62 protein-coding genes and 3 tRNA genes (2 of these 65 only partly in view) are annotated in these 55,457 nt (G+C 54.9%); 23 read left to right on the top strand and 42 right to left on the bottom strand.

Going from position 1 to position 55,457, the window contains the following annotated elements; genetic code table 11:
- A protein-coding gene (serS, locus tag VHE10_03275; protein ID HVU06779.1) for a serine--tRNA ligase crosses the window boundary here: on the bottom strand, positions 1-535 show its 5' portion. Its footprint begins 731 nt before the window's first position; only the first 535 of its 1,266 coding nucleotides appear in the window; the start codon lies at positions 533-535; its stop codon lies off the left edge, out of view.
- Positions 536-579: 44 nt separating this feature from the next.
- On the opposite strand from serS, the gene VHE10_03270 reads away from it, so the two are divergent.
- The 3 genes from VHE10_03270 to topA all read left to right on the top strand — a co-directional run bounded on the left by VHE10_03270 (position 580) and on the right by topA (position 4,331).
- The gene (locus tag VHE10_03270) at positions 580-1,464 is read left to right on the top strand and encodes a DNA-protecting protein DprA (GenBank protein HVU06778.1); all 885 of its coding nucleotides are present in this window, start codon (positions 580-582) and stop codon (positions 1,462-1,464) included.
- 41 nt (positions 1,465-1,505) lie between these two features.
- A complete protein-coding gene (locus VHE10_03265) occupies positions 1,506-2,003 on the top strand; it encodes a hypothetical protein (GenBank protein HVU06777.1) in 498 nt (165 codons plus the stop codon).
- Positions 2,004-2,135: 132 nt separating this feature from the next.
- Positions 2,136-4,331: a type I DNA topoisomerase gene (gene topA, locus VHE10_03260; protein HVU06776.1), complete on the top strand. Its 2,196-nt coding sequence runs from the start codon at positions 2,136-2,138 to the stop codon at positions 4,329-4,331.
- A 30-nt stretch (positions 4,332-4,361) separates the two neighbouring features.
- Here the strand turns inward: topA and VHE10_03255 are convergent, their stop codons facing one another.
- Positions 4,362-5,381: a ParB/RepB/Spo0J family partition protein gene (locus VHE10_03255; GenBank protein ID HVU06775.1), complete on the bottom strand. Its 1,020-nt coding sequence runs from the start codon at positions 5,379-5,381 to the stop codon at positions 4,362-4,364.
- A 56-nt stretch (positions 5,382-5,437) separates the two neighbouring features.
- Here VHE10_03255 and VHE10_03250 point away from each other — a divergent pair.
- Both VHE10_03250 and miaA read left to right on the top strand, forming a co-directional pair.
- A tRNA-Leu gene (locus VHE10_03250) sits at positions 5,438-5,521 on the top strand.
- Positions 5,522-5,527: 6 nt separating this feature from the next.
- On the top strand, positions 5,528-6,445 hold the full coding sequence (gene miaA / locus VHE10_03245; protein ID HVU06774.1) for a tRNA (adenosine(37)-N6)-dimethylallyltransferase MiaA: 918 nt from the start codon (positions 5,528-5,530) through the stop codon (positions 6,443-6,445).
- 58 nt (positions 6,446-6,503) lie between these two features.
- Here miaA and VHE10_03240 read toward each other — a convergent pair whose 3' ends face one another.
- Positions 6,504-7,661, bottom strand: coding sequence for a replication-associated recombination protein A (locus VHE10_03240; GenBank protein HVU06773.1), 1,158 nt, complete (start codon positions 7,659-7,661; stop codon positions 6,504-6,506).
- Positions 7,662-7,831: 170 nt separating this feature from the next.
- Between VHE10_03240 and VHE10_03235 the strand changes: the two genes are divergently transcribed.
- Positions 7,832-7,902, top strand: a tRNA-Trp gene (locus tag VHE10_03235).
- A 55-nt stretch (positions 7,903-7,957) separates the two neighbouring features.
- On the opposite strand, the gene VHE10_03230 is transcribed toward VHE10_03235, so the two are convergent.
- The 7 genes from VHE10_03230 to VHE10_03200 form a co-directional block, all read right to left on the bottom strand.
- Positions 7,958-8,281: a hypothetical protein gene (locus VHE10_03230; GenBank protein ID HVU06772.1), complete on the bottom strand. Its 324-nt coding sequence runs from the start codon at positions 8,279-8,281 to the stop codon at positions 7,958-7,960.
- Positions 8,282-8,396: 115 nt separating this feature from the next.
- Positions 8,397-8,552: a 50S ribosomal protein L33 gene (rpmG, locus tag VHE10_03225; GenBank protein ID HVU06771.1), complete on the bottom strand. Its 156-nt coding sequence runs from the start codon at positions 8,550-8,552 to the stop codon at positions 8,397-8,399.
- A 55-nt stretch (positions 8,553-8,607) separates the two neighbouring features.
- Positions 8,608-8,886, bottom strand: coding sequence for a hypothetical protein (locus VHE10_03220; protein ID HVU06770.1), 279 nt, complete (start codon positions 8,884-8,886; stop codon positions 8,608-8,610).
- Positions 8,886-10,034, bottom strand: a complete 1,149-nt coding sequence (gene alr / locus VHE10_03215; protein HVU06769.1) for an alanine racemase — start codon at positions 10,032-10,034, stop codon at positions 8,886-8,888. Before alr ends, VHE10_03220 begins: the two co-directional genes overlap by 1 nt.
- An 8-nt stretch (positions 10,035-10,042) precedes the next feature.
- Positions 10,043-10,612, bottom strand: a complete 570-nt coding sequence (locus VHE10_03210) for a phosphatase PAP2 family protein (GenBank protein ID HVU06768.1) — start codon at positions 10,610-10,612, stop codon at positions 10,043-10,045.
- Positions 10,613-10,621: 9 nt separating this feature from the next.
- Positions 10,622-11,383, bottom strand: coding sequence for an undecaprenyl-diphosphate phosphatase (locus VHE10_03205; GenBank protein ID HVU06767.1), 762 nt, complete (start codon positions 11,381-11,383; stop codon positions 10,622-10,624).
- Positions 11,384-11,386: 3 nt separating this feature from the next.
- Positions 11,387-11,953 (bottom strand): PH domain-containing protein, encoded by a 567-nt coding sequence (locus VHE10_03200; GenBank protein HVU06766.1) that lies wholly within the window; start codon positions 11,951-11,953, stop codon positions 11,387-11,389.
- An 80-nt stretch (positions 11,954-12,033) separates the two neighbouring features.
- Here VHE10_03200 and VHE10_03195 point away from each other — a divergent pair, with 80 nt between their 5' ends.
- On the top strand, positions 12,034-12,537 hold the full coding sequence (locus VHE10_03195) for a hypothetical protein (GenBank protein ID HVU06765.1): 504 nt from the start codon (positions 12,034-12,036) through the stop codon (positions 12,535-12,537).
- Positions 12,538-12,572: 35 nt separating this feature from the next.
- Here the strand turns inward: VHE10_03195 and VHE10_03190 are convergent, their stop codons facing one another.
- The 3 genes from VHE10_03190 to VHE10_03180 are packed head-to-tail and all read right to left on the bottom strand — an operon-like array spanning position 12,573 to position 16,832.
- Positions 12,573-14,156 (bottom strand): glycosyltransferase, encoded by a 1,584-nt coding sequence (locus VHE10_03190; protein ID HVU06764.1) that lies wholly within the window; start codon positions 14,154-14,156, stop codon positions 12,573-12,575.
- A 2-nt stretch (positions 14,157-14,158) separates the two neighbouring features.
- The gene (locus tag VHE10_03185) at positions 14,159-15,622 is read right to left on the bottom strand and encodes a glycosyltransferase family 39 protein (GenBank protein HVU06763.1); all 1,464 of its coding nucleotides are present in this window, start codon (positions 15,620-15,622) and stop codon (positions 14,159-14,161) included.
- Entirely contained in the window at positions 15,615-16,832 is a 1,218-nt protein-coding gene (locus tag VHE10_03180; protein ID HVU06762.1) for a glycosyl hydrolase family 8, read from the bottom strand. Before VHE10_03180 ends, VHE10_03185 begins: the two co-directional genes overlap by 8 nt.
- Before the next feature lie 94 nt (positions 16,833-16,926).
- Here VHE10_03180 and VHE10_03175 point away from each other — a divergent pair, with 94 nt between their 5' ends.
- Positions 16,927-17,370 (top strand): GtrA family protein, encoded by a 444-nt coding sequence (locus VHE10_03175; GenBank protein HVU06761.1) that lies wholly within the window; start codon positions 16,927-16,929, stop codon positions 17,368-17,370.
- Positions 17,371-17,401: 31 nt separating this feature from the next.
- Positions 17,402-18,160: a dolichyl-phosphate beta-glucosyltransferase gene (locus tag VHE10_03170; GenBank protein ID HVU06760.1), complete on the top strand. Its 759-nt coding sequence runs from the start codon at positions 17,402-17,404 to the stop codon at positions 18,158-18,160.
- Between the two features lie 48 nt (positions 18,161-18,208).
- On the opposite strand, the gene VHE10_03165 is transcribed toward VHE10_03170, so the two are convergent.
- Both VHE10_03165 and VHE10_03160 read right to left on the bottom strand, forming a co-directional pair.
- Entirely contained in the window at positions 18,209-18,964 is a 756-nt protein-coding gene (locus tag VHE10_03165; protein ID HVU06759.1) for an IMP cyclohydrolase, read from the bottom strand.
- Between the two features lie 72 nt (positions 18,965-19,036).
- Positions 19,037-19,126: transfer RNA gene (locus VHE10_03160), tRNA-Ser, on the bottom strand.
- Between the two features lie 80 nt (positions 19,127-19,206).
- Here VHE10_03160 and VHE10_03155 point away from each other — a divergent pair.
- Positions 19,207-19,512: a hypothetical protein gene (locus VHE10_03155; GenBank protein HVU06758.1), complete on the top strand. Its 306-nt coding sequence runs from the start codon at positions 19,207-19,209 to the stop codon at positions 19,510-19,512.
- 29 nt (positions 19,513-19,541) lie between these two features.
- Here VHE10_03155 and VHE10_03150 read toward each other — a convergent pair whose 3' ends face one another.
- The 4 genes from VHE10_03150 to VHE10_03135 all read right to left on the bottom strand — a co-directional run bounded on the left by VHE10_03150 (position 19,542) and on the right by VHE10_03135 (position 22,123).
- Positions 19,542-20,444 carry a TPM domain-containing protein gene (locus tag VHE10_03150; GenBank protein ID HVU06757.1) on the bottom strand — a complete coding sequence of 301 codons (903 nt, stop codon included), beginning with the start codon at positions 20,442-20,444 and terminating at the stop codon, positions 19,542-19,544.
- Between the two features lie 4 nt (positions 20,445-20,448).
- On the bottom strand, positions 20,449-21,003 hold the full coding sequence (locus VHE10_03145; GenBank protein ID HVU06756.1) for a LemA family protein: 555 nt from the start codon (positions 21,001-21,003) through the stop codon (positions 20,449-20,451).
- A 14-nt stretch (positions 21,004-21,017) separates the two neighbouring features.
- The gene (locus tag VHE10_03140; protein HVU06755.1) at positions 21,018-21,671 is read right to left on the bottom strand and encodes a CDP-alcohol phosphatidyltransferase family protein; all 654 of its coding nucleotides are present in this window, start codon (positions 21,669-21,671) and stop codon (positions 21,018-21,020) included.
- Positions 21,672-21,757: 86 nt separating this feature from the next.
- A complete protein-coding gene (locus VHE10_03135) occupies positions 21,758-22,123 on the bottom strand; it encodes a hypothetical protein (GenBank protein HVU06754.1) in 366 nt (121 codons plus the stop codon).
- Positions 22,124-22,257: 134 nt separating this feature from the next.
- Between VHE10_03135 and VHE10_03130 the strand changes: the two genes are divergently transcribed.
- From VHE10_03130 to VHE10_03110, 5 genes are all read left to right on the top strand, one after another.
- Positions 22,258-22,611 carry a hypothetical protein gene (locus VHE10_03130; protein HVU06753.1) on the top strand — a complete coding sequence of 118 codons (354 nt, stop codon included), beginning with the start codon at positions 22,258-22,260 and terminating at the stop codon, positions 22,609-22,611.
- A gap of 114 nt (positions 22,612-22,725) precedes the next feature.
- Positions 22,726-22,956, top strand: coding sequence for a preprotein translocase subunit SecG (gene secG, locus VHE10_03125; GenBank protein HVU06752.1), 231 nt, complete (start codon positions 22,726-22,728; stop codon positions 22,954-22,956).
- 55 nt (positions 22,957-23,011) lie between these two features.
- Positions 23,012-24,808: an ABC transporter substrate-binding protein gene (locus VHE10_03120; GenBank protein HVU06751.1), complete on the top strand. Its 1,797-nt coding sequence runs from the start codon at positions 23,012-23,014 to the stop codon at positions 24,806-24,808.
- Entirely contained in the window at positions 24,809-26,788 is a 1,980-nt protein-coding gene (locus VHE10_03115) for a ribonuclease J (protein ID HVU06750.1), read from the top strand.
- 8 nt (positions 26,789-26,796) lie between these two features.
- Positions 26,797-27,966 (top strand): MFS transporter, encoded by a 1,170-nt coding sequence (locus VHE10_03110; protein HVU06749.1) that lies wholly within the window; start codon positions 26,797-26,799, stop codon positions 27,964-27,966.
- 14 nt (positions 27,967-27,980) lie between these two features.
- On the opposite strand, the gene VHE10_03105 is transcribed toward VHE10_03110, so the two are convergent.
- Genes VHE10_03105 through VHE10_03060 form a run of 10 tightly spaced genes read right to left on the bottom strand, consistent with a single transcriptional unit; the run spans position 27,981 to position 36,505 of the window.
- Entirely contained in the window at positions 27,981-28,229 is a 249-nt protein-coding gene (locus tag VHE10_03105) for a hypothetical protein (GenBank protein ID HVU06748.1), read from the bottom strand.
- Between the two features lie 13 nt (positions 28,230-28,242).
- Positions 28,243-28,989, bottom strand: coding sequence for a DNA repair protein RadC (radC, locus tag VHE10_03100; GenBank protein HVU06747.1), 747 nt, complete (start codon positions 28,987-28,989; stop codon positions 28,243-28,245).
- Positions 28,990-29,046: 57 nt separating this feature from the next.
- Entirely contained in the window at positions 29,047-29,805 is a 759-nt protein-coding gene (locus VHE10_03095; protein ID HVU06746.1) for a class I SAM-dependent methyltransferase, read from the bottom strand.
- 20 nt (positions 29,806-29,825) lie between these two features.
- Entirely contained in the window at positions 29,826-30,245 is a 420-nt protein-coding gene (locus VHE10_03090) for a hypothetical protein (GenBank protein ID HVU06745.1), read from the bottom strand.
- 8 nt (positions 30,246-30,253) lie between these two features.
- Positions 30,254-30,559, bottom strand: coding sequence for a hypothetical protein (locus VHE10_03085; GenBank protein HVU06744.1), 306 nt, complete (start codon positions 30,557-30,559; stop codon positions 30,254-30,256).
- Positions 30,560-30,568: 9 nt separating this feature from the next.
- The gene (locus VHE10_03080) at positions 30,569-31,051 is read right to left on the bottom strand and encodes a Gmad2 immunoglobulin-like domain-containing protein (GenBank protein HVU06743.1); all 483 of its coding nucleotides are present in this window, start codon (positions 31,049-31,051) and stop codon (positions 30,569-30,571) included.
- Positions 31,052-31,549 carry a DUF456 domain-containing protein gene (locus VHE10_03075; protein HVU06742.1) on the bottom strand — a complete coding sequence of 166 codons (498 nt, stop codon included), beginning with the start codon at positions 31,547-31,549 and terminating at the stop codon, positions 31,052-31,054. It abuts the gene before it with no gap.
- Positions 31,525-32,067, bottom strand: coding sequence for a disulfide bond formation protein B (locus VHE10_03070; GenBank protein HVU06741.1), 543 nt, complete (start codon positions 32,065-32,067; stop codon positions 31,525-31,527). Before VHE10_03070 ends, VHE10_03075 begins: the two co-directional genes overlap by 25 nt.
- A 5-nt stretch (positions 32,068-32,072) precedes the next feature.
- Entirely contained in the window at positions 32,073-32,447 is a 375-nt protein-coding gene (locus VHE10_03065) for a thioredoxin family protein (protein ID HVU06740.1), read from the bottom strand.
- A gap of 50 nt (positions 32,448-32,497) precedes the next feature.
- Entirely contained in the window at positions 32,498-36,505 is a 4,008-nt protein-coding gene (locus VHE10_03060) for a peptidoglycan-binding domain-containing protein (GenBank protein HVU06739.1), read from the bottom strand.
- A 394-nt stretch (positions 36,506-36,899) separates the two neighbouring features.
- Here VHE10_03060 and VHE10_03055 point away from each other — a divergent pair, with 394 nt between their 5' ends.
- Positions 36,900-37,316 carry a hypothetical protein gene (locus tag VHE10_03055; protein HVU06738.1) on the top strand — a complete coding sequence of 139 codons (417 nt, stop codon included), beginning with the start codon at positions 36,900-36,902 and terminating at the stop codon, positions 37,314-37,316.
- 68 nt (positions 37,317-37,384) lie between these two features.
- On the opposite strand, the gene VHE10_03050 is transcribed toward VHE10_03055, so the two are convergent.
- The 3 genes from VHE10_03050 to VHE10_03040 are packed head-to-tail and all read right to left on the bottom strand — an operon-like array spanning position 37,385 to position 40,018.
- A complete protein-coding gene (locus tag VHE10_03050) occupies positions 37,385-38,758 on the bottom strand; it encodes an FAD-binding oxidoreductase (protein ID HVU06737.1) in 1,374 nt (457 codons plus the stop codon).
- 35 nt (positions 38,759-38,793) lie between these two features.
- On the bottom strand, positions 38,794-39,375 hold the full coding sequence (locus tag VHE10_03045) for a hypothetical protein (protein ID HVU06736.1): 582 nt from the start codon (positions 39,373-39,375) through the stop codon (positions 38,794-38,796).
- Between the two features lies 1 nt (position 39,376).
- Positions 39,377-40,018 (bottom strand): hypothetical protein, encoded by a 642-nt coding sequence (locus VHE10_03040; protein ID HVU06735.1) that lies wholly within the window; start codon positions 40,016-40,018, stop codon positions 39,377-39,379.
- A gap of 62 nt (positions 40,019-40,080) precedes the next feature.
- On the opposite strand from VHE10_03040, the gene VHE10_03035 reads away from it, so the two are divergent.
- The gene (locus tag VHE10_03035; protein ID HVU06734.1) at positions 40,081-41,430 is read left to right on the top strand and encodes an aminoacetone oxidase family FAD-binding enzyme; all 1,350 of its coding nucleotides are present in this window, start codon (positions 40,081-40,083) and stop codon (positions 41,428-41,430) included.
- 3 nt (positions 41,431-41,433) lie between these two features.
- On the opposite strand, the gene VHE10_03030 is transcribed toward VHE10_03035, so the two are convergent.
- From VHE10_03030 to VHE10_03015, 4 genes are read right to left on the bottom strand one after another with little or no spacing between them, the layout of a single operon-like run.
- Positions 41,434-41,820, bottom strand: a complete 387-nt coding sequence (locus VHE10_03030) for an MliC family protein (protein ID HVU06733.1) — start codon at positions 41,818-41,820, stop codon at positions 41,434-41,436.
- 7 nt (positions 41,821-41,827) lie between these two features.
- Positions 41,828-42,211: a metallopeptidase family protein gene (locus VHE10_03025; protein ID HVU06732.1), complete on the bottom strand. Its 384-nt coding sequence runs from the start codon at positions 42,209-42,211 to the stop codon at positions 41,828-41,830.
- Position 42,212: 1 nt separating this feature from the next.
- Positions 42,213-42,779 (bottom strand): transcriptional repressor LexA, encoded by a 567-nt coding sequence (gene lexA / locus VHE10_03020; protein HVU06731.1) that lies wholly within the window; start codon positions 42,777-42,779, stop codon positions 42,213-42,215.
- Between the two features lie 40 nt (positions 42,780-42,819).
- The gene (locus tag VHE10_03015) at positions 42,820-43,017 is read right to left on the bottom strand and encodes a hypothetical protein (protein ID HVU06730.1); all 198 of its coding nucleotides are present in this window, start codon (positions 43,015-43,017) and stop codon (positions 42,820-42,822) included.
- 167 nt (positions 43,018-43,184) lie between these two features.
- On the opposite strand from VHE10_03015, the gene VHE10_03010 reads away from it, so the two are divergent.
- Complete coding sequence (locus VHE10_03010) at positions 43,185-43,652, top strand: histidine phosphatase family protein (GenBank protein HVU06729.1); 468 nt, start codon at positions 43,185-43,187, stop codon at positions 43,650-43,652.
- A gap of 74 nt (positions 43,653-43,726) precedes the next feature.
- Here the strand turns inward: VHE10_03010 and VHE10_03005 are convergent, their stop codons facing one another.
- Positions 43,727-43,972, bottom strand: coding sequence for a GIY-YIG nuclease family protein (locus VHE10_03005; GenBank protein ID HVU06728.1), 246 nt, complete (start codon positions 43,970-43,972; stop codon positions 43,727-43,729).
- A gap of 51 nt (positions 43,973-44,023) precedes the next feature.
- Positions 44,024-44,716 carry a peptidylprolyl isomerase gene (locus tag VHE10_03000; protein ID HVU06727.1) on the bottom strand — a complete coding sequence of 231 codons (693 nt, stop codon included), beginning with the start codon at positions 44,714-44,716 and terminating at the stop codon, positions 44,024-44,026.
- A gap of 121 nt (positions 44,717-44,837) precedes the next feature.
- Here VHE10_03000 and VHE10_02995 point away from each other — a divergent pair, with 121 nt between their 5' ends.
- A complete protein-coding gene (locus VHE10_02995) occupies positions 44,838-45,935 on the top strand; it encodes a Dam family site-specific DNA-(adenine-N6)-methyltransferase (GenBank protein ID HVU06726.1) in 1,098 nt (365 codons plus the stop codon).
- Positions 45,935-46,999 (top strand): DNA adenine methylase, encoded by a 1,065-nt coding sequence (locus VHE10_02990; GenBank protein HVU06725.1) that lies wholly within the window; start codon positions 45,935-45,937, stop codon positions 46,997-46,999. Before VHE10_02995 ends, VHE10_02990 begins: the two co-directional genes overlap by 1 nt.
- Here VHE10_02990 and VHE10_02985 read toward each other — a convergent pair.
- From VHE10_02985 to VHE10_02970, 4 genes are read right to left on the bottom strand one after another with little or no spacing between them, the layout of a single operon-like run.
- Positions 46,985-48,376: a hypothetical protein gene (locus VHE10_02985; GenBank protein HVU06724.1), complete on the bottom strand. Its 1,392-nt coding sequence runs from the start codon at positions 48,374-48,376 to the stop codon at positions 46,985-46,987. The genes VHE10_02990 and VHE10_02985 overlap by 15 nt on opposite strands.
- A 40-nt stretch (positions 48,377-48,416) precedes the next feature.
- Positions 48,417-49,574, bottom strand: coding sequence for an ATP-binding cassette domain-containing protein (locus VHE10_02980; protein ID HVU06723.1), 1,158 nt, complete (start codon positions 49,572-49,574; stop codon positions 48,417-48,419).
- On the bottom strand, positions 49,550-49,939 hold the full coding sequence (locus VHE10_02975; GenBank protein ID HVU06722.1) for an ATP-binding cassette domain-containing protein: 390 nt from the start codon (positions 49,937-49,939) through the stop codon (positions 49,550-49,552). Before VHE10_02975 ends, VHE10_02980 begins: the two co-directional genes overlap by 25 nt.
- A gap of 42 nt (positions 49,940-49,981) precedes the next feature.
- Positions 49,982-51,472, bottom strand: a complete 1,491-nt coding sequence (locus VHE10_02970; GenBank protein HVU06721.1) for a DEAD/DEAH box helicase — start codon at positions 51,470-51,472, stop codon at positions 49,982-49,984.
- A gap of 220 nt (positions 51,473-51,692) precedes the next feature.
- Between VHE10_02970 and VHE10_02965 the strand changes: the two genes are divergently transcribed.
- From VHE10_02965 to VHE10_02955, 3 genes are all read left to right on the top strand, one after another.
- Positions 51,693-52,361: a response regulator transcription factor gene (locus VHE10_02965; protein ID HVU06720.1), complete on the top strand. Its 669-nt coding sequence runs from the start codon at positions 51,693-51,695 to the stop codon at positions 52,359-52,361.
- A 234-nt stretch (positions 52,362-52,595) separates the two neighbouring features.
- On the top strand, positions 52,596-54,131 hold the full coding sequence (locus VHE10_02960; GenBank protein ID HVU06719.1) for an ATP-binding protein: 1,536 nt from the start codon (positions 52,596-52,598) through the stop codon (positions 54,129-54,131).
- Positions 54,088-55,457, top strand: the 5' portion of a protein-coding gene (locus VHE10_02955) for a hypothetical protein (GenBank protein HVU06718.1). Its footprint extends 559 nt past the window's final position; the window shows 1,370 of its 1,929 coding nt (coding positions 1-1,370); it begins with the start codon at positions 54,088-54,090; its stop codon lies off the right edge, out of view. Before VHE10_02960 ends, VHE10_02955 begins: the two co-directional genes overlap by 44 nt.

The following is a 55,457-nucleotide window of genomic DNA, read 5'->3' as shown; positions in this document are numbered from 1 at the left end:
TCGCGTAGTTCCAGATCGCGAACGAAAGGCGCGCGCCTTCGCCCGTCAAAAAGTATCCGCGGAAGCCGTGAACTTTCGCGCCGCGCTCGAAATCCACCATACCGAGAGCGGTCATGATCTCAACATGGTCTTTCGCCGGGAAAGAGAACGCGGTCTTGTCGCCCCAGACTTTGATCTCTTTATTATCCGCGTCGGTCTCGCCTTCCGGGACAGACATATCGGGGATATTCGGCACTCGAAGCATGAATCCCTGCCAGTCCGCCATAATTTTCTTGAGAGCCTCTTCTTCGGTCGCCATGTCAGCCTTGAGCTTCTTCATGGATTCAAGGAGGGTCGTCTTCATGTCGGCCGAAACCGACGGCAATTTCGCCGATACGGCGTTCTGCTCTGCGCGCTTCGTCTCGATCGAAGACATAAGCTCGCGGCGCTTGTCGTCAAGCGCGAGAAGGCCGTCTATATCTATCCGGACGCGCTTCTTTTCGGCGCCGGCTTTGACGAGCTCTTTATTCTCTCGGATAAATTTGATATCGAGCATGTCTTAATCTTTTCTTTATCTTCCTATCCTACACTGGTTCACGTATGAATTCCATTCATGAAGAAATCAGGACGATCGAGCGCGCGGATTACCCGCGCCTCCTCGAAGAAGCGCTCGAAAACGCATCGAGCGTCCCCGATCGCCTTTATATCCGCGGTGAAATGCCGCCCGAAGACCACGTATTCCTCACTATCGTGGGATCGCGGCGATACACCGAATACGGCAAGGCCGCGTGCGAATATCTGATCGCCGGACTGCGCGGACTGCCCGTCGTCATCGTATCCGGACTGGCATACGGGATAGATTCGATCGCCCACGAAGCGGCATTGAAGAATGGTATCCATACCATGGCCGTACCAGGTTCGGGCCTTTCGGACGAGATGATATATCCCGCGAACCATATCGGACTGGCGCGCCGGATACTGGCGGCAGGCGGATGTCTGCTGTCTCCGTTCGACGAGACGATCATGGGCAATAAATGGACCTTCCCCTATAGAAACAGGATCATGGCGGGAATAGCCCAGGCGACGCTCGTCATCGAATGCGAAGAGGATTCGGGAACGATGATCACCGCGCGGCAGGCAGAGAGCTTCCACCGCGACGTGCTCATCGTGCCCGGCTCCATATTCTCGAAAAAGAGTGCCGGACCGCATTCATATATAAAAGATGGCGCGACGCCGATCATATCCCAGGAAGCCTTGATCGAGGCGCTCAGACTTTCTGCAACGCCGCGGGCGAAACCTGATTACAAAGACCTATCCGCTGATGAACGCAAGGTCATCACAGCCCTTTTCGAGCCCTGCACGTACGACCGGCTGGTAGAGAAGCTGGCAATGGACGCGACGGAGCTCAACATCCTGATATCAGGGCTCGAATTGAAGAAGATCCTCCGAAAAGACGGCGACAGGTTGCGCCTGGCTGCTGATTGACAAAACTGATTTTTGGTATATAATCATAGAGAATCTCCTTTATGAAAGAAGTCCTTACCAACCTGTTCGCCCTCATCGTGGCAGTCGCGCTCCTGGTCCTCGCGTCCAAAGCCTTCAACCACTATTTCAGCCGCTTCGGCAAGCATTCGAAATTCAGGCTCGTCTTCAAACGGACGATCGACGGCGTGGATATCTACGTCGTCACGTCCAAGATCAACTCGCCGGCTCCTTCGGAGCGACGCGTGATCGAGGCTTTAGACAGCATCGGTCTCGCTCCCGCGGAAGCATGCGACATGGAGAGACTGAGAGTCCACCCCCAACTCCTCAACGGCCTCTTCATCTCGGCTCCCGTCGACGGCGTGACGCTCACCCTCACCACGCAGCAGCGGTCTCCGCACAGCGTGTCGCGGGTTTCGTCCTTCCCCCTGGCGGCCAAAGACTGCTACGCCTGCATAACCAAAAGCGAGGCAGACAGCCGCCGGTGGAGGGAGCAGCTCGATCGGAGCATCCACAAGAACCGACCGATTCCCCAAGCCTGACTATAAGATCGCTGCAAAGCCGCCCCGTCCGCGAGGCGGCTTTTTTCTTTTGCCGGATGCGATCCGGCCTTCATATTCCCTTCAGCTCCGTTTGCTATATTTTTTCCATTCATGTAATACTTTGCACAACGTATGTCGAAACTCCTCATAGTAGAGTCTCCGGCAAAAGCCAAAACGATCGGGAAATATCTCGGCGACGAATACACCGTCGTCGCGTCGGTCGGCCACGTGCGCGACCTTCCGAAATCGAATAAGAAAGCGATAGACATGGAGCACTTCACGCCTCACTACGAAGTGTCCGCGGGCAAGGACAAGGTCCTGGCCGACATCGAGCGACTCGCCAAGAAATCTTCCGAGGTCTTGCTCGCGACCGACCCCGATCGCGAAGGCGAAGCGATCGCATGGCACATCGCCGAGGCCGTCAATTTCGGTAAAAAGCCGGTAAAGCGCGTGGTATTCCACGAGATAACCAAGGACGCCATCATCGAGGCCCTTAAATCCCCGCGCGATATAGATGAGAATCTGCGCCGCGCCCAGGAAGCCCGCCGCGTCCTCGACAGGCTCGTGGGATACGACCTCTCCGGCGTCATCTGGAAGAAAGTGCGCTACGGCCTCTCCGCCGGGCGCGTGCAGTCACCCGCCCTCCGCATCCTCGTCGAGCGCGAGCGCGAGATAAAGGCATTCAAGCCTGAAGAATATTTCGTGATAACCGCTGAAACCACGACGCCGAAAAAGGGAAAGCTATCTCTCGTATGCTCCGAAGAGCCTCGCGCCCAAAAGGAAGCCGAACGCATCGTATCCGTCGGCGAAAGAGAATCGTGGAGCGTCGTAGCGGTCGAAGAGACCGAGGCAAAGCGCTCCCCGCGCGCGCCGTTCACGACGTCTACCCTCCAGCAGGCCGCATCGACACGCCTCGGCTTCTCGCCGTCGCGCACCATGCGCATAGCGCAGAAGCTCTACGAATCCGGCCACATCACCTACATGCGAACCGACTCGACGACTCTGTCAAAGCAGGCCGTCGGCCAGATCGCGGCGACGATCGAATCGGCATTCGGCAAAGACCTGGTCGAGATCCGCGCCTTCGCGACAAAATCGAAGAATGCCCAGGAGGCTCACGAGGCCGTCCGACCGACGACCGCATCCAAGCGCGCGGCCGGCAACACCGACGAGGAAAAGAAGCTCTACTCCCTCATCTGGGCCCGCGCGGTCGCTTCGCAGATGAAAGACGCCCGCGTCATGAGGACCAGGATCCTCGCGAACACCGCTTCGAAGTCGATCCCCGACTTCCAGGCGAACGGCTCGCGCACTATATATAGAGGCTGGCTCGACGCCGATCCAGCCGCCCAGGGCGAAGACGTCGAATTGCCGAAAGTGTCGCAGGGCGACAAGCTGAATCTCGTCGACATATCTTCGCTCCAGAAATTCACCGAGCCCCCGTCACGATATTCGGAAGCGGGCCTCGTCAAAGAACTGGAAAAACGCGGCATCGGCAGGCCTTCGACGTACGCGTCGATCATAAAGACGCTCGAAGACCGCGAATACGTGACCAAGGAGAACCGCAACCTCCGCCCTACGGACACGGGCGAAGTCGTCTCGACCTTCCTCGAAGACAACTTCAGCCAGTACATCAGCGATACGTTTACCGCGGATATGGAGGACAAGCTCGACCTCATCGCCGACGGCACGGCCAAATACGAAAAGACGCTGTCTGATTTCTATAAGCCGTTCACCAAGGAAGTCAAAGCCAAGGAAAAGCTCGACAAGGCGACGAACCTCGGCGACGCCGATCCGAACATCAGATGCCCGAAATGCGGATCGCCGATGATCATCAAGCTCGGCCGCTCCGGCAAATTCTTATCGTGCTCGCGATATCCCGACTGCGACGGCGCTCTGCTTATAGACGGAACCGAGATGCCGAAAGACAAAGTCATCGGCATTCATCCCGATACCGGCAGAGAGATCACGCTCAAATCCGGCAAATACGGCCCGTACGTCGAGATGCCGACAGGCGAGATATTCCGGAAGAAAGAAAAGCTCCGTCGCGCATCCGTGCCGAAAGAAGTGAAGCCCGAAGAAGTGACGCTCGCCCAAGCGGTCCATTATCTATCGCTTCCCCGCGTCCTCGGCAATCATCCGGAGACCCAGAAGCCCATCACCGCGAATATCGGCCGCTTCGGCCCCTATATCGTCCACGACGCAGACTTCCGCTCGGTCAAAGCGCCTGATGACGTGTACAAGATAGAGCTCGCACGCGCCCTCGAGATATTCAAAGAACCGAAAAAGAAGCGCGGGTTCGTACGAAAGGCGAAAGCCGATAAGAAGGAATAGAAAATCGCCCGACCGGGCGATTTTCTATGATTAGAGCGAAAAATTCTTGAGAGAGTAGAGGTCTTCGGAGTTCTCGTCCTCCTTGATCTCGTCTTTCGATCGGTCGTCTATAGGCGATGCGGCGCTCGTAGCAGGGGTTTCAGCGGGCACGTCGGCGACGGAGACGGCAGGCGCACCAGACGCGACCGGAGCCGCGGGAGCGGATGCGACGACGGCTACCCTTCCGCCTTGGACCATGTCCATGATGGATTTAAGGTCCTCCGGCGAGAAGAAATCGATCGTGATCTTGCCGCCCTTCTGGCGCTGCTCGATCTGGACGCGGGTATGGAGCGCTTCGGAGAGCTTCTTTTCGAATTCGGCGAGCTCGAGGTTCGCGGCGACTTTCGCCTTGCGCGATCTCTCGACGGCGATAGTGCGGGCGATGAGCTCGGTCTCGCGCACGGTCAGACGCTTGAACATTATTTCCTTGAACAAGGTCGCCTGTTCCTGCGGACGGTCGGAGAGCATCAAAAGAGGGCGCGCATGGCCTTCAGAGATCTGACCCTGCGAGAGCGCATCGAGAGCGTCAGCGGGCAATGCGAGCAATCGGATAGAGTTCGACACATATTCGCGGCTCTTGCCCACCTTCTGGGCGATCTGGATATGCTTCAAGCCGAATTCTTCGGACAATTGCTGGAATGAGCGGGCGCGTTCGACGGGATTCAAGTCTTCGCGCTGCAAATTCTCGATGATGGCGAGCTCGAGCTTGAGCCGCGCATTCTCAGAATCGGCGCGGATAATAGCGGGGACTTGCGGCAAGCCGAGCAGTTTGGACGCGCGCAATCGGCGCTCGCCCGAGATGAGCTCGTATTCTACGGTCAGGCCGCCGTCTTCTTTGGCCAATTCAGTCCGCGTGACGACGAGAGGCTGGAGCAAGCCGTACATGCGGATAGACTCAGCGAGCGCGCGCAATGCGGCTTCGTCGAATTCGCGTCGAGGTTGGTACGGGTTCGGCCGTATCTTTTCAGTGTCTATCCAGAAGATGGAGTCGCCGGAGAATTGTGATTGCATGGTCGGTTCGTGATTGATAGATTTTATCACAATTTTATTGTAACGTTGGTGCACAAGCCGGAGTGGCGGAATGGCAGACGCGCGCGACTCAAAATCGCGTATCGAAAGGTGTGAGGGTTCGAGTCCCTCCTCCGGCACCAATTCTTATGACGAAGAAATTGCCCAGGATCGTCGCTATTGTCGGACCGACGGCGACGGGAAAAAGCGACCTCGCCGTCGCGATCGCGCGCCGCTTTGACGGCGAAGTGATATCCGCTGATTCGCGCCAGGTCTATCGCAGCCTCGATATCGGCGCAGGCAAGATAACGAGGCGCGAGATGAAAGGCGTGCCGCATCATTTGCTCGATGTCGCGAACCCAAAGGGCGATCGTTATACGGTAGAAAAATTCAAACGGGACGGCGCGGCCGCGCTCGCAGATATCTTGTCGCGCGGCAAGCTGCCTATCATCTGTGGCGGCACAGGATTCTACATAGACGCGTTGATTTGGGACGAGCAATTCCCTGCCGTGCCTCCGAACAAAGCCCTGCGCGCTAAGCTCGCGAAAAAATCTGCCGAGGCCCTGATGCGCGAGCTAAAAAGGCTCGATCCACGGCGCGCAAAGACGATGGACCCGCATAATAAAGTCCGCATCATCCGCGCCATCGAGATTGCGCACGCTCTGGGCGAAGTCCCGAAGCAAAAACGCATTCAACGATATGAAACCCTGTTCATCGGGCTTGAAACTGATAAAGAAATGCTCCGAAAGCGCATCCATGATCGCCTGATGAAACGCATGCGCGGCGAAAAGATGCTCCGCGAAGTCGAAAGCCTACGAAAAAAAGGTGTCTCCTGGAAACGCCTTCACGATTTCGGTCTCGAATACCGATACCTCGCTCTTATCCTTCAGGAAAAATCATCAAAAGAAGCGGCTCTCGCCGCCCTCGAACAAGACATCGCGCATTTTGCCAAACGCCAGATGACGTGGTTCAGACGTAACCCTGATATCAGATGGTTCCCTCTCGGTTCCGCTCAAAAAATCGAGCGCGAGGTCAACGGATTTATTTCTTCTGACGAGGCAGAGTAATTTGCCCTCTACTTTGAATCAACTCAAACAGCTCATCCTTTGATAGCTAACCGAATCTTCACTGATTCGGTTTTTTATTGCTTCTTTTCAGATATCTCTTCCCCTTTATCTTGTCCGGCAGGTAACTGTCGGCATCGTATTTCTTATAGCCTTTGTGATAGCCGAGCCCTCTCATGAGCTTGGTCGGCGCATTGCGGATCTTCAGGGGAATAGGCAGATTACCGAGTTTCTTAACGTCGTCGAGCGCTTCGAAATACGCGTCATATGACGAGCGGTCTTTGGCGGCGAGCGCGAGATACGCCGTGCCGTGAGCCAGATTGATGGCCGCTTCGGGCAAGCCGATCGTTTCGACCGCGCGGAATACCTCGTTCGCGACGACAAGCGCCGTCGGCTGGGCCAGGCCGATATCTTCGGATGCGAATATGACCATGCGACGGGCTATGAATTTCGGGTCCTCGCCGCCCTCGATCATGCGGGCCAAGTAATAGAGCGCGGCATCAGCGTCACCCGAACGCATCGATTTTATGAATGCCGAAATGGTGTCATAGTGCTCTTCGCCCTTTTTATCGAAGCGAATAAATATCTGTTCGAAGGCTTTTTTGAGATTTTCGAGTGTCACGGACCCGTATAATTTTTGGGCATTATCCAAAGCAGTCAGAGCGATGCGCGCATCGCCGTTGGCCAAGGAGGCAAGCCAATCGAGCGCATCTTTCGGTATGTTGAGCTTGGTCCTTTTTACGATCGCTTTTATATCATCTTCGGCAAGGCTCTTCAGGACGAATACGCGGCAGCGCGAGAGCAATGCGGATATGACTTCGAAAGACGGATTCTCCGTCGTCGCGCCGATCAATGTCAGCCGGCCGCTCTCGACGAACGGCAAAAGGAAATCCTGCTGGGCCTTGTTGAAGCGATGGATCTCGTCGAGAAATAGCACTTTCGGGCGCTGATCAAGGAGCGTCGAACCATCTACGATCTTACGTATGTCTTCTTTGCCCGCAGAGACTGCAGACAATTCATAGAATCGCGCGTCGAGAGCCTTGGCATATATGCGCGCGAGAGTGGTCTTGCCCACGCCCGGCGGACCCCAGAGTATGAACGAGAAAAGATGGCGATCCTCGATCGCTTTGCGGAGCGGCTTCCCTGATCCGACCAGCTCTTCCTGACCGACGAAATCCTTCAGTCTTTCAGGGCGTATCTTGTTCGCGAGCGGTTCCATATTGATTAGTACGGGAAGAAGTATATACTTATATTACATTTGGGGTAACCCACTGGTCCGATTCGACATCGGATCGTTGCATTCAGGAGAGCTCAAGCAAACGCTTGGGCTTTTCTCTTACCCGCTCCATAAGGAAAAATTAAGAGTTTTATGGTATAAATCCCTAGCAAGGGCGATTAGTTAAGTGGCATAACGAGGCACTCCAAACGCCTTGTCGGGGGTTCGATTCCCTCATCGCCCGCATCAGATGGTAGATAACAAAAAGCTCCGCCGTACTGGGCGGAGCTCGTAATCCCTCACGAGGGAAGGATCTGGGAAAGAGCGGCATTGTAGCCGGTTGCGTTGAAATTCGTCTTCGCGGTGAATTTACGAAGCATTGCGACAAGATCGAGCTCGGGCTTTTTCAAAAGCTTGACGCTGAAATGGTGAATAGTTTCCCAATACCAGCGGAATTGATGCTCCGGAGCGCGCCAACGCATGCGGTCGCTCTTGAGCTCTGTAGATGCTTGTTCGCACAGACCGATCAAGGCTTTTCGAGCGCCGGGCTTTCTGCTGAGTACAGCGACCGTGTGCCGCTTAATGATGATCGTGCCTTTAGGAAGACTGACGAAGGGTGGCATAGATTGATTCTCCGATGTGAATTTACGTCCCCGGCTGGATGCCTTGGATTCTCATATCTTTATACTGATTAATTGAAACGGGTCAAGAAAAGACCGCCTAATCGGCGGTTTTTTCTTACTTCTTCGCTTCCTTGAAGGTGACGCGCTTTCGGAGCTTCTTCGAGTATTTCTTGAGCTCGATCTTGCGCTCTACTTTGCGCTTGTTCTTGCGGCTATAGTAGACCTCGCCGGTCTCTTTATTGCGCAGAATGATGAGTTGGTCCTGGGACATGGGATTGAATAAAAGTTGTAGGGGGATAGTATCACGGCGCCCTGAAAAGGGCAAATTATCGCCTCTTTGACCAAGATATGAGGACCAAGGTCTCTATCAGGAACATAGGGGCGAAGCTCGTCGCAGGGATCGCTTCGACCAGGGTCGAGACGATATAGAGCGTCGCCTGCCTACCCTGGAATACGTTCACGCCCTGGGTAAAGAATAGGCATCCCATAACGATCTGACCGATGATGGATACGATCTCCGAAAGCCCTGGTACGAGCGACAGAAGGTCGAAAAATCCCGCGATAATGAGGAGCGCCGCCGATCGCTTTCTGCTGATATGGGCCATTATGATATTCGAGGGATAAGGGGATTAATGCGCGTGACGAGCTCGTAATTGATCGTCCCCGCCCTTTCGGCGACTTGTTCGACGCCCATACCCGCGCCGATGATCGTCGCTTCGTCGCCTTCGCGAACGCTCGGTATGTCGGTGACGTCGAGGATGGTCATATCCATCGAGATGCGGCCGATGATACTGGCCCGAGCGCCGCGGATGGCGACCTGGCCTTTGTTCGAAAGCGAGCGCGGCAGGCCGTGCCAGTATCCGACCGGGATGACGGCGATCCTCGACGGGCGCTTCGCTTCGAACGTCAGGTCATAGCCGACCTTGGCACCCTTGGGTATGAGCTTCACTTCGGAGACGATCGCTTTCCATGAAAGAGCGGGAGCGAGTTTCGGCACATATGCCTCCCCGCCGACGCTTTCGGCCCACTTTTTTATCTCCCGCGACGGCCAGAGGCCGTAGAGGGCGATTCCTGCGCGCGCCATATCGAAATGAAAGTCCTTGGAGAAAAGTATCCCTGACGACGCGGACGAATGCGTGATCGGCTTCAATCCCTTTTCGCGGATCTTCGCGACGATGGCGCGGAATGATCGCGCCTGCGCCTCGGAATATTCGCGGTGCATCGGATCTTCCATGGCGGCGAAATGGGTATAGACGCCTTCGACGACAGCAGGAAAGCCCTTTGCGGTCAGCAAGCGCACCGCTTGCTGGACATAGGTCTCCAAAATGCCCTGCCTGTGGAGGCCCGTATCGAATTTCACGTGGATGCGGAGCATATTCGCCTTGGCTTTGGGCAATTTCGCCCGCGACAGGGCCTGAAGCGATTCGAGGGATGAAATGGTGAGAGAGACATCCTTTTCCGCCGCGGTTTTATAGAGCGTCGGGAGCGTGTACCCCAAAACCAGTATCGGCGCCTTGATGCGCGCTTTGCGGAGCTCTAATGCCTCCGATAATTCGTCCACGCCGAGCCAGGTCGCGCCGCCGCGCAGAGCCGCGCGCGCCGATTCGACCATGCCGTGGCCGTACGCATTCGACTTAACTACAGCCATGACGTTCGCCGATGCGCCGACGAGCGCTTTCAAGACAGCGGCGTTCTTTTCTATAGCCCCAAGATCGATCTCGATCCAAGTGCGGCTTGCTTCAGGCTGCTTCATAGGGTTAGTTATTTTAGCTTCTTTTGGAACGGAGACCAGAGCCGCTTGTCTATGACTCTGAATATATAAAGGAAGAGGATGCCGAATATCCATCCGGCGAGCACCTGGGACGGATAATGGACGCCGAGATACACGCGCGAAAGACCGACGAGCACGATAAGAGCGACCGAGCCCCAGAGGACGACATGGCTTTTCGGGTGACGGAGAGCGATCCAGCCCAGGACGACGACCGACATCGCCGCATGGATCGAAGGCAGGCCGAAGCCGATGTCTTTGTCATACGCAACGACGAGCGGATCGACCGCATACGGTCTGTCTACGTGAAAAAAGAGCTTGAGGAGCACGAGCGCTCCATAGGATACGAGGGCGATGATGACGACTTCGAGAGAGATCCGCCATTTCTCTATGAGAAGGAGCGCGCCGAGGACGAGCGCGAGGAATACCAGGTTCGAAATAGCGCCGTGCGATATGAATCGCGCTATCCCCTGGAATCCGGGACCGATGGATTGGACCAGGTATATGAGCGAGGAATCGAGCTCGGATACGCGCGAGAGTATCGAATCTACCAGAGAAGGCATGGAGATAGATTAGCGCGCAAGGAAGAGAAGCACAATCGCGCCGAGGACGATCCGGTACCAGCCGAATGAAGCAAAGCTCCTGGTTTGGATGAATCTCATGAATGCGCCGATGACCGCCCAGGCGACGACGAACGAAACGACGAAGCCTGTGACCAAAAGCGCAGCCTCGTGGCCCGTCATATGGATGCCGTGCTTCAAAAGCGAATACCCCGAAGCGGCGAGCATCGTCGGCACGGCGAGGAAGAAAGAGAATTCGGCGGCGGCAGGCCGCGACATGCCGAGCAATCGCGCGCCGATGACCGAGGCGGCCGATCGCGACGTACCAGGTATGAGAGCGAGGCATTGGGCAAGGCCGATATAGAGAGCTTTCTTGTATCCTACGGCACCCGCTTCGGTGATCGTCGGAGCGAGCGTCCGTTTTTCGACCAAAACAAGGATCGCGCCGCCGATAATGAGAGCGCCCGCGACGACGTCAGGATTAAAGAGGGCGGCCTCGATCGCGCTTCCGAAGAGCGCGCCGAGGACGAGCGCGGGAATGACCGCGACGATCGCTTTTTTCCATATAACGAACGGCGGGCGGAGTTTCGAGCGGAAATGCGCGAGGACCGCGAGGATGGCGCCGAGCTGGATGATGACATCGAACATCTTGGTGAAATCAGGGCTGAATGAAAGCCATTGATTCACGATGACGAGATGCCCCGTCGAAGAGATCGGCAGGAACTCCGTGACGCCCTCGACGATTCCCAAGATGATAGCGGTGATGAAATCCATGATCTATATCGCGCTTACGACTTTCTGGACGTTGGCGCGCTTCAGAAGCTCGTCGCGGAAGACGGCGGCGAGCTTTTGGTCCATAGCCGGCAGAGCGCCCTCGGATTCGTTGTATTCGGTTCGCCCATTGTCTTCAGCAGCGGTCAGTATGACGACGCGAGAAAGGCCCATGAGCCTTTCGCCCAATTTCCTTTCGATGTCTACCGTCTGGATCTGGCGATAAGGAATGGCGATCTCCTGCTGATTCATGATCCCCTGTCGGATCTTCAGCGCGTCTTCGTCTATGCAGTATTCATAGCTTCGATACGCAAGGCGGCTCGCGACGATGGCGATCGCGAGGGCGATGAAGAATACGATGAAGCAGACGACTCCCGCGAGGCCGACGAACGGTACGACCGGCGCCGGAATAGCTGAAACTCCGCGCACCGCGGTGAATATGACGGCGAGGATAAGAAAGCCTGTCGCGTATTCCAGCTTTTGGGACAAGAAGAGCCAATACGTGCGGGAACCGAGCCGGTTCCAGGCGCCGAGGGATATGGTCGGGATATTTCCGGTCGAAGAGGTTTCCATCGATCCAGTATACACCGATTCCTCGCGCGATTGACACGGCCCTGCGAATGCTCTAGCGTGAGGCAAACAGCACGTACCTTATGAACGATAAATCTGACAGAGAAGAGACTATCTCTAGGATGCTCCAGGAATGCGCCGACCGGCAGGAGAGTCGCATGCAGGATTACGCGGCGAGCGGCGCCTTCAAGACGAAGACCGACCGCGGCGACCTGCATATGTTCTTCAGTCCCCGGATGATCCCTGCAGGTCTGACCGACGAAGAGGTCGGCATATGCATCGCCCTCTATCCGAGGCGAAGGAAGCTTGTCGACCTGATGGTCGCAAAGAGGCGGCAAGAGCTGGAAAAGAAGATGCGGGAGGCTATATCGGATGACTGGTTCGCCATGGAGGCGATCTCCGAGGCCTTCGGTTCCGTCGAAAACGGTGTGCTATTCGGTTCCGCTTTCTATGCGTTCCGCGAATACGATGCGTTTCCTCTGCCGCAAGAGCTGCTCGTCCAGTATATGACCCGGGAAGCATTCTCCAACGGCATATTGAAGCTCGTCGCCAGACTCAACGAGCTTGAAAAAGCTCTGGCCGGGTGACATATCGCGAGGCCCGCATAAAAATGCGGGCCTTTTCATGGCTTCCCCTTCTCGATGCTCGAGAGCCGCCCCGCGACCATCCTGACCTTGGTCGAAACGACGGCCTCAGGGACGAACATCATGTCATAGAGACGATTAAGATACCGCTTTACGAATCCTTCAGGCGCCGCGGCCAGTATATAGGGTACGAACATGCCGACATTGAAGAGTGCCCAAGTAGAGTTGTTGACGACCGACGCGGAAAGGCCTTCGCGCGCAAGCGCGAACGGAACGCCCCCGGCAACGAGGAAGAGGTAGGCGATGTGCGGAATGACGAGATACAGGAAATTCCCCTCTATCCCCTTCTTCGACGTGATCGAGAACGACGATTTCCTACCCGTCATCGCGGACCAGAGCGCTTGGACATGGATTGTGAACGAGGAAAAGGAGAACGAGAGGGCCCGGAACGAAAAATGCCCGTTCGATGTCGATGACAGTACGCCGACGGTGATGAACATATACGGGATAAAGACCGCTGCCAGGAGCATCGTATCCGTCTTTATGGGGAATATGCCGAAATAGAGGAACAGGACGGGCAAAAGCACGTTCATGAGCACGACCGCACCGGAAAGAAAATAGGTGACGGACGAGAGATACTGGATCTTCTGGTCAGCAGTAAGTCCTCGGCGAAAAAACAGATTGTATCGAAAGAGGACGTCGAGGGCGCCGCGCGCCCAGCGGAATTGTTGCTTGGTATATGACAGGAAATCCTCCGGAGCCAGCCCCTCGGCGAGCACCTCGGGCACATAGAGCGACTTCCATCCCTTCTCATGGATGAAGAGCCCTGTCACGAAATCCTCCGCGATCGATTCCTGGCACATGCCGCCCGCTTCCTCTAGAGCGCTCCGCCTGATGACCATATTCGTGCCGCACATGGTGCCCGAATTCAGACGATTCTTGCCGCGACATATCGGGCCGAAGAAGAGCTTCTGCTGTTCCCACGCGGAGAGGGCAACCGCGTTCTTGTGCGCGTTCTTATAGAACTGCGGCGTCTGGACGTATGCGAGCCCGGGATCCGAGAAGAACCCGACGGTCTTCAGGAGGAAATCCTTATGCGGAGCATGGTCGGCGTCGAAGATGACGACGAAAGGCGCCTTGGTATGCGACAAAGCGTTATTGATGTTCCCAGCCTTAGCGCCGCCGGGCGTCTTGCGCGTGATGCAAGCGATACCGAGCCTCTCGGCGAGCGCCTCGACGTCCTGCCAATGAGCCTTGTTCGCGACGAATCCGTCGTTCAAGAGGAAGACGCGATGGAAGCGATAGTCCATGTCCCGCGCGGCGCGCGCGGTCTCCTCTACGATATCGGCCGGCTCTCCGGCGACGGTTATATAGACGTCTACGTCGGGCATGAAATCGGGGTCGTGCCTGGCCTCATGATCCATAATCCAGACGGTATAGAGATAGGTGACGGCCTGCCAGGCATGGAATATCTCGCCCGCGAGGAGCATCCAGAACAGCGCCTCGTTCCCATGCGGGAACATAAAGCTGATGACGAAGAAATAGACCGTGGCGAAAGCAAGGTTCGCCGCGAGGAGCAAGCGTTGCGACCGGCTATGGAGAAAGTCGAATTTCGAAGGCATCGTCAGAGGTATCTAAGCTTATAGACGTATAACGATAGCCCAGACGAGAATGTTTTCTCTTCGATCCTCTCGTAATGGGTATCCAGATAGAACCTCGTGTCCTCTTCGTACGGCTGATGGTAGCCGAAGACGACATAGACGCGCTGATAGACCTTGGCCCAGTCCGCCGAATCCTTCGCGATGAGGCCGGGGCTATAGGGTTCAGGCAGAGGATCGTCCGTATACCTGTCCCATCGCGGAAAGGTCTCGATGCGCGCTTCTCCCCGGTAATAATATTCGATCGGATACGTAAGGAACGGCGCCGATACGACGAGAAGGTCGTCGGCGCGGGTGCGGGCGGCGACGTATGCCGCGACGGATCGATAGTCCTCCTTCACTGGCGAAGCCTTGTCGCCCGCCTGATACCCGGTCATGAAGAAAGCTCCGATGCAGAGCGCGCCGAGGACGAAGTTCGAGACCCTCAGCTTGTAGGAAGACAGGAAATAGATAGCCAGGAGATACAGGCTCGGCAAAGCCACGATCAGATAGCGGCCCAGGAATATCGGCGTGAACGCGACGCTCACGGCGAAAGTCAGCATGATCGGAAGGAGCGACGCGAGCATCAGATACCCGGTCTGGGGCTCGGTTCTCTTTTTCTTGTTCAAGATAGTGAAAGCTGCGAACACCGCGAGCGGCCAAAGGGAAAGGAACATCGTGTTGACCGCGTCCGTCTGGAAACCGATGAAGAAATTAGAAAAGAGGTTGAAGAAATCGAAAGACGTCGGCGCCGCGAGCACAGGATTCGACAGTCCCGCTCCCGCCACGCGGCGATACACGAACCAGACGGCTACGGGAACGGCGCAGAGCGCCGCCGTCCCGAGAAATCGCGCCAGGCTTCCCTTCGGAAAGATATCCCGTCGGGCGAAATAGAACACCGCTTGAGACAATGCGACGAATCCGAAGAACATATGGGTGAAGAGCCCGAGGAACGTCACGATCCCGTACAAGAGCCAGATACGCCGCGAAGGAGCCTTCCACAGATTGATATAGAGCAGATGAGAGAGGGCGGTGAACAAGAAGAGCATCGAATACATCCGGGCTTCGGATCCGTACCAGCCGAGGAATGGCGATACGGTCGTGAGGAGCGAGGCGAAATATGCGACGCGCGGAGTATATGCCCGGAGCGCCAGGTAAAACATCGCGGGTATCGATACCAGGCAGAATAGGAGGGACATCGTCCTAATGGCCGCTTCGCCTGTCCCGAATGCGATCTCCCAATAATGGAGGAGAATGAAATAGAGCGGCATGTGGACGTCCTTGGCTATATAGCGCATGACGCCTGGCAGGTCGCGCGAAGTCTGCCACACGCTCTGCGCCTCGTCGAGGCGTAGGCTCTCGTCCATCCACATCGCCAGAGAAAAAGCCGCGGCGCACGCCATGAGGAGGAGGATATATATTCCCGGCTTGATCGAGCTGGTCCTATTCATAGAGGTTGCGAAGCTCTCCCGCATACAGAGCCATGCCGAACCATGCCCAGTTCTCGTCGTAATAGCTGAGAGGCGACCTCCATGTCGATTCGTTCGGATCATAGAGAGCGTCGAGCTTCGAAAGATACACCTCTTTTGCCTTCGAGGGATCGGACGCCATGAAATATCCGATCGTGCCCCCGTACATGGCGGCTGACTCGCTGTCAGTCAGGCGAGACCCGTCATGCGCATAGGCATACGCGATCCCTTTATGCCCGCTCCATTCCGAAGAGAGGTAGCCAAGGGCATCGAGCACCGCTTTCGCGCGCGGATCCTTGTTCCATTCCCAGTCGAGGGCGAACCTCCACGGCAACCGCAGGGCATCGAAGCTGAAATTAGTGGTGACGTTCGCCGCGCGCGAAAGGGATACGATGGCGCCCGTGTCGCGGTCCATGCCTATCCAATCAGGCGGCAGGCCGGCCGAGCTGGCTTTGTCGAGAGGATCTTTAACGCTCTCGAGCGCCACGTCGTATGACGTAGACGCCAGACCGAGCCAATCATGGTCAGGATCAGCCTGCTTGAAGGCTTTGAACGCATAGGGCGCGAAGTACGAAGGATTGACGACAAGGACCTTTTTGGATGTCTGTTTTTCGACATCGTTCGCCAGCAGATACGGCTTACCGCTGATGATGACGACTTCCCTGTCCCAGATGTCCCTGATGATGCCTATGGCGTCGCCGAAATAGGTATCGCTGCCCCATCGCTTGGACGCGAAGAGCAGCGAAAGGGCGATATCGATGTCGGCATCGCTCGCCGTATTCTCTCCGCCGCGATCGGTAAGGACGCCGTACGATCCGTCAGGACGCTCGCCGAAGAGCCAGCTCATGAGATGGTCGCCCTTCCTCTGTATATTGTCTTTGGTCCACTGCCAGGCGATATCGAACGTCGCCTTGTCGTCGATCCAGACGGATCGGAGCATGATATAGCTCTGCCCTTCCGACGTGGTTACGCCCCCTTGATCTTTGTCGAGGCTCCGGAGCGTGCCTTGCTCCAGATATTCGGACTTGTAATGATGCCAGACCGCCTGGAGCAGGGTCTTCTGGGAGAAGTCCGGCGGCCTCGCATCGAGCATGAACCGGAGGTTGAATAAAAAAACGGCGGCGGCGATTGCCATGCACGCGAACGCCCCATATACCCACATGCCTGATATTTTTCCGGTGCCGGATTGCATGCGCATGTAATACGCTCCGGCGATCCTATAGGTTCGCCGCTTCGGAACAATAGGAACGGCCCGATCGTATTAGCGTGGGGCGAAAACGAACGACATGGATAAAAAATTCGCTCGATACATCCGATTCATACTGGCCGGCATCGCGAACACAGGCGTGGATTATGCGGTCTTCAATTTCTTACTGCTTCTCGACGATTCGACGATAGGAAAATCAGAATACGCCGCTTTCAAAGGGATCAGCTTCATAGCGGCGGTCATTACAAGCTATTACCTCAATAAATACTGGGTATTCGCCCGGAAAAATGCCCAAAAGACGGAAGGCCTGAACAAAGAGCGGCTGCGATTCCTCCTGATCTCGGTCACCGGATTTTTGCTCAATATCTCCGTCTCTTCGGCAGCGTTCCGCATCCTGACCGTCTCTTCGCCTTTGGACTCCAGAGTAGCGGCGAACATGGGCGCGATATGCGGGACCCTGCTGGTCCTCGCGTGGAACTTCATCGGATATAAGACCTTCGTCTTCAGGGAACGGCCCGAATAAACGCAGAGGCTTACTGCTTAGCGATAAAAACATGAACACTATGAGAAACGGCATCGACCTGTCGGTTATTATCCCTGCCTATAATGAATCCAAGAGGATCGGCGCGACGCTCGACAGCATCAAGCGCTATTTATATTTTTCAGCGCCCGCGGGCCTTCGATATGAGATCATCGTCGTAGACGACGGATCGAGGGATGATACGAGCCGCGTAGTGAAGGAATTCGCCGAATCCTTCCCCGGCCTGCGGCTGATCGAGCATGCCGAGAACCGCGGCAAAGGCCACGCCGTGAAGACTGGCATGGAAAAAGCCTGCGGCGCATACAGGCTCTACATGGATGCTGACAATTCCGTGAAGATCGGCGCCGTCGAACGATTCCTCGATGCCATGAGAGGGTCAAGCTGCGATATCGTGATCGGCTCGATCGCCCATGAAGGATCGCGGACGATAGAGCATAACGGCTGGCATCGCCGGCTGCTCGGCAAGATAACGAAAGCGATCGTGGGCCTCGTGACCGCATCGGGAGTATCCGATACCCAGCGCGGCTTCAAGCTCTTCAGCGCCCGCGCTGCGGACGAAATCTTCGCCCTGCAGAAGATCGAGCGGTTCGGCTTCGACATCGAGCTCCTCGTCATCGCCCAGAAGCATGGCTATGCGGTGAAAGAGATGCCCGTGGTCTGGGATAATCCTGCGGGATCCAAGGTTGGACTGCGCTCGTACATCGATTCGAGCGTCGAGCTCATGTTCATCTACTGGAATACCGTTACGGGAAAATATAATCGGACCGTATAAGAAAAAGCCGCCACTTCTTGTGGCGGCTTCGCAAAGAACGGAAGGCGGTCAGCCGGGAAGCCGATGCTTGTTCTCGATGGCGATGGTCGATGACTTCGGCTCGCGCCAGATCTGCTTTACGACGATCGCGACCCGATTGACCTTATCGAGCGCCGACCAGTACGTATCGAGGATATCGTGAACCAAGCCCCGGATCGGCATGATATACGGCGGTTTGCGGAACGAAGGCAACGGATTGCCGTCGGTCTCGTACGTCGTGACGCAATATCCGAAACCGGGCTGAAGGCCGAGAGGATAGCGCATCCGAACGCATCCGTCGCCGTCCGGGGTCTTGAGAAGCACGGCGATTTCAGCCTCGCCGCCGGGACGAAGGTCGATCACGCCCGTGATGCGGGGCGTATGATTCGGCGCGTCAGGCTCGTATTGCCAGTCCTTGAGAGAGTCCATAAGGAAGGCGCCGTCCTTCATAGCGTCGCGAACGGCATTGGTCTGGGCGCCGTTGCTCACGACGAAGAGACCAGGCGCCTCGAGCATCGCATCATAGATGATGAGATGCCGGTCCTTCTCCTGGACCTTGGACGGATCGGCGGCCCTCGTCGAGACGCGAGGCCCGGAAAAAGAGAGCGGCTGCTCCATGCCACATTCGAATACGCGGTTGCGACTCGATTCGCTCCGGCCCATGATCCAATAGACCTGGAAGAAGGACTCGCCGTCCTCGGAAAGGCCGAGGACGAATCCGCGACCGGGATACGGGTTACTGGCGAGCGCCCGGAGATTCTCCTGCGCGATATGTTCATTGCTCATTATTTCGATATATCGAGGGTTGGGTTGAGGGTTCTGGACCCCATACTAGGCACGGAAAAACCGTTGTCAAACTGGCGGAGGCGGAGAGATTCGAACTCTCGATACCCTTTCGGATATACGACCTTTCCAGGGTCGCGCACTAGACCACTATGCGACGCCTCCGTGAGACCTTATTTATACTCGATGCGCAGACTTTCGCCAAACGATGTAACATTATCGGCATATCAGCTATTCTAAAGGACATGAGCAAAAATCCTTTCTATAATGCGGCTGTGGCGGGAGGCTATATCGCGCTTATCTTCTTAGGGCTTAACTGGGTCGGCGAAAATCGCTTCCAGGGACCGGAGACCGTGCTGATACCGATGGGAATGGTATCGCTCGTCACTCTTTCAGTAGCCCTCATGGGATATCTCTTCTTTTACCAGCCCGCGATCCTGCTCGTCGACGGGAAAAAGAAGGAGGCGCTGAATCTTTTCCTCAAGACGGTCGGAGCGTTCGCGGTCATCACGATCATATATCTGTCCTTCGCCCTCTGGCTCGCGCGATAGCTTCCAGCTTACGGAGCGGAGCCGCCTGCTTACCAGCGGCCGCTGGCGCCGCCGCCGCCCGATGATCCGCCTCCGAACCCGCCGAATCCTCCGCCACCCCTTCCCCCACCAAGGCCGCCGATGAACCAAGGGCCGCCCGGACCGCGATGATCGTGGAAATGCTTTTTGATCCAATCGCCTGCGAATCGGGACAGAAGAAAATCGGCGAGAAGTCCGCCCAGCGCGCATCCGGCAATACCGAAAAGCGTGCCTATGAATATGAGGCCGAGCGCCCCGCCGACGACACCGCCGAGCCACCAGGATTTCGTCGTCGCCATGAATATGAGCAGGCGGAACGCGATGAAGAGAAGGAATATGACGAGGCCCGTCGATATCGCGGCGGAATCGGCATGTTCGGCGTCGTTCGCCCACTTCACCGCTTCAGGATCGTTTTTGATGAGCCCGATGGCCTGATCCGCCGCGGCGTCTATGCCGGCGTAATAATCGCCTTTTTGGAATGCCGGAATCATGATGTTCCTCACAATGAGAGACGCCGCGGCGTCGGTCACCGAAGGTTCGAGCCCGTAGCCGACTTCGATCCTCATCTCCCGTTCGTTCGGGGCGACGAGGATAAGCATGCCGTTGTCGGCATCTTTCCTTCCAATCCCCCACTCCTGGAAAAGCTTCGCCGCGAAATCCTCTACCGTGTCGCCGTCGAGGCTTTTGACCGTCGCGACGGCGATCTCTGCGCCTGTTTCCGAATGGAATGCGGAGAGCTTCGATTCGAGAGCGGCCCGCTTATCGGCCGGAAGTATTTGGGCGAAGTCGTTCGCGTATCCCGTGGCTTCGCCGGGGCTTACATAGGCAAAAGCGGCGCTCGCGAGGCTGCAAAATATAATTATTGAGCTCGCGAGCGCCGCTACCGCATTCATGATGAAGGCGGCTCGCTTCATATATTTAGAACTCTACGGTCGGCGCCGTGTCGGCGCCCGCCGCGGACTGGAAGTATGCCTTGGCGCCGAACCCGAACGTTCCCGCGACGAGAGAGCTCGGGAATCGCGCTACGCGGAGGTTATAGTCCCGGACCGCGTCGTTATACCTGCCGCGCTCGACCGATATGCGGTTTTCAGTGCCTTCTATCTGTGCCTGGAGCGTCATGACGTTCTCGGACGACTTGAGCGTCGGGTAGTTTTCCATAACGACGAGGAGCCGCGCGTACGCAGACTCTACTTCACTCGCGGCTTCAGCCTTGTCGCTCGCCGTAGCGGCGCCCGAATATCGCGTGCGAGCATCGGCTATAGCGTCGAATACCGCCTGCTCCTGCTTCATGGCGCCCTTGACCGCGTTCACCAGATTCGGGATGAGGTCGAAGCGCCTTTGATACTGGGTTTCTACCTGCGCCCACTGCGCGTCGGCGGACGCTGACGCGGTGACGAGCCCATTATATGAGACGCCTATATATCCGAGGATCAGTACGACAACGACGATGATGATTATGGTTGATCTTTTCATGGCTTAAGTATGGATTATATCGAGCGAAAAACAAAGAGCGACAGAAGGCCGAAGACGACGGCTCCGTAGAGTATCCACGTAGCGACCGCGAGCAGTGCCGGGATATTAAAAAGAATTGAGAGGAGGAGCACGATGATGCCCACGCACTGGAGGATCATCTTGCTCTTTCCCATGGTCTTTGCCGGCACCACCCTGCCCTTATATCGGTAATACGCCGACGATACCAGGGCGACCTCGATCAGGACGATGGCGAGCGCCAGATGCGTGCTCACGTATTTCGAGATGATAATGACGGAGACCAGGCCGATCAGGAGCTTGTCCGCGATCGGATCATAGAGCGTGCCCCAGGTCGTGATCTTCCTCTGCGTCCTGGCGAGAGCGCCGTCGAGCGCGTCAGAGAATGCCGCGAACAAGAAGAGCACCGTTCCGGAAGCGAAGAAATCGAAGCCGAGAAGGACGCCGATGAACGGAACGGAAAGAAGCCTGAACTTGGTTATGTCGTTCGGCGTGATGCCGGGAGGCAAGAGCTTGAGAAAGGTCTTGGCGAGCAGCCGGTCTACGGCGGTCGCTTTGGTGAGATACGTGACCTTAGCCTCCGGCACGTCGAGGAATCGGTCGAGAAAGGTCAGGACGGGATTGTGAGAGGCCTTATGGTTTTGTTCGTTCATGGAACCGCGGGGAGCCTTATTCTACCAAAGAAAAAAGCCCCGCGCATCCGGGAGTGCCGGACGGCGGGAGCTTTGTCTTGAGTCCTTCAGACGAACGTGGGCGGGCGGGAGCGCCGCTTTTTGCCCTGGATCAGGTCATAATCCACGTGGGTGATGAAGAAATCCATGTTCTTGTAGATCTTGCAGCTCGCCTTCCAGGAGATCGCGAAGACCGTGAGCGAGGCGAGGAGCTCTTTCCACCAGACATAGGAGCCGAAGAACAGGGCGATGCGGATCGAGACGTAGCCGAGGCTCGCGACGAGGAGAGCGCCGATGACGAGCGTCACCGCCGCCGAGACTTTTTTGCAGTCAGGGTTCTCGAACGCGTACACGGCGAGGCCGACGAGATCCGCGATGAGGATACCGAAATATGCGGCGATCCACACCGCGACCAGAACGTATGTGAAGAGCATGGCGTAATCGGGGTTGAGGGTGAACTGAGGAGACGTTAACCTAACCTAATTATACACCTCTTGACAAGAGCTGTCAATATAATGTAAAATAGGCTCAAACTTAGAACTTTCAACCCTTAAGACCCTTAACGACAATGATTCACGGATACAAGATCGTCAGTTCTTGCCTCGCTTTCGTGCATTTCGACCGCGATATCCACCCGGATATCTCCTGGTTCAAAGGCCAGGCGGCAGACATGCCGGAAAAAGCCTTTCCCGCGCCGTTCCGGGAGATCATGGAAGTCTTCGGGATCTTGAGCATCATGGTGGTCCAGAACAGCGTCTGCATCGAGCGCTTCAACGAAGAAGACGCCTGGATGCCGGCGATCAAACGAGTCGCATACGTCGTCAAGAAGTACCACGACGGCAGCCTCGTCCAGCCAGAGCCTATGAGCGAAGCCGAGCTGCGGGACATGCATCCGTCGCTCGCCTTCGACTCTGAACGATAGCTCTCCCCCCCCCCTCTCTCTCGAGCCCGCGCCGGACTGAACATCCGCCGCGGGCTTTTTTATTGGCCGGACCTCGAATTGCGCCGTTCCCGAAGGCGTGGTAGTATCTCCTCCATGAGTATTTCTAGCGTGCTGCCGTATATACAGATAACCATATCGGTGCTCCTCATTCTGACCGTCCTTCTCCAGCAGACAGGCGCGCAGAACGGAGGCGCGCTCGGCAGCGCGGACAATATGAGCTCGGTATTCCATACCAGGCGCGGCCTTGAAAAGACGCTCTTCATCGCGACTATCGTCCTCGGCATCCTTTTCGCGCTCACCTCTTTCCTCTCGCTCGTCCGCTAGGAAACTCTCTTACCTTACGTAACCAACACAGCTTTGCCTTCGGGCGGGCTCTCATATGGAACAGAAACAACCTTTCTTCCGCGCGCTTCTCGAATCATTGTCGCGCGACCGCAAGAACAAGAGCCTCGAAAAGATAGATTCCGTCGCTTCGTCTTTTTCCATAACCGAGAAAGTCCTCTTCCTCGTCTGCTTCGTGGCATTCGCCTGGGGCGTTCTGTCTTTGCTCGGAAAAGTGAGCGATAGCTTTTCGGTCGACGTGCCCCGCCGCGGCGGATCGCTCGTCGAAGGCATCGTCGGCACGCCGCGATTCGTGAATCCCCTCCTTGCCGTATCCGACGCGGACCGCGACCTGACCCAGCTCGTCTATTCGGGCCTCCTCAAGGCAGAGCCGGACGGCTCTATCGTCCCTGACCTCGCCCAGTCGTACACCATTTCGCCTGACGGCCTTACTTATACCCTTACGATCCGGGACAAAGCCGTCTGGAGCGACGGAACGGCCGTTTCCGCCGACGACGTCGTCTATACCGTCCAGAAAGCCCAGGATTCGACCCTGAAGAGCCCGCGCTACGTGAACTGGCAAGGCGTCACCGTCGAAAAGACGGGACCGAAGGAAGTGACCTTCAGGCTCAAGCAGGCGTACGCGCCTTTCATAAACAATCTGACGCTCGGCATCCTGCCGTCGCACCTCTGGAAGAGCCTGACCGTGGACCAGATGCCGTTCTCGTCGCTTAACACCACCGCGGTCGGATCGGGTCCGTACGTCATCGCCTCGGTCTTGAAGTCGTCCGACGGCATTCCGACCGAATTCGTGCTCAAAGCCAATCCGGACTACGCTCTCGGCGAGCCCTACATAACAAGCCTTTCGATAAAAGCGTTCGCGACCGAGCAGGCGCTCGACGACGCCCTCGTCGCCCGCGAAGTAGAAAGCGCGTCGAATCTTTCGCCGGCATCGGCGGCGAATATCGGCGGAGCGGCGCTTTTGACCGCGCCTCTGACCCGCGTCTTCGGCGTCTTCTTTGACCAGAACCAGAACGAGATCCTGGCGCGAAAGGAAGTCCGTCAGGCCTTGAACGCCGCCGTCGACAAAGACTCGCTTATCGCGAGCGTTCTCTCGGGATACGGCACGGCAGTAGACGGCCCGCTCCCTCCGACCACGACCGAAAAGAACGCCGCGGGCGCGGCGGCTGCCTCGACCACGGCGGCGAATGCCGCGGCGATCCTCGCGAAGGCAGGATGGAAGAAGAATCCCGATACCGGCATATACGAATACAAGGCAAAGACCAAAGGCGCGGCGACGACCACCCTCGCCTTTACCCTTTCTACCGCGAACGTCCCGGAGCTCGTCCTCGCGGCGAAGAGATTAGAGGAGACCTGGACGGCATTCGGCGCTCGCATGGACGTGCAGGTATACGAGCCGTCTGACCTGAACCAGAGCGTCATCAGGCCGCGCAAATACGACGCGCTCCTCTTCGGCCTCGTAACGGGCAAGAACTCGGACCTCTATCCGTTCTGGCATTCGTCCCAGAGGAACGATCCGGGCCTTAATATCGCCCTTTATACCAACCAGAAAGTGGACAAGGCTCTGGAAAAGATGCAGGCGGCCACGTCGTCGTCAGCTGCGGCGGCTTCGTACGCGACGGTCAAATCCGAGATCGCCAACGACACCCCGGCGGTATTCCTCTGGAGCCCCGATTTCCTCTATGCCGTTCCGGCAAAGCTCCATGGAGTAGAGCTGGGAGAGATCACGACGTCGTCGGATCGCTTCCTCGGAGTAGAGCGCTGGTACGTGGATACCGAACGGGTCTGGGACATATTCGTGAAGGACAAGGATTCGATACTTAATAACAATTAAATGGAAGATCAGAACAAACCACAGACGGCAGAACGGACGACGGGAGCGCCTCATCATGCAGGCGAAGGACGGGGACCGAGGCGGGGCAATCGCGGAGGCAGGAGCTTTCGCGGGCCTCGCGGCGGCATGGGAGGAGGCCTCGGCGGGCGCATGAAGCGCATGATGCGGAGCAAGGGTCCCCGCCGATTCGGCGGATCCCGCGGAGGCATGAGCGGCTCGAGCCGCGCTCACGGCGGCGCGGGCACCCCGGCTATCGAGATCGGCGAAGAAAGGAGCGAGAATCGCGCTCCTCTGGCCCCTATCCCGCCTATCGCTCCGGGCAATATCCGCATCATCCCGCTCGGCGGCGTGGAAGAGATCGGCAAGAACATGACCGCTATCGAGATCGGCGAAGACATCATCGTCATCGACGCCGGCTTTCAATTCAAAGAGGAGGCGACGCCGGGCATCGACTACATCCTTCCGAACACGAAATACCTCGAAGAGCGCAAAGACCGCATCCGCGCCCTTTTCATCACCCACGGCCATCTGGACCATATCGGCGGCATCCCATATGTAGTTGACCGCATCGGGTACCCGCCTCTCTATACCCGCCAGTTCGGCGCCATCATGATCCAGAAGCGCCAGGAGGAGTTTCCTCACCTCGAACCGCTCGACATCAAAGTCATCAGCGGCAACGAGACCATCACCTGCGGCAAGATCAAGGTGAAGACCTTCCCTATCTCCCACACTATCCCTGACTCGATGGGGCTCATCATAGATACGCCGTACGGCGACATCGTCTTCATCGAAGACGTGCGCGTGGACAACATCAAGGGCGTCCCCACCGAAGAAGAGATCGAGCAGTACCGCCAGTTCAAGGACCGCAACGTCCTCCTGTTGACCATGGACTCGACGTCGATCGAAAAGCCCGGCTTCTCGCTCTCTGAATCCGTCGTCATCGAGAATATAGACAAGTTCATCCAGACTACGTCAGGTCGTCTCATCATCGGCACCTTCGCGTCCCAGGTAGAGCGCATCATCGCCATCATCAAGGCCGCGGAGAAATACAACAAGAAAGTCGTCGTCGAGGGACGCTCGATGAAGACCAACGTCGACATCATCAAACACCTCAAGCTCGCGGAGATCAAGAACATCATTCCCGTCGAAGACATCGAGAAATACCCGCCTGACAGGATCGTAATGCTCGTGACCGGCGCCCAGGGCGAGGAATTCGCCGCCCTCATGCGCATGGCGACGAAGCAGCACAAGCACGTCCAGCTCCGCAAGACCGATACCATCCTCCTCTCTTCGTCTATCATCCCGACGAACTACAACGCCGTCATCAAATTGAAGGACAATCTCTACCGCACCGAGGCGCGCGTCATCACCTATCTCGACTCGGATATCCACGCATCGGGCCACGGCAACCGCGACGAATTGAAATGGATACACGAGCAGATCAAGTACCGCTTCTTCGTGCCCCTTCACGGCTACCACTATTTCCTCCGCCAGCACGCAGAGCTCTCCATGTCCCTCGGCACTCCGCGCGAGAACGTCGTCGTGCCCGACAACGGCTCGGTCATCGAGATCTACGAGGAAGGCAGGAAGATCCGCGTCCTCAAGGAGAAGGCTCCTGCGAACTTGGTGCTTGTCGACGGCTTCGCCGTGGGCGACGCGCAGGAAGTGGTCCTCCGCGACCGCCAGTCGCTCGCTCAGGACGGCATGTTCATCGTCTTCGCCGTCATAGACGCCCAGACGGGTCGCCTTCGCAAGTCTCCGGATATCATCTCCCGCGGCTTCGTATACCTTCGCGAATCCCAGGACCTCCTCCGCGACACCCGCGACATCATCAAGAACACCATCGAAGATACCGCCCGCGGCATGAATCCCCTCAACGTCGAAATGATCAAGGCTAACGTCACCGATACGGTCTCGAGGCACCTCTTCCAGGAGACCGCGAAGCGCCCGGTGGTCATTCCGGTCCTTCTCACGATATAATTGGCTTCATGCCAGAAGAGAAAAGGCTCGTCGGAAAGCGGTTCGTGATGTACGTCATCGGATTCGTATTCAACTTGAGCTATGCCATTCCGACGTACGTGAATTCGTCGTTCCTCGCCAAATTCACGGGCGACGGGCTCGTCGGCATCATATACACCGCGAGCTCTATCATCGCCATCATGGCATTCGTCGAGATGTCCGACGCCCTGCGCCGCTTCGGCAATTTCAAGACGACCCTCGGTCTGCTTTTTCTCTCTATGCTGTCGCTTGCGGGCCTTGCGACGGGCCAGTCGGTCATCGTCATCGTCTCGTCGTTCATATTGAACTTCGTCGCCGTCGCGCTCACGAACTTCACCATCGACGTCTTCTTGGAAGGATTCTCGAGCGATGCGAGGACCGGCAAGATACGCGGCGCGTTCTTCGCCATAACGAACGCGGCGTGGCTCATAGCGCCCCTTATCACATCAGCGATACTCAAAGACAACATATACGGCAATATGTACGCCGTTGCGGGCATAACCCTGATACCGGCGATATTCCTCGTATTCTTCGGCCTGCGCGACGTCAAAGACCCCGCATACAGCCGCCTGCCGTTCTGGAAGGGCTTCATTCAGGTATGGGCAGACCGCGACGTCAAAAGCATCCTCTTTTTGAGCTTCCTGCTCCAATTCTTCTATGCCTGGATGATCATTTACACGCCGATATACCTTCACGAGACGGTCGGCTTCGACTGGTCGCAGATCGGCCTCATATTCACGTTTATGCTGATCCCGTTCGTACTGGTAGGCGGTCCTTTGGGACGATTCGCCGACAGGCATGGCGAGAAGAAGGTGCTAACGGCGAGCTTCATTCTGATGGGCCTCGCGACGGGGGCGATCGGATTCGTGACCGACCATAATGCGGTGATCTGGGCGGCAATATTATTCCTGACCCGCGTCGGCGCCGCATCGGCCGAAGTGATGATAGATATCTATTTCTTCAAGCACGTAAATGCCTCGAATACGAATATCATCAGCTTTGCGCGTATGGTGCGCCCTCTCGCCTATATCGTGAGCCCCGTTATTGCGACGATCCTTTTCTTTGGTTTCGATATAAAAGGCTTATTCGTATTCCTTGGCCTCTTTATGCTCTATGGCCTGCGCTATACGTATGCCCTAAAAGATACGAGGATCGTCTAATTATCGCGACAGCGCTAGTAGTCGCGGCCGTTGCCTGTGTCTTTGCCCATAAGGGCATCCTTCGCTTCGAATATGCGTTCGAGGTATTTGCGGAGCTTCGCCCTGTCTTCTTCGACGAGGTCATCGGGAGAATAGATTTTGACGAGGATACGGAGGAACATGCCCATGAGCATATTGAGATAGCTCGTCTGTATAGGCTGTTCGACCCCTTCAGGCAGGTCTCGAAGGGTCAGGTATACGGGTTTGAGAGATGAATAGTACATCGAGCCGCCGATTTTATTCCTGATAGATAGCAGGCACGCTCGTGTATTTGCCCTTGCTTACGATCACATGGTCGACGAGCGCTATGCCCATGATCTTTCCGGCTTCGACGAGCTGACGAGTTATCTCTATATCGGAGCCGGAAGGCGTCGTGACGCCCGATGGATGGTTGTGAACGAGAATGACCGCAGAAGCGCCGTATTCGAATGCGGGCTTGAAAACCTCGCGCGGATGAATGATGTTCGCATCGAGAGTGCCCATCGAAAGGACTTCGTCATGCACGATGCGGTGATGGTTATTGAGGTATATGCCGCGGAGATACTCCTTCGGCAATTCATGCATATCGCGGACATAATTCGAAACGTCTTTGGCATTCCTGATGGCAATATTCCTGCCACCCGGCTTTTTATAGAATCGACGGCCCAATTCAGACGATGCGACGACCTGGCAAGCCTTTACCAAAGGAATATCGAGATCAACGGAGAGTCTTTTGGCATCGTCGAGGGACGCAAAGCTTTTTTCGCCATATTCACGGATGATGCGAGACGCCATGGAAAGCACGTCTTCTTTGACCGTGCCGGTATTCAGGATGATCGCCACCAATTCGACGATCGAAAGGCTGTTAGGGCCATGCGCGAGCAGTTTCTCGCGCGGTTTGTCGGCTTCCGGAAGGTCGCGGAGCTTGTACACATACTGGCGCTCGCCCGGCGCCGTATCGAGGGTCATCATCCTGTCGAGATTAGGGATCGAATATGTATTCATGGCTTTTTTATATGGCTTCAGTATAGCAAGCCGACCTGAAGAAAAAATGAAGATTTTTTAATAACTTTTCACACATTCAATGCACATGAACATTGGAAACTCCTTGCGCGCCTTATCTTCTGCCTGTTTTCGCGGCCCTTTTTCGCTCTCTTTATGCGACATCCACTCTTCTATCCTCGCTATGACAAAGCCCGCATTGGCGAGCGCCTTCGAATATCCCTGGATCGGCCTGTGGAATGAATAGGTAAGCTCTTTTTTACCCTCTGCGTCCTGCCCTGGATGCATGTCTATGGCGGAACGGCTTTCGGATACGTATTCATCGACGCGGCGGTACTGGCTATTCGTCTTTTCATCGAAACCCCATGAGCTCTTATTCGGTATGCGAAATGCCGGGTGATTCAAGACCAGGACGAACTTCCCTCCCGTCTTCAAAACGCGCGCGACCTCTTTGAACGCCTTGCCCATGCTCTCTATGTTCTGAATGGCCAGGATGCACAGCGCGGCATCGAAGCTTTTATCTCTGAACGCGCGCAGATCGTCCGCGGAAGACACGAAAAACTCCTGATTATGCATCGCGTGGGTTCGCGCGATATCGATGAGCTCCGGGGCGATATCTACGCCCGTCACCCGAGCGCCTTCAGCGGCAAGCGCATGCGAAAAAAATCCCTGCCCGCAGGCAAGATCCAATATATTGTCGCCCCTCTTTGGGGTTATGAGGCGCAAAATGTATGGCAAGACGACCTGGGACTGGTATGAGTCCTCGTCGTTCACTACCTTGTCATACCAATCAGCGACGCCTCCCCACGATGTCTTCATGAGAATATGATAGCACGCCGCTATTTCTTCCTCGGAGTTCGGGGAGCTTTCCTGCCGGACGGCTTTGCAACGGCCTTGGCGCTTTTCTTTGCGGACAAAGGCGAAGCGTGCGATTCAAAGGTCTTTCGAATACCCTGCCAATGGCCCTTCATCTCGGTTATGAAAGCGGCCAATTCGTCCTGATCTATATTCTTGAGCTCGCGATATTTCTGCGCCACGACGTCAACGGCGCTCATATATGCCGATTCAGTGACATCTCGAACGCTCTCGAGCTCGTCGAGGACTTCGCCTTTGGCTTTGAGCATCCAGCTTTTGACCTTGGCCCGGTTTTTAGCGGCGTCTTCGTGGCCGTACAGATAATATGCCCCGACCGCCGCAGCCGTCAGTCCCGCAATGCCCGCGATGATAGCGCCTGTGGCGCCATTTTTATGATCTGCCATATATATAGTTATTTATTGACCGCCTTGTGTTTGACCGCTTTGACGGATCGCTTTTCGGAGTCCCTCACAAAGAAGGTACGCACGAGGTCTACGACATGTTTCCATTTCATGCCTTCGTCGCGGAGCGCCAAGCGGAGCTTTTTTGAGTCCGAAACGATCTCGTCCCATTCTTCCTTGCCCTTATCGGTCATTTCCCGGACGTTTTTGAGGATAGCGATGACATAGACGAGCGTGATGCATATGCCGATAGATATGAGCACGAGCGCGATCGTCGAGATGAAAAAGAAGATATCGGCGTGGATAAGCGATGACATATCTTTATATTATCTGACCTTCGACGATGTGGCGAACATAACGGGGATATCGAAATGCTTGTCGCGAGCGGGATCGCCCGACGGATTGTCGTTCTTGATCCTGATGAATCCGGCCGATGACGAGCCTGCGTTGAACGAGATATCGGCGGTGAACGGAACGAAATTGGCCGTCATCCAGTCGCTCGTCGCATTGGAATGCCCGGTGCCGAGGACCGTGCCGTTCGCCGAAACGATTTCGATCGGGAACGATGCTTCGAAGTACCAATTGCCGCGGGCTTCGCCCGTCATATGGACCGGAGACGATATAGCCGCGCCCGAAGCCGGCGACGTCAGGAATGGCAGGTCGCTTTGGGCAGCCGAATTCGTCCCGCCTGTAATCGGAGTCGAAGACGCTTCGTCAGAAGACCTGTAAGGAATATCGAGTGCAAAGAATGCATAGATTCCGAGAAGGATTATGAGCGCCGCTATGGCTATTTTCGTTCCGTTAGACATTTAATTGAGGGCGAAAACGGTAAAAAGGATAAGGAAGACGATCGAAAGCGCCACGTTCACGGCGACGCCGACCGCCGTGCCCAACAGGGCGCTTCCCGCGGCTTTGAGAGCCTTTCCTCCCCTATCTTCATGCTTTCGGCGGAAATAGAGCTCTGCGATCAATACGCCGCAAAAGAGTCCGATAAAGCTCCCGAATGCGGGAAAGATAAAGAGCCCTGCGAACGCGCCAAGCATTCCCCAGAGGAGCGATTTCGTATGCGCGCCGCCGTATTTAGCGCCCAAAAGGCCTGACGTATGGTCGATAACGATCGATGTCAGGCTGATGCACAGGAGTATCAGCACATCCATGCCGGAAAGCGCCGTGAATCGGTCAATGACGCCGAATGCGAGCGCCACCACAAACATATAGGTAAGCGCCGGAAGCATCGGCACGAATGCCATTAGGATCGCCGGAGCGAGGAGTACCAGAGCCGTTATGTACGCGATGGAGTGGACCATGGTATGGAAAGCCAGAGCGTCGTCGCGATAAGGGAGAATGCTGAGAAGGACATGGCCGGAATGGTTATGAATCCGAACGTGCGGACGAATTCCTTTGCGCACGATACCGACTGCCCGACGGCGGCGCACGGCAGAGGCGCGAGGCCGTACTGCCCCGATATGTGATAGAGGGCGATCGCCGCTCCTATGCACGAGAGCGCGAGGCCGTATGTCTTCATCCAGTCATGCTTTTTCCAGAGCGCTATGCCCATAAGGATGACCTGCGGATACATGAATATGCGCTGGAACCAGCAGAGCTTGCACGGCTCATAGCCGATCACGTCTGAATATATGAGGCTTCCTGCCGTGGCGAGGAGCGACACGACGAATGCGACCAAGAGCCCTTTATCCGCGAAGAATCGGCCGAACGAGCTTTGTCGGAGCGCCGGAGAAAAGCGTGCGGCGAGAAGGAGCGCAGAGAGTATGAGTGCGACGACGGATAGAGCTCCCCAGATCGGATTTACGATGGTTGCAAGCATGCTATTTATCCCTTTATGGCCGGACAGCCGGTGAATTGCGAGAGCTCATCGAACGTAAGCACGCCCGTCTTTCGGTCACCCGACTTCCACTGCCAGGTCGGATAGCTCTCTATGTTATTGGTCTTGCAGATCTCGGTCTGCCCCTGGCCGTCAGGCGTCGAGCATTCGACGTACGGGAGCTTCTTCCACGATTTGCCGAAAAGCGACTTCTGCTCCTGGCAATGAGGGCACCAGAACGCGCCGAAGAACGTCGCGCCGCTGTCTTTTATGCAGGTCGCGAACTGATCGTACTGACCTGGCTGATCGCCGTACCAAACTATGCCGCCAATGATGAGAACTACCGCTATGCCGATAATGATCCACGATGTGTATTTGCTCATATGCGAATTATATCAAAGTCCGACCCTTGCGACCGCGAGCCGATATCTGACTATTTATTGATCGGAATATCCGAAGCGTTCTTTTCGAGCTCCACGATTCTGCTATAGAGAGCGAGGAGGATAGCGATACAGACCGCGACTACGGCGAGAGCATTCGCTACGTCGAGCGCCAGCACCCATGCGAGCGTAAGCCCCGTCTTCTGCGCAAGCCATGCAGGATTGAGCATAAAGGACAATGTATTAAGGACATTAAGGACAGAGCCTACGGCAAGGATGGCTATGCCGCGCATGAAGGCAGCCAAGGCTTTCAAGGAGTTGATGTCCTTTATAAAGGTCCCTTGCAAAATAAAGGCCATTCCAAGAAGAAGGAGAAGGAGTACCAGCAGCGGATAGAGATGAAGGCTGCGCAGGATATCCATAAGACGGCCTGTAAAGGCGCCAAATACGCCCGCTATGTTAGGCGAGGTCGTAGCCTGGCCTATGACGCCCTGGAATTCGCCTGAATTGTCAGGCGTCGGATTATTAAGGACATTATTATCAATGATGTCCTTTACGTCGCTGCCGTCATAATTCGGATGATCGGCGCAGAATACGAGATTGATCTTGCGCGCCGTCGTTATATATACGATGCCCGTAGCCGCCGTATTAGCGCCCCACGGAGCCAATACCTCATCGGCATATTTGTTCTGGAACGCCTTTACCGCGGCTTCCGTCGCCGCGTCGAATACGCCGTCTACGTTAAGGCCGGCATTTTCATAGGTATTGAGGAAATACTGGAGCTTTCGGACCTCGTTAGGATCGTTCTGCGTCCCCGCCTTGAGGAACTTGGTTATGAGATTGACCGACGGGCAGACGAGCTCGGGAGCGGTCGGACCTGACGCAGGAGCTGCCTTTACCGAATCGATGAGGATCCAGATATCGCCCGGGATAACGCCGCCGCCTGAAGAGACCATCCTTACATTAGAGGTAGGAGGGCAGTTGCCGATACACGCGCCATTAGGACCGGTACCGCCGCCGGTACCTACCGAGCCGCCGCCAGACGAGCCTCCCCCGCCGCCCGTATTGCCGCCGCCGTTGTTACCGCCGTTATTGACAGTCGAAGTCGCCGTCACGGTCTGGGTCGGAGAGTATACATAGGTAGCGCCGTTGTCGGCAGAAGCATATGCGCGGAAATCATACGATCCCGCCTGGGTCAGGTCGAGCGCGGTGAACGACGCGTCGGTCGAGCGCTGAACGTTCGGCAACGCGGGGTTCCATGCGCCCGCGTTCTGCCATGCGCCGCCGTTGAGGCGCATCTCGAGGCCGTGGTGCGAAAGAGCGCCGTTCGTGCCGGTATACGTCGCGGTCGACGTGATCGAAACAGGAATAATCTGTCCTGCCGACGTGAACGTGATAGATGTCGGATTGACGGAGATGTCTACGGAAAGAGGTTCCGCGGAAACCGTCTGGACCGGCGAATAGACATAGGTAGCGCCATTGTCAGTCGAAGCATATGCACGGAAAGTGTACACGGCCGGGATCGTGAGCGTGAGCATAGGGAACGTCGCATCGGTAATGCGGGCCGTGTTCGGAAGAGGATTATTCCATGCGCCCGCGTTCTGCCATGCGCCGCCGTTCACGCTCATCTCCAAACCATGCTGGGTCAGGGTAGCACCTGACGGGACGTTAGCCGTCGAGGTTATAGAAATGGTGGCACCGCCGCCCGAAGGAGGGATGATGACCGCGGTCGGGGTCGCCGTCATCGTGACCGAAAGCGTCGTCGTGCCGTTATTGCCACCTCCGCCGCCGACGGTCGCCGTTACGGTCTGCGGAGCAGAATACACATAGGTAACGCCGCCGTCAGTGGACGTATAGGCGCGGATATCATAGGTGCCCACCTGGCTCAAATTAAGGGCGACAAAAGAAGCGTCCGAGGTTCGGGCAACGTTCGGAACAGGATTCGGCCATGCTCCCGCATTCATCCATGCGCCGCCGTTATAGCTTATCTCGAGCCCGTGATGCGTGATAGAGCTGCCGCCATAGCTTGCGGTCGAGGTGACGGAAACCGCGACGGAACCGCCGTTCGGAATGGAAACAGACGACGGATTTACGGAAACGGATACGGAAAGAGGCGTGCCGGGACCAGGACCTCCGGCCGCTAAAACAGGCTGGATCGAAGAATAGACGTAATTCGTCCCGTCGATCGATGCATATGCGCGGAATTCATAGGCGCCAGGCTGATTGATATTGAGAGCCGAGAATGACGCATCGGTCGCTTGCGGCGCATTCGCGACCAGTCCGTTCCATGCTCCCGCATTCATCCATGCGCCGCCGTTGAGGCGCATTTCGAGTCCATGCTGAGTAAGAGCCGTACCGCCGGTGACCGTCGCGGCCGAGACCATAGAAAGCTGGACGGAGCCGCCGTTCGGGATCGAAACGGTCGAGGAAGCGACGGAAAGGTCGACGCTTACGCCCTGGCTATTATTACCGCCGCCTCCGTTGCCCGTCGTAGCCGATACGGTTTGGATAGAGGAATATACGTAATTCGCCCCGCCGTCGGCAGAAGCATATGCGCGGAAATCATACGATCCCGCCTGGGTCAGGTCGAGCGTGGTGAACGACGCGTCAGAGACCTGCGCGCTGTTCGCGACAGGAATCGGCCATGCGCCCGCGTTCTGCCATGCGCCGCCGTTGAAACGAACCTCAAGGCCATGATGAGTGATGGTATTCGAGGTATAGGCAGCGGTCGAGGTTATAGAGACCGGAGCCGATCCGCCGTTCGGGATCGTCACGCTCGAAGGCGTCGCGCTGATCGAGACGGAGAGGCCGTTATTGGTATTGCCGCCGCCGGGATTACTAGGCAGAGTACAGCCCGAAAGCGTCATAGGGCTGTTGTTAAGAAGCGTATTCGTATGATTCAGATCGATAGTATCCGTATTAATGCCGTAGACGTAGATCTGATGAGTTCCACCGTCCTTCAAAACATCAGGAGTTGGGTAGCTGAATCCATGATCGCCCGCATAGCCGGTAGCATTGTTCACATCGCCGCGAGGGTCGCTTGCCGTAGGACCGGCGATGACCGTTCCTGAACCAGCAGGGCCGTCCATATAGATGTGATAGGTATTCGAGATCGCCGGCGTATCAGGATCGAGAGTCCAGCCGTTTATGCTCGAACACGATACGGAATCGAGGAAACCGATAGGAGCCTGGTCTGCGGGACCGGACGTCGAGAGGATCTCGATCGTGACCTGGCCGTTCGCGCCATAGCCGCCGGTGCCGACATCGGAACCGCCTCCGCCGCCGCCAGGAAATGCGCCGTCCTGGGCCAATGAGCTTCCAGGCTGGCTGCCTGGGCATGCGCCGTCGCGTCCGCAGCGTCCTCGCGAACCGCCCGCGCCGCCGAACGGAGAAGACCCGCCGTCAGACGCGTAGGGGTTATCGCCATCGAAAGCATAAGGGCCTCCGTCGCCGCCGTTAAGGAATACATCGCCTGCATATGCAGTGCCGCCATGGCCACCCGCGCCGTTATTTGTCGTACCCGGAAGCCCGCCGCCGGTTCCTTGGCCCGACTGGCCGTCGCTGCCGGATCCCTGGGTTCCGCCGTCTACGCCAGAGACGCCCGCGCCGCCGCCGCCCGCGCCTGCGATGATGGTGCCGCCCGACGTTCGGATCTCGCTATTCGAGCCGCCGAGGGCTATAGATCCGGTCTGATATGCCGTGCCACCCGCGCCGACCGTGATCGTAAGCGAGTCGTTCGGAGCTGAAACGGAATAATCGGCCGAGGCATACGCTCCCGCGCCGCCGCCGAAGCCCGAGATATTGTGGTTGCCCGTCTTCGCGCCGTTACCGCCGCCTCCGCCGCCGCCCCACGCCTTGATGCGGATCTGGGTAGCGTTGACCGGAATATTCCAACTGGTCGTGCCGGGATTGCTGAATGTGTATACCTGCCCCGCCGATGCGCTGTCGGCATACGCCTGGGTCGGCATGAGCACCATGAAAGGCTGCGCCAGGACAGCAGAAATGAGCGCTGCGGAAAGCGCTTTAACGTGAGATTTCCTAAGCTTCAGAAGGATTTGCATCGTGGGCGACTTATCTCCACCTTAGGCAAATACGCCTCTATGTCAAAGAAATGGCTCAATGTGGGGCCGGATCGCAAGCGGCGCTGGCTATAAAGGACACATAAAAGACAAACTGAGCTCCGATACCCTATTCGATGTCCTTTATGAAAGCCGTTCCTAGTCTGTCGTCCTGGAAATATAAAAGACATCTGGACCGAAACAGCGCTTAGCCGTCCTCCGCATGATCGCGGGAGTAGGAAAACTTTACAATATATTAATTTACTTATGTCAATATAGTGTCCTATTACAGCCCTGTATCAAAGACTTTTCCACAGTTGACCTCCCTGCTTTTAAAGGCGAGAATGACTTCTCCGATTTGTTCTTTGCATCTAAACCCTCAAACGTAAGGAATCGAGTGAAAAGAAAAGCGCTGATCGTAAAAGGCATCGGGCCTTTCAGGATCGGGCAATTCGCGACGATCGCCGGCATGAGCGGGCAGATCACCGGATTTCTCGAGCACCCGGACGGCAAGCCGGAACGGATCACGGCGAAGAGGCGCATCCCTCCCCGCGACGGACATCTTGTCCCGAGCGACGAGGGACACTTCATCGAGCTGGTCCCCATGCAGATCAAATGGTCGGACAAGACCAAGGTCAACGACAAGTACCTCGAAGTCGGCACCATCCTTCTCTTCATCAGACGGGAGAACGGCGCCGATCTCGTGGTCTTTCCGTTCCGGGACACCGACAAGCCCATTCCCTTCAGGATTCCCGCAGGAAATCTAGAGGAAGTGAGCTACGACGTCCTTAACCAGGAACCTGTTGCCGTTTGAAAGCGACTGCGGCGCGCATGTGCATGCGCGCCGCTTTTTCTTTCCTCTTCCCCGCCCTCTGTATCCGCCTACGGCTCCTTCGGATCGAATATGGACTTCTCGACCTTGTCGCCGGAAAGGATGCGGGCGATACGCTTGCCTCCGTATATAGACGGCAATATGCCGACGCCATTACAGCCGAGGTTATATAACAGGACTTGGTTCTTCGGCTCTGCGCCAATCAATCGGACGCGGTTCGGCGTATATCCCATGAGACCGTGCCAGGTGAACTGGTATTCGATCTTGCGGTTCGGCTCGACGGCGTAGAGGTCGCGAACGAACTTGTCTACTTCGACCTGGACTTCTTCAGGATAGTCGAATTCATATAGATACTCTTCGCGGTCAGGGATATCGTGCTGGGGGCCGCCGAGGCAGACCAGGTTATGGTCCGCGCCCTTTTCATATTCATATTCGCGGCGAGTGATATAGAAATACGGGTCGTCCATGTTAGCGAAGCCGCCTTCAGGGGGAACGTAATAGCTCGCGGCCATCGGCGGCTTGTTCATCTTCTCCAGATAGCCGGACATACGCCCCACGACGCCGTTCACCAGGTGATGGAACTTGGTATCGATAGCCATGCCGGCCTTGTTCTGGATAGTCAGGTTCTCGAAGCCGTTCGTGCACAGGACGACGTGATCGGCTGTCACCATATGCGTGCCCGCATCGAGCACAGCATCCTTGTCATGCAAGACGACCTTCAATATAGGAGTCTCTTCATATATGATGACCCGGTCGCGGTATTTCTGCTTTATATACGCCGCGACATGTTCGGAAAAAAGCGCCGAATTGACCACGCCCTTATGATGGAGCGTCACCGCCACGAAGCCTCTCTTTTCGGTCTCGAGCGCCGTCTGGATATCCTCTTGCGGGACTAATTTATAGAAGCCCGCATATTCTTTCGGGATATTGGCGGCAAACGCTGTCCGATCGGAGAGCCACATCTCCTGTATCGGCAAGCCCGTCTTCGCGCGCAGGACAGCGTTCTTTAGATGCCCCAGGACCTGGTCGTATGTCGAAAGGCCGTCATATCCGATGAAGCGCGAGAACGGGATGCGGAGCCCCGCTTCGGTATACATTTCGTCAAAAAGCTCCCAGGCAAGCTCTATCGATCGCTGGCCTTCCGCTGCCAGATCGAGCCCGAACTCTTCGCAAAGCTCGGTAAACGGCCTTTCGAAATAGCTCACGATCTGCCCCGCATTATGTCCCGTAGCGCCGTGCGCGATGCGGCTCTTTTCTATGATGGCGACTTTCTTGTCCGTATGTTTCAGGACAAAGAACGCGGTCGCTATGCCCGCGATACCCGCGCCCACGATGGCGATATCGGTTTCGATGTCAGCACGGAGCTTTTCCACCGCACGGGTCTTGTCGAGCTGGTGAATCCAGGGAGACCGGTTGATCTTCATGCGCCTATTATACCAGAGCGCCTTTCACCGCCGATCTATTCAGCTAATTCGAGCGTCGAAAGGATCCGATCAAAATCGGAAAGCGCCGCATCGGTCGGTTCGAATCTTGTCACGGAGAAGACATAGATGAAACCGCGGCGAGCAACGACGAAAGACCTGCCTTCATACAGACCGGACCATGAATATTCCATGCCTGATACGGATCCATAGGTCTTGGGCACGATACCGCTCGTCGCTATATTCCAATTCGATGCCGGATCCGTCCGTATGAATGTCTCGGCGCTCATCTCGACAGGCTCGTTCTCGCGGATTTCGAACGCGATGCCTGCGGGCGCTTCGCTGTTTTGAGGCACGGCCGACAATCCTTCCGGAACGAACGTTATGACGTGATGCAGAGGCGCCGACGGACCTACATTATCTTCCTTGATCGTATATCCATGCGGGTATAGGAATGAAATGCCGAATTGGGCGGAAGTATAGCTTTTCGCCGTCTTGTCGGTGAGCGCGGTCGAAGACGAGGGATACATATGATACGCATACGCGCCGACGACGATAAGAAGCGCCGCCCCTGCGTATACAAGAGACGATCCCTTCTTCTTTTCAGCGAGCGCGGCCATGCTATATGAGCCTAAGGCTTGCAGTGATCGCATCGAACGATCGTACGAGCGCGGCACGATCGAATTCTTTCACCGCGCCCGCGGGATAATTGCCGATATTGCCGTAATGGATGAAATAGCGGACCGCATAGCAGCGGCTGCCGCGTTCGGTCACATAGACGGTCTCTTCATATATATTCCCGGCGCCCGCATCGGCTGAAGTTGCCACAATGAACCGATTAGACCCGATAGCGACGGGAGCCGACGATCGCGGTTGGTAAAGAAAATCGGCAGGCATGCAGTCCACGTCGGAAAGCTCTTCGACGGAGACCTTTGAATCGGCAGACAGATTCGTGCCTGCCGCGACGGACGCCGGGATTTTGAATGCGATGCCCGGAATCTCCCGGCCAGGACCGAGATTCTGGTTTATATACGATTCGTCTACGGTGAATCCGACAGGCACCGTGACGCTGAATGCCATATCCTGATTCGAATAGAACGTGCCGTTCGCCGTTACCGGAGAAGTAGTCGAACCATTGCCCGTCGTCTCATAATCCTCGGATTTCGGAGCGAATATGAACCAAGCCAGAGCGACCGCCGCCAGAGCGATGACCGCGAATACGAGTATCGTCTTTGCCTCTATGTGTTTTTCTGATGAAGCCATAAAAGTGAAATTATCGGATGTACATATGATACTACGAGATTCCATGGTAGCCTGTTCTCGTTATGAAGAAAGGCGCTTTTAAGGAAAGATATGACGTCTGCGTCATCGGCGGAGGCCCGGCGGGCATGATGGCGGCCGGGCGCGCGGCTGAATCGGGCGCATCGGTCGTTCTGATCGAAAAGAACGAGGGTCTCGGCAAGAAGCTCCTCATCACCGGCGGCGGGCGATGCAACGTCACGAACGATACGCCTGATATCCGCGCGTTCCTCGGCAAGCTCAAGGGCAAGGGCAAATTCCTGTTCTCGACCTTCGCGCAGCATGCGGTCGCCGAGTCGCTCGCTTTTTTCAACGGCCGCAATATGCCGACCAAAGTCGAAAACGAAGGTCGCGTCTTCCCTCTATCCAACAGCGCAAAATCGGTGTGGGACGTGCTCGTCAAATATATGAAGGATACTAAGGTCGAAGTCGCGTCAGGCGTCTCGGCCAAAGGGCTTCACATCCAGGACGGCAAGATCGTGGGCGTGAACGTGATGCGCGGCGAAAGTAAAAGCGGCGCGAAAGTGATCGAAACCATCGTCGCTGATTCATACATCATCGCGACTGGCGGCACATCGCATCCTGAAACCGGTTCAACGGGCGAGGGATTCGAATGGCTCCGCAAAGCGGGCCATACCATCGTCGAGCCTGATGCCGCCCTCGTTCCCATAAAGATCGGCGAAAAATGGGTGCGCGAGCTATCGGGCGTTTCCAATCAGCACGCGAAACTGACGATCATCGAAAAACGGGCTGCTGGCCAAGGCGCGGAAAATGTAAAAGAGAACGGCAAAGAATCGCGGGGAAAATCGCTCGTCGGCCGCATGGTATTCGCCCATTTCGGCATCAGCGGCCCTCTGGCTATCAATTTCTCGAAGGACGTCCGCGAATCGCTCCAGTACGCCCAGCCCGGCGACAAAGTAGAGCTTTCGCTCGACATAATGCCCGATTTCGACAATGCAGCTTTGGATAAAAAAGCGCAGGAATCGTTTACGGCTAATTCCAATAAGAAGGTAAAGAATGCGATCAAAGACCTCGTCACGCCGGCGATGTCTTCGGCCGTCATCGAATTGGCGCAGCTCGACCCTGAAAAAGAGATCAATATCGTTACGCGCGAAGAGCGCCTTCGCCTCGTAAAGATCCTGAAAGACATGCGCATGACGCCCATCGGATTCCTCGGCAAAGAGAAAGCCATCGTCGCATCGGGCGGCGTAAAGCTCGAAGAAGTCGATTTCAAGACTATGAAATCGCGCATCGTGCCGAATCTGTATCTGGTCGGAGACGTTCTAGATATCGAAAGGCCTTCGGGCGGATACAGCCTCCAGCTCTGCTGGTCTACGGGATGGGTCGCGGGAACAGATGCTGCTAAAAAGGCCTAGCAGCTATTTGATAGCGCAGCCTGCGAACGTCGTCGCTCCTTTTTCTTGTATGAACGCTGTGTTGCCCTTGTTCCAGAAGACGAATGATTCGTCGGCGTCGGCATAGCGAGCGCCGGATGCAGATATGACCTGCGGAATAGAGAGAGCGCGGCCGTCAGAAAGGACGAGGTCGACCGTATTAGTCGTATGAAATACGGCATGGATGCTTTTTCCTGCCGTGCACGCGAATACGACGTCATTCACGATGTCGTTTTTAGGACCGACGAAGCCCGGCGGGACATCGATATCACCGCCTCTCTTAATCATATGAAAAGAAACATATGCGAGGACCACAAGGATCGCGATAATAAGCCATGCCCAGATCGTTTTCGTATGAGTTGTATTTTCCATAGGCAGATTATACAGGCTCGCCGAACTCTTCGCTTTCCCTTTTCTCGACGTCCTCTTCGGTGAGGCCAAAATGATGCGCGATCTCGTGCCAAAGAGTCTCGAATAAGACATCTTCGATCGGTTTTCCAGAATCCGAAGCCTCTTCCAGTATCGGCATGCGGTAGAGGACGATCGTATCAGGCATCTCGAATCCTGCGGCAATCGTCCGTTCGGTCTGCGGCACGCCTTTATAGAGACCGAGAAGTCCCATATGGTCTTCAAGGCCCATATCACGGACAGTATCGGTATCTACGAAATCTTCGATCGTTATGGCGACGTTCTTCATTCTGGTGCGCACCCATTCCGGCAGTCGATCGTATGCGACCGCCGCCATAAGCTCGAATTCCTGCATACTAGTATTTGCGTATCACTCCCCTCACGATAGCCGCGATCTTGAGATCGTATTCGGGATAGATCGGCTTGTATTTCTTGTTGGCAGGCTCTAGATAGATCTGGCTGCCCTTCTTTCGGTAGTATTTCATCGTCCAGCCTCCATCCACTTCGGCGATGACGATATCGCCTTCCTTCGCATCGCCGCGCTTCTCCGCAACCACGAGGTCACCTTCCCTTATACCCTCTTCTATCATAGAGTCGCCCTTGACCTCGAGCAGGTACGAACTCTCCCTGTCCTCAACGAGATAGGTGTTGAGATTCAGGACATCGAGATCGGATTCTTCCGCCACCGTCGGGATACCGGCTTCGACAAGACCGAGCATGGGTATCTCGCTCCCCGATCGCACAAGGGCGATCCTGCCCTCGCCGTCCTTCGTAATAACGCCGAGCTCGACGAGCTTGTTGATCATCTTGTAGACCGCATTCTTGGATTTGAAACCCGTGATATCCATCAATTCCTTATACCCCGGCATGCGCTTATGCCGTTCGTAGAAGGCTATGATCTTTTTCTTATAGGTTTCGATCATGGATGAATTATACCCTCTTTCTACAATAATCAGCCCCGCCTTACGCCGCTACGCGATCGAAGAATGCCGAAAGAATGCCCGTAGAGCTCTTCGAAAGCCTGTTGAGCTGCATGATGAGGAATTTGTGCCTGCGGGCCTCGGTCCTGTATGGAAGGCCGCGGACTATCTTCATGTCTATCTTCCAGTTGAGGTCTTTTAATTCCCTTTTGATCGTCTTTCGCAATTCGTATTTGCTCATATTCGTTTTGGTTATCTCGCCCATTCGCGGGCGCTAAACGTTATGCGATAAGTATAAGTGAACTAAGGTTCACCTGCAAGGATAAGCCTGTGGATAACCAGTGATAGAGCCATACTAATGGACAATAAAAGGCTCAAATGGTAATACAGGATAAACAACGCTCTTGTATGGACCTCAAAAGACTCATCATCCTCCGGCATTGCGACGCCGACGATTCAGGCAAGTTTCTCACCCAAGCAGGCAATGACCGAGCCGTCGAATTAGGCAAGCTCATCAAGGAGCGGTTCAATTCCAGACCGGGAAAAACTATCGTGATCTCGTCGGAAGCCCTGCGGGCGATCCGCACCGCTTACTGGATCCAGATCGGCACCGGCAGCATATTCCGGACCAAGACATTCCCTGGGCTCTACTCTGACGAAAGGAATTGCTTCGTGTCCCATGCGCTTGCGGCGATAGACGGCTGCCGCGAGAACATGGAAACCCTCGTCGTGATCACTCATCTCGAAATGGCGGAACAGCTTCCCCATTCATTCGGATCGGTGGTGTTGAAGATGCCCACCATCCCGAGGCAGCAATTCGACCGCGGTCACGGCATCGCCATCGATTGCGAGAAGAAGACCTGGGAATTGATCTGAAAGCGCTTAAAAATCCAAAGCCCCGCGTTCGTACGAACGCGGGGCTTTTTTCTCTCTTATGTCCAGGCGAACGCCTACCCTATCAAAGCCTCCACCGCTATCATCTCCATCTTTTCCTCGCGGGAAAGCTTCTTCAGAGCCGCTTCGGCGATGGATGCGGACGAGCGGTCTTTATATTTCTTTGAATACGCCAATTGGACCGGCAGGCGGGCATGCGTGTACTTCGCGCCCGCTTTGCCGCCCGCATTGTGCTCGGCCATCCTTCGATCCAGATCGGTCGTGATGCCGGTATAGAGCGTGCCGTCGGCGCAGGAGACCATATAGAGATAATATGCGGCCATTATTTCAGCGTTATCAGTAAATGCGCCGCCTTATTTCAAATCGACGCTCTCAATCACGACCGGCGACACAGGTCGGTCGTTTTCATCGGTCTGCACATTGTTGATGGCCATAACGATGTCGAGGCCCTTGGTCACCTTGCCGAATACGGTGTGCTTGTCGTCGAGGAAATTATTCGCCGCCGCATTCAGGAAGAACTGGCTGCCATTGGTATTAGGACCGGCATTGGCCATGGCGATGGTGCCGACATCGTTCTTGTTATCAGGACCGATCTCGTCCTCGAACTGATAGCCGGGACCGCCCGTTCCCCATCGAGCCATGAGCGAATCGTCCTTGGAAAAAGGATCGCCGCCCTGGTCCATGAAGCCCTTGATGACGCGGTGGAATTTCGTGCCGTTATAGAAGCCGGCCTTGGCGAGCTTCACGAAATTAGCCGCGGTGATCGGCGTCTCCGGGTTGAACTGGATCGTGATGTCGCCTTTATTCGTGTGAAGGGTCGCGGTCGTGATGTTATCCATGATGGTTTTTATATCGCTTGTAGAAGGAGTCTCTTGCTGGGTCGGAGTTTGGATTTGGCTGTTGGAGATACCTGGATTCTGCGCGGCAGGGTTTTGGTTGTAAGGATCGAGGGTCGTAGACGGGCCACTATCGCGTATTCCGAACCAGTAGACACAGAAGACGATTATAAGGGCGACGAGGCCAGGGAACCAGGTGCGTTTGAGCATAGAGAAGATTATATATGAGATCTGAGTTCTGGAAAATAAAGAGTGCTTAAGAAGAAGACAAGGATATCAACAGGCACTCTGGTTCATTATATCAATCATTATTGATATAATGAAGAACATAATGAGTATAGAAATAAACCTAAAGAAAATTTTAGAGAGGGAGGGGAAAACTCTTTATAAATTATGTAAAGATACTGGTCTTAGTTACCAGCAAGGACACGCAATTGCTAACAAGAAAACAACAAGAATAGATCTGACGACCATCGATACCCTTTGTAACTATCTACAATGTGACCCATCGAATTTAATCTCTTTTAAAGAATCCATCTTAAAAAAGGAACTCGAGAAATTTCCGTTAACCAACAATTCACAGAGAGAGGCAGAAAATCACGAAAAAAATCGTCCTAAACCTTTCTTACAGTGGGTTGGAGGTAAGAGAGGCATGGTTGCACAATACAAAAATTACTTCCCAAAAAAATATAATCGCTATTTTGAGCCCTTCCTTGGAGGGGGCGCGATATTCTTTGAGCTTAATCCAGAAAAATCATTTCTCAATGACAATAACCGAGAATTACTTGAAACCTATAAAGCTGTCCGTGATTTTCCTGAACTAGTAATTGATACCCTGAAAAAACTAAAAGAAAGACACTCCGAAAAACTCTACGAGCACATAAGAAATTTGGATAGAAATTACAATCTTTTTAGCCATTTCAGAAACTATGAAATAGCCGCCCGGGCAATTTATTTAAACCAAACCTGTTTTAATGGTATTTACAGAGTAAATGGAAAAGGGCAATTTAATGTCCCTATTGGTAGTTCACTAGATAAGGTTATATGCGACGCAGAGACAATTCTAAAAGCTTCAAAAACCCTCAAGAAGACTTCTTTGGAATGTTCTGATTTTGAGGAAGCAACGAAAAATGTAGCAAAAAAGGACCTCGTTTTTTTTGATCCTCCCTACTACCCGATCTCGAAGACTTCAGACTTTACGAGGTATACCAAAGAAAGGTTTTACGAGGAAGATCAAATAAGACTCAGAAAAACCGTCACTGAATTACATAAAAAAGGCGCTTATGTAATGCTTTCGAATTCGGATTGTAAGTTCATAAGAGATCTCTATAAAGATTTCAACATTTATACGGTACAATCTAGTCGTTCTCTCAACTCAAATACAACCAAAAGAGGAAAAGTGTCTGAGGTATTAATCACCAACTACTAATGAGATTCATCGGAAACAAAGAAAAGCTCCTGGAGAAAATACACTCAACCGTCGTTGATTTAGGATTCCAAGACGGCACCTTTTGTGACTTTTTTTCCGGTACATCAAACGTAGGTAGATTCTTTAAGGAAAAGGGTTACTCTGTCCTTTCATCGGATCTAATGTACTTCTCTTTCGTATTACAGAAAGCTTATATAGAAAATAATGAGGAGGTTAGATTTGCGAGGCTTTTAAACAGGATCGGAACAACCGCATCAGAGGCTCTATTCTCAAATTCCCTAGAACAGGTCTTGTTCTATCTTAATAATTTGGGCGGTATCAAAGGGTTTATATATGAAAACTACACTGAAGAAGGAACGCGGAACGAGCAATTCATACGTAAATATTTAACTGGAAAGAACGCGGAGAAAATTGATGCCCAACGCCAACAGATTGAATTATGGAGAAAAGAAAAAATAATTTCAGAAAATGAATATTTTGTGCTACTGGCATGTTTGATCGAAAGTGTACCCTTTTACGCAAATATTTCTGGTGTATATGCCGCTTTCTTAAAAAAATACGACCCGAGATCTTTGAAAAGATTCGAGATAAAACCTATAAAGCTTTACACCGGGAAGAGAAATTACCGTGTCTATAACAAAAATAGCATGGATTTAATATCGGACTTAAAGGTTGATGTTCTCTACCTTGATCCTCCATATAACGAAAGACAGTATGCACCAAATTATCATTTACTGGAGACAATTGCGAGATATGACAATCCAGCGATAAAGGGGATTACGGGTATGCGAGATTACAGTGAACAGAAGTCAGAATTCTGTAATCCAAATAGTGCACTCAGAGCATTAAAAACTGTAGTGAGTGAAGCAAAATACAAATGCCTACTTCTTAGTTACAACTCTGAAGGTATTATGCCTCAGGCAGAGATTCTAAAAATACTTAGTGAGTTTGGAAGCGTTCAAATGAAGGAAATCAACTATCTCCGTTTCAAAAGCAATAACAAAGGGGAGTCTGCGACAAAAAAGCATATAAAAGAACAGCTATATTTACTACAAAGAAAGTAGATTCGCCACAGCCTCCTTGAACAAGAGAGGTGTCTTTTCCCCCAAGACGATTAATCCGTCTTGATTTAAGAGTAAGCCTGTAATTGGATTATCAATCGCCTCGTCTTTACTGCCTGAAAGTATGAGCGTCCTTGAAATTTCTGAGCCCGGATAATACTTTTTAATAAATTTATCTTCGAACGAGTCAAACCCACCTATTTCCTTATAACCCTCCTCCCGCTTTGCAAAAACCTTGCCTTCCGCATTAATGATTATGTCTCTTTTTCTATCGTAGAGGACTAGATCGGGAATAGAAATGATATAACTTTTGTCCCCCGCCTTGTATTTTTCTCTATCTGAAAATTTTGGGACAGCAAGATATTCTATATTTTCTTTATTTTTTTCAGAAATAAAATAGCCCCTTTCACAGCCTCCATGATTTTCATAGATAGCAACCGAGTCCGTAAATTCTTCGCAGAGAATACTAGTAAAAATTGTTCCTATTTTCTCCTTGTTTGCCTCAACCTTCCAATATTCTCCATGAAGAGAAACCCTGGGTATGGTTAGATTTTCGAGCTCAACACCGAGCTGATTGGCAATAGCAATAAATTTGTTTCTTACTCCTACATTTTTTTGACTCGCCAAGCCATGATCAGTTATGACGATGCGGCCCTTCCAACCTAATTTTCTAAGACACGCACTGATCACTGTCGTCATACCGATATTGGGATCATGAGAAAGATAGCCCGATTTTTCAAGCCTTGCAGATATTTTAATTACATCCCCTACCTTATTTATCCGCACAGCAAGCCCGTAATGAGGAAGGGACATTTCATTCTTAAGCTCGATCAATTCATCAATATTTGAAAATGCTGAGTAGGCGTCTTTCTGTAATATTCTGCCCAAAATCTCAACACCTAGCGTCGCCAGAAGTTTTGTACCGAAGACAGAAGTTGAGGTCGATTCCTTTCTCTGCGCAACCCTTAGGCTGTACAACATGATTTTAGGAACCTTGGGATAAAAGAAGCTGGCATAGACAAATTTTGAAGAACGTTGATACGCTGCCGTGTTACGGCTCTCACTATCACCAGTCTTAGTCTCTTCAATGAGATAAAGAGGTGAATCAGTTACAAGCGGCGGGTTTTCTGAATAAAAGACCAGATAATCTGTAAAACTTGAAGAACCGCTAATAATGGTTATAAAAATATTTTCAACATTTTCACATTTAATACCCTCAATCTTGTATTTAAATGTAAACAAACCGTCTTTCATTATTGGCCAGATTTTCTCATTGCCAGAAAAGACGGATTTTAAATTTCTATCTGAAGCAAACCTAGCCACTATTAATTTAATAGTGTTTATTCTTGGCCTCTCCTCAGTGTGGAGCCATAAGTTCACAGACGGATAATACGTTATATTAAAAAATGAGACAACCTGACTACCCCTCCAAATCCAACGTCTCATCGATCCGAATTTGCGACACAAATTCCGGCACATGGCTCACCAATATCATCGCACCTTCATATTCATCCAGCGCCTTGGCGATCACAGGAATGTGCCTGAAATTAATATGGTTCGTAGGCTCGTCCAAAATGAGGAGGCTGGGCTTCTGCAGGACCAATCGCGCAAATGCCACGAGGCCTTTCTGGCCTTCGGACAATGCGCCGATCTTGGTATCCATCATGTCTGCATGTATCAAAAATCCTGCCGCGACCGCGCGGATATGCTGTTCGATATGCGTCGCCGACGCCGACAGCAGCGATTCGTGCACCGTATCTTCGAAATTCAGGGTCGAAAAATCCTGGCGATAGTATCCGACGCGCGCGCCCGATGCGATCGTCGCGCCTTCGTTCGCGCTGCCATCTGAATTCTTGCCCGTCGCCAAAGCTTCGAGTAGCGTCGACTTCCCTATGCCGTTCGGACCCTTCAAAAGCAGGTGCTGGCGGCGCTTCAATTTCACCGCGCATGTCCTTTTCACCGGCTTATGGTTCTTGAATACCTTATATCCCTTGATCTCCATGATCACGCCCGTGAATTCAGGCTGCGCAGGAATGGTGAACGGCTTGATGGTCTTGTCTTCCTTGCGCACCTCGACGATGTCTTCTTCGAGCTCTTCGGCTTTCTCGCGCATGCGCTTGGCGACCAAGCGAAGCCCGCCGCCCTTCATGGCGAATGCATTGGCCTGGTCTTTCTTGGCCTGGATCTCTTTCTGGAGCAACGCATTGGCGCGATTTTCGCGATCGACGCGCGCAGTTATGTCTTTGAGCACGTCATAATAGTCGCCCTGATACTGCTCGACTTTCTTGGTATGCACATCCAGGTACAAGACGCCGTCCGTGAATGAATTGAGGAAATCCGCCTCGTGCGAAATGACGATGACGGTCTTCGGATACGCTTTGAGGAATGCGGTCAGGTGCTCGATACCCGCTTTGTCCAGATTGTTCGTCGGCTCGTCGAGCAACAGGATATCCGGATTCTGGACCAAGGCCGAAGCTAGCAAAAATCGCGCCTGCTGCCCGCCCGAGAACGAGCTGACAACGCGGTCCTTTCCCGTCGCAGGCAATGGAAAGTTCACCGCATCGAGCGCTTCGTCCATGCGCGGGTCGATATCGTACACTTTTTGCCGCCATTCGTGTCCATGAGGGCTTTTTGGAAAAAGTCCCTGACGGAAAGCGCCAATTCCGGTCGCGGAATGACCTGCCGCGCGATGGCGATCGAAAGGCCGCGGGTGATGTGGATGTTGCCACTCGTAATTTTCGGCGTAGTCTGACCCTGGCCCGCATTCTGCCCCGCTGCCGCCAATATCATGCCGAATATCGTCGACTTGCCCGCGCCGTTCTGGCCCATGATGGTGATCTTCGAGCCGCGGCGCACCGAAAAGCTCACCTCGTCGAGGATCGGCTTATTGTGCCCGTATTCGAACGACACTTCGTCGAACCGCAGTACTACGTCGGTGGCCATGATAGGTAAAGCGGACGCTTGCGCGCCCGCTTCGAGGATTGATTATCGGACGCCCTTCCTGAATACGCGCCTGTAACCGGTGCCGAGCTCTACCTTCTTCGAAGGATCGGTCTTGAGAGGTCGAGGATATTTTGAATTGAAACCGCGTCGAGGGCCGCGCGATGCGCCGCCATGAGAGCCTACCGTATGGCCTGCGTGACCATGCGAGTGGCCATGCGCAGAATGCGACGAATGACCGCCGCGAGGACCGCCGAAGCTTCGTGGACCTCCGCGGAAACCGCCCCTGCTGCCGCGGAAACCTCCGCGACCGAATCCGCGTCCGCCGCGCGATCCGTAACCGCGAGACCCGCCGCTGAACGAGCTTTCGGACATAGCCGCGCCTTCGTGGCTCTTGCGAGGGATCTCTTTCTTTATAAGGCGCTCGATATCCATGATGTCGCGCTTCTGGTCCGGGGTCGCGAACGAAACCGCCTTGCCTTCCTTGCCCGCGCGGCCGGTACGGCCGATGCGGTGGACATAGTCTTCGGACTGCTCAGGCAGATCGTAGTTGACGACGAGAGCGACGTCTTTGACGTCTATGCCGCGCGCCGCGATGTCGGTCGCCACGAGGACCTGATATTTATGCTTCTTGAAGCCGTCCAACGCCTCGCGCCTCTGGCCGAGCGTGCGGTTCGAATGAATCTCTGCAGCGGTCATGCCGGAATCGCGGAGCGATCGCGCGATCTCCTTCGCGCCGTGCTTGGTGCGCGTGAATACGAGCACCGGCTGGCCCTGATGTTCGCCGACGAGCTTGGAGAGCAAGCCGAACTTGGCCTTACGCTCGACGACGACGATCTCCTGTTCGACGTTCTTATTCGCCGTGCCCGCAGGAGCGACCTCGATACGCAACGGCAGCTGCATATGCTCCATAGCTAATTTCGCGATCGGCTCGGGCATGGTCGCGGAGAAAAGCATGGTCTGGCGCGTCTTCGGCACCTTTTTCACGATCTCCTTGATCTGCGGCATGAAGCCGATGTCGAACATGTGGTCCGCTTCATCCAAGACGAGCATCGAGACGCGGTCGAGCGAGATCGTCTTCTGCTCGAGATGGTCTATCAAGCGTCCTGGCGTCGCGATGACGATATTGGGACCGGCGCGAAGGTCGCGGATCTGGCGTCCCATCGAATCGCCGCCGATGAGGACGGCAGTATATATGCCGAGGCCGGTGCCGACCTTGCGGATCGTCTCGTCCACCTGCAATGCAAGCTCGCGCGTAGGCAAAAGCACCAATCCGCGAGCGTTCTTGTCCGCGATGATGCGCTCGATCATAGGAATGCCGAAGCCGAGCGTCTTGCCCGTTCCGGTCTGGGCGATGCCGATGATGTCTTTGCCTTCGATGCCCAAAGGGATGACGCGCGACTGGATCGGCGTCGGGGTGACGAAGTCATGCTTATTGAGAGCGCCGAGGAGCGAATCGCTCAACGACAGATCGGTGAATTTAACCGACGGAGAAACGGCATGCTCTGCCGCTTCGAGAGTTTTTATGGGTGTCATATTATGCGGCTCCGTTAATTGCGTCAGAGCCTTTCCGCGTGACCCGAATCTGCCAAGTCACGTACATGACGAGAGAATCAAATCACTAGTGGTAGTATTATAGCACGTATTTAGACAGGTTGCAAGGAAGCGGGAGCGGCACGGCGCGGAGGGCCGTGGATAACGGCTAAATAGCCAAAAACCCCTGGTGGTATATACTTTGGGCAACACTACTAATCCCATGAGGATACTCGTCGTGGACGACCAAGCGGAGACCAGAGACCTCCTCAAAGCCACACTCCAGGCAGAATGTTTTGCCGTAGACACTGCGGCGGACGGCGCGGCCGGTTCGTTCATGGCCCGCACCAACGAATACGACCTGATCATCCTGGATCATTCGATGCCGAAAAAGACCGGTCTCGAAGTCTGCCAGGAGATCCGCCGCGTCGGGCGCCACGTCCCTATCCTGATGCTCTCGGTCAATGCCCACGTGGACGACAAGGCGCTTGCCCTCGATTCCGGCGCCGACGACTATATCACCAAGCCGTATTCCCATCAGGAGCTCGTATCGCGCATGCGCGCCCTGCTCCGCCGCACGTACAAAGTCGAACCGACGACGTTCGCCGCGGGCGGCGTGCTCCTCGATGCCGGAAGCCAGGAAGTGACCAAGAACGGCATAGACGTGTATCTCACCAGGAAAGAATTCGCCCTCCTCGAGCTCCTCCTCCGCAACAAGGGCAAAGTCGTATCGCGCGGCACCATCATGGAGCACGTCTGGGATATGGAGAGCGACCCCCTCTCGAAGACCATAGAGACACACATCGTCAACTTGCGCAAAAAGCTCGAAAAGAAGCGGGAAAAGCTGATCTACAACATTCCCGGCCGCGGATACAAGATAAAGGACGATTAGTTTTACTATAATTTGACTTTTTCTTGACCGGGCAGGCCCGACAATTTCGAAGGAACAACCTATCGTCGAATAGGCATCTGTTCCTTAGCAACTCATTTCTCATGCATATGAACAACGTTGTCGAAAAGATCCTCACCGACGCTTCTTCGCGAAGCGCCGTAGAGGCACGGGAGGCTGCCCTCGCGTCGGCTACCATGTACCCATGGACCGATGAGGCCTAAGGACTAAGGGAAAATGGATACTTCTCTCCGGAAAAACGAGGACGCTCAAAGCTCCGAACGTTTCTTTAAAAGAAGTATCCGTTTTCTATACCGGATATTCTTCGAGCCGCGCTCGACGACCGAAGACGACCGCCGCAGGGAGACGATCCTGAACGTCATACTCGTAGGGTCGATATGCCTCTTGCTCGCGCTCGATACGCTCGTCCTCATCAGCCAGATCGAAGCAGGGCCGGGATACGAGGGCATACCGTTCTTCGTTTTCAGCATATTCCCCGCCCTGTTCATCGCGGGATATATCGCTTCGCGCAAGGGCTATTTCGACCTCGTCTCGTATTTCGCCATCACGTTCTTCTATGCCGCGACGACGTACGGCGTCTATCGCTGGGGCACGGACCTGCCGTCCACGCTCCTCATGTACGCGCTCCTTATCATCATGGCAGGGGCGCTCATCGGCACTAGATTCAGCCTCGCCTTCAGCGCCATCGTCATGATATCTCTCATCGTCTGCAGGTTCATGGGCGATGCGGGCGCCATCACGATAGACACGAAATGGATGCAGGAGACGCACGAGAGCGTAGACGTCATCAAATATTGCCTGTTCTTCTTCGCTATCGAATTGATCGCCTGGCTTTCGAACAAGGACATAGAGAACTCGCTCGCCCGGGCGCGAAGGTCGGAAAGGGCGCTCATAGAGAAGAACGAGTCGCTCGAATCGACGGTCGTCGAGCGTACCCGCGAATTGCGCCAGGCGCAGGCGGAAAAATTGGCGCAGCTCTATCATTTCGCCGAATTCGGCAGGCTGTCGTCGGGAATATTCCACGACCTGATGAATCCCCTTTCGGCGGTGGCGGCGAACGTCAACAATCTGAAGGATTCGCTCCACCCCGATATGCAGGATATCAGGGAAAGCGTCGGCCGGGCGGTCCAGGCTTCGCGGAAGCTCGAGCGATTCGTGACGACGGTCCGAAAGCAGCTGACCATGCCCGACCATGAGGAAGAGTTCTCGGTGAACGGCGAGATCGAAGAGGCATTGGCGCTTCTCTCGTATAAAGCGGCGCAGACGAAAGTCCGCATAGACTGGGCGGCGGACAAGCGCGTTTCGACGTTCGGCAATCCGACAAAGCTCCAGCACGTCATCGGAAACCTCATATCGAACGCGATCGATTCGTACAACAATACTGCATTGCCGTTCGATCAGAGGATCGTCGCCGTGCGCCTGATCGAAAACAAGGGCGATATCAAGATCATCGTGCGAGACCATGGCTGCGGCATATCGGCGGCCGTCATCGGCAAGATATTCGATCCGTTCTTCACCACCAAAGAGAGACACCGAGGGATGGGCATCGGACTATCGAATGCGCAGGACATCGTCGTCAAAGATTTCAAAGGGACCATAGCGGTCAAAAGCGTCGAGCGGGAAGGCTCGAATTTCACCATCGTCTTCCCTCGCGCTCATCCACCAGGAGGAAATGGAAAGCAATCCTCAAAGATCAATACAGAAGGCCTTGCGCCATATCGAGTCCTCGCAGAAGAAGGACGGCGGGTTTGATAATGTCTTTCATACGTCTCTTATATTGCTCGCCTTGCGCGGCGTACAGAACGAACCGGTCGCGGCGGATATCATACGCAAAGGCTGCGAATTCATATTAAAAGAGCGCAACGCCCGATGGACATGGAACTATTGGCGCCGCGACTGCGACGAGGCGCGGGCCAAGCCGTACCCCGACGACCTGGACGATACGTCGTGCGCGTTGCAGGCGTTGGCCGCATACATGCCGGAAAAAATAGACGGCGCGGCGCTGGCAGGATTCACTGAAGCGCTGATTTCTGCCGAGGAGAAGCCGGGCGGCCCGTACGAGACGTGGCTCGTCTCCGGTATCGTACCTGACGCGGACCGACGCCGCTGGCACGATATCGACCCGGTCGTGAATGCCAATATCGGAACGTTCCTGAAAACGCAACATATCGTTTTGCCGAATCTGAAAGCGCTCTGTTTGTCGCGCATAGAAACGGGAACGTATCGGTCAAAATATTATGCGTCGCCCGTGGTCATGCTGTATTTCATGGCCAGATTTTTGGAACGAAGCATTCCGCAAAATGCCGCCGAAAAAGCCGTCGCCGATATCGTCGCCCTGCGGCAAACAGACGAACTCTGCAATACGGCGCTTGAAACCGCCTGCGCTTTAACGACTCTGGCCGGGTATACATATGCCGATTCGGGCACTTTCCGGCATGCAGACGATTCGCGATTAGGAATCATGGCAAAAAGGCTTGAACAGATCTGCGACGAACGCGAATGGAAAGCCGACCCTATCTATATAGAAGAAGCGCGCAGCTCGATCCTGTACAGCGGTGCGCCCGCTCTGACCGCGGCGTTCTGCGTCGAAGCTCTGGCAATGTACGTTCGATTGAATTCTGCCACGCAAGACATAAAGGCGCGGAACGATCGCGCGCAGGACGACCGGACGTATGATGATTCGGTCCATGAAGCGATCGTGAACAGGGTCGCTAACCGATGCGGCGGGCAGAGCATGCGGCAGATAGAATCGCTCGGCCGCTACATACGCATGCTCACGCTCGGCGATCCGGGCCGGCAGATCACGCTCCTTCCCTATCATTTCGAAAAATCGATCGGCGTCCCGCCCGCACGGGAAAAATCAGACGCTGGCGAAGCAGTCACGCTCGGCGCCGCGAATCTGTTCGGCTGGATCGCATACCGCATATACGACGACATTTTGGACGACGAAGGCGAACCCGAGCACGTGCCGCTGGCGAACATGATGCTCCGCGAGGTCGTGCACATATATACCGATATGATCCCGGCCGCGGAGCGCGGCGTATTCACGGCGCTCATGGACAAGATCGAATCAGCGAA

Source organism: Candidatus Paceibacterota bacterium (assembly GCA_035546035.1).
In the GTDB taxonomy this organism is placed as follows: domain Bacteria; phylum Patescibacteriota; class Minisyncoccia; order Phycocordibacterales; family UBA6065; genus UBA6065.
The sequence above is the reverse complement of the archived record's forward strand: the minus strand, read 5'-3'. Positions and strand labels throughout refer to the sequence as shown.

Coding starts and splice junctions, on each gene's coding strand:
- VHE10_03270 (HVU06778.1), top strand. CDS start 580: ATGAATTCCATTCATGAAGAAATCAGGACGATCGAGCGCGCGGATTAC.
- VHE10_03265 (HVU06777.1), top strand. CDS start 1,506: ATGAAAGAAGTCCTTACCAACCTGTTCGCCCTCATCGTGGCAGTCGCG.
- topA (HVU06776.1), top strand. CDS start 2,136: ATGTCGAAACTCCTCATAGTAGAGTCTCCGGCAAAAGCCAAAACGATC.
- VHE10_03255 (HVU06775.1), bottom strand. CDS start 5,381: ATGCAATCACAATTCTCCGGCGACTCCATCTTCTGGATAGACACTGAA.
- miaA (HVU06774.1), top strand. CDS start 5,528: ATGACGAAGAAATTGCCCAGGATCGTCGCTATTGTCGGACCGACGGCG.
- VHE10_03240 (HVU06773.1), bottom strand. CDS start 7,661: ATGGAACCGCTCGCGAACAAGATACGCCCTGAAAGACTGAAGGATTTC.
- VHE10_03230 (HVU06772.1), bottom strand. CDS start 8,281: ATGCCACCCTTCGTCAGTCTTCCTAAAGGCACGATCATCATTAAGCGG.
- rpmG (HVU06771.1), bottom strand. CDS start 8,552: ATGTCCCAGGACCAACTCATCATTCTGCGCAATAAAGAGACCGGCGAG.
- VHE10_03220 (HVU06770.1), bottom strand. CDS start 8,886: ATGGCCCATATCAGCAGAAAGCGATCGGCGGCGCTCCTCATTATCGCG.
- alr (HVU06769.1), bottom strand. CDS start 10,034: ATGAAGCAGCCTGAAGCAAGCCGCACTTGGATCGAGATCGATCTTGGG.
- VHE10_03210 (HVU06768.1), bottom strand. CDS start 10,612: ATGCCTTCTCTGGTAGATTCGATACTCTCGCGCGTATCCGAGCTCGAT.
- VHE10_03205 (HVU06767.1), bottom strand. CDS start 11,383: ATGGATTTCATCACCGCTATCATCTTGGGAATCGTCGAGGGCGTCACG.
- VHE10_03200 (HVU06766.1), bottom strand. CDS start 11,953: ATGGAAACCTCTTCGACCGGAAATATCCCGACCATATCCCTCGGCGCC.
- VHE10_03195 (HVU06765.1), top strand. CDS start 12,034: ATGAACGATAAATCTGACAGAGAAGAGACTATCTCTAGGATGCTCCAG.
- VHE10_03190 (HVU06764.1), bottom strand. CDS start 14,156: ATGCCTTCGAAATTCGACTTTCTCCATAGCCGGTCGCAACGCTTGCTC.
- VHE10_03185 (HVU06763.1), bottom strand. CDS start 15,622: ATGAATAGGACCAGCTCGATCAAGCCGGGAATATATATCCTCCTCCTC.
- VHE10_03180 (HVU06762.1), bottom strand. CDS start 16,832: ATGCAATCCGGCACCGGAAAAATATCAGGCATGTGGGTATATGGGGCG.
- VHE10_03175 (HVU06761.1), top strand. CDS start 16,927: ATGGATAAAAAATTCGCTCGATACATCCGATTCATACTGGCCGGCATC.
- VHE10_03170 (HVU06760.1), top strand. CDS start 17,402: ATGAACACTATGAGAAACGGCATCGACCTGTCGGTTATTATCCCTGCC.
- VHE10_03165 (HVU06759.1), bottom strand. CDS start 18,964: ATGAGCAATGAACATATCGCGCAGGAGAATCTCCGGGCGCTCGCCAGT.
- VHE10_03155 (HVU06758.1), top strand. CDS start 19,207: ATGAGCAAAAATCCTTTCTATAATGCGGCTGTGGCGGGAGGCTATATC.
- VHE10_03150 (HVU06757.1), bottom strand. CDS start 20,444: ATGAAGCGAGCCGCCTTCATCATGAATGCGGTAGCGGCGCTCGCGAGC.
- VHE10_03145 (HVU06756.1), bottom strand. CDS start 21,003: ATGAAAAGATCAACCATAATCATCATCGTCGTTGTCGTACTGATCCTC.
- VHE10_03140 (HVU06755.1), bottom strand. CDS start 21,671: ATGAACGAACAAAACCATAAGGCCTCTCACAATCCCGTCCTGACCTTT.
- VHE10_03135 (HVU06754.1), bottom strand. CDS start 22,123: ATGCTCTTCACATACGTTCTGGTCGCGGTGTGGATCGCCGCATATTTC.
- VHE10_03130 (HVU06753.1), top strand. CDS start 22,258: ATGATTCACGGATACAAGATCGTCAGTTCTTGCCTCGCTTTCGTGCAT.
- secG (HVU06752.1), top strand. CDS start 22,726: ATGAGTATTTCTAGCGTGCTGCCGTATATACAGATAACCATATCGGTG.
- VHE10_03120 (HVU06751.1), top strand. CDS start 23,012: ATGGAACAGAAACAACCTTTCTTCCGCGCGCTTCTCGAATCATTGTCG.
- VHE10_03115 (HVU06750.1), top strand. CDS start 24,809: ATGGAAGATCAGAACAAACCACAGACGGCAGAACGGACGACGGGAGCG.
- VHE10_03110 (HVU06749.1), top strand. CDS start 26,797: ATGCCAGAAGAGAAAAGGCTCGTCGGAAAGCGGTTCGTGATGTACGTC.
- VHE10_03105 (HVU06748.1), bottom strand. CDS start 28,229: ATGTACTATTCATCTCTCAAACCCGTATACCTGACCCTTCGAGACCTG.
- radC (HVU06747.1), bottom strand. CDS start 28,989: ATGAATACATATTCGATCCCTAATCTCGACAGGATGATGACCCTCGAT.
- VHE10_03095 (HVU06746.1), bottom strand. CDS start 29,805: ATGAAGACATCGTGGGGAGGCGTCGCTGATTGGTATGACAAGGTAGTG.
- VHE10_03090 (HVU06745.1), bottom strand. CDS start 30,245: ATGGCAGATCATAAAAATGGCGCCACAGGCGCTATCATCGCGGGCATT.
- VHE10_03085 (HVU06744.1), bottom strand. CDS start 30,559: ATGTCATCGCTTATCCACGCCGATATCTTCTTTTTCATCTCGACGATC.
- VHE10_03080 (HVU06743.1), bottom strand. CDS start 31,051: ATGTCTAACGGAACGAAAATAGCCATAGCGGCGCTCATAATCCTTCTC.
- VHE10_03075 (HVU06742.1), bottom strand. CDS start 31,549: ATGGTCCACTCCATCGCGTACATAACGGCTCTGGTACTCCTCGCTCCG.
- VHE10_03070 (HVU06741.1), bottom strand. CDS start 32,067: ATGCTTGCAACCATCGTAAATCCGATCTGGGGAGCTCTATCCGTCGTC.
- VHE10_03065 (HVU06740.1), bottom strand. CDS start 32,447: ATGAGCAAATACACATCGTGGATCATTATCGGCATAGCGGTAGTTCTC.
- VHE10_03060 (HVU06739.1), bottom strand. CDS start 36,505: ATGCAAATCCTTCTGAAGCTTAGGAAATCTCACGTTAAAGCGCTTTCC.
- VHE10_03050 (HVU06737.1), bottom strand. CDS start 38,758: ATGAAGATCAACCGGTCTCCCTGGATTCACCAGCTCGACAAGACCCGT.
- VHE10_03045 (HVU06736.1), bottom strand. CDS start 39,375: ATGGCCGCGCTCGCTGAAAAGAAGAAGGGATCGTCTCTTGTATACGCA.
- VHE10_03040 (HVU06735.1), bottom strand. CDS start 40,018: ATGGCTTCATCAGAAAAACACATAGAGGCAAAGACGATACTCGTATTC.
- VHE10_03035 (HVU06734.1), top strand. CDS start 40,081: ATGAAGAAAGGCGCTTTTAAGGAAAGATATGACGTCTGCGTCATCGGC.
- VHE10_03030 (HVU06733.1), bottom strand. CDS start 41,820: ATGGAAAATACAACTCATACGAAAACGATCTGGGCATGGCTTATTATC.
- VHE10_03025 (HVU06732.1), bottom strand. CDS start 42,211: ATGCAGGAATTCGAGCTTATGGCGGCGGTCGCATACGATCGACTGCCG.
- lexA (HVU06731.1), bottom strand. CDS start 42,779: ATGATCGAAACCTATAAGAAAAAGATCATAGCCTTCTACGAACGGCAT.
- VHE10_03015 (HVU06730.1), bottom strand. CDS start 43,017: ATGAGCAAATACGAATTGCGAAAGACGATCAAAAGGGAATTAAAAGAC.
- VHE10_03010 (HVU06729.1), top strand. CDS start 43,185: ATGGACCTCAAAAGACTCATCATCCTCCGGCATTGCGACGCCGACGAT.
- VHE10_03005 (HVU06728.1), bottom strand. CDS start 43,972: ATGGTCTCCTGCGCCGACGGCACGCTCTATACCGGCATCACGACCGAT.
- VHE10_03000 (HVU06727.1), bottom strand. CDS start 44,716: ATGCTCAAACGCACCTGGTTCCCTGGCCTCGTCGCCCTTATAATCGTC.
- VHE10_02995 (HVU06726.1), top strand. CDS start 44,838: ATGAGTATAGAAATAAACCTAAAGAAAATTTTAGAGAGGGAGGGGAAA.
- VHE10_02990 (HVU06725.1), top strand. CDS start 45,935: ATGAGATTCATCGGAAACAAAGAAAAGCTCCTGGAGAAAATACACTCA.
- VHE10_02980 (HVU06723.1), bottom strand. CDS start 49,574: ATGGACGAAGCGCTCGATGCGGTGAACTTTCCATTGCCTGCGACGGGA.
- VHE10_02975 (HVU06722.1), bottom strand. CDS start 49,939: ATGGCCACCGACGTAGTACTGCGGTTCGACGAAGTGTCGTTCGAATAC.
- VHE10_02970 (HVU06721.1), bottom strand. CDS start 51,472: ATGACACCCATAAAAACTCTCGAAGCGGCAGAGCATGCCGTTTCTCCG.
- VHE10_02965 (HVU06720.1), top strand. CDS start 51,693: ATGAGGATACTCGTCGTGGACGACCAAGCGGAGACCAGAGACCTCCTC.
- VHE10_02960 (HVU06719.1), top strand. CDS start 52,596: ATGGATACTTCTCTCCGGAAAAACGAGGACGCTCAAAGCTCCGAACGT.